Genomic DNA, 57671 nt, shown 5'->3' with positions numbered 1-57671 from the left:
AGGTGCTGGCGATATTACAGCTCCAATTGCTGAAACTCGCGCTGGTAAATTGCCACAACAAGTGATTTCTAAAACAGCGGCCCATGGTTATTCTTCATATGGAAACCAAATTGGTCTTGCAACGACCTATGTTCGTGAATACTTCCACCCTGGTTTCGTTGCGAAACGTATGGAGCTAGGTGCCGTTGTCGGTGCGGCTCCTAAGGAAAATGTTGTCCGTGAAAAACCTGAAGCAGGTGATGTGATTATCTTGCTCGGTGGTAAGACTGGACGTGATGGTGTCGGTGGTGCGACAGGTTCTTCTAAAGTTCAAACGGTTGAATCTGTTGAAACAGCTGGTGCTGAGGTTCAAAAAGGGAATGCCATCGAAGAACGTAAGATTCAACGTCTTTTCCGTAATGGGGAAGTGACACGTCTTATCAAGAAATCAAATGACTTTGGTGCTGGTGGTGTCTGTGTGGCTATCGGTGAATTGGCTGATGGTCTTGAAATTGATCTAGACAAAGTGCCATTGAAATATCAAGGGTTGAACGGTACAGAAATTGCCATTTCTGAGTCTCAAGAACGGATGGCTGTAGTGGTTCGTCCAGAAGACGTAGATGCCTTCATTGCAGCATGTAATAAAGAAAATATTGATGCGGTTGTCGTTGCGACAGTGACCGAAAAACCAAATCTTGTTATGCACTGGAATGGCGAAACCATCGTTGATTTGGAACGTCGTTTCCTTGATACAAACGGTGTACGTGTAGTTGTGGATGCTAAAGTCGTTGACAAGGATGTCAAGCTTCCAGAAGAACGTCAAACATCTGCCGAAACCCTTGAAGCTGATACTCTTGAAGTCTTGGCTGATCTTAACCATGCTAGTCAAAAAGGCTTGCAAACCATCTTTGATAGCTCAGTTGGTCGTTCAACAGTCAATCACCCACTTGGTGGTCGCTACCAAATTACACCAACGGAAGCTTCTGTACAGAAATTGCCAGTCCAACATGGTGTGACAACAACTGCTTCTGTTATGGCGCAAGGGTTCAACCCTTATGTAGCAGAATGGTCTCCATATCATGGTGCTGCTTATGCGGTCATCGAAGCAACCGCTCGTTTGGTTGCTGCTGGTGCAAACTGGTCTAAGGCTCGTTTCTCTTATCAAGAATACTTCGAGCGTATGGACAAACAAGCAGAGCGTTTTGGTCAACCAGTAGCAGCTCTTCTTGGATCCATTGAAGCTCAGATTCAACTTGGTTTGCCATCTATCGGTGGGAAAGACTCTATGTCTGGTACCTTTGAAGAATTGACAGTACCACCAACCTTGGTTGCTTTTGGTGTCACAACTGCAGATAGCCGTAAGGTCCTTTCTCCAGAATTTAAAGCTGCTGGTGAAAATATCTATTACATCCCAGGTCATGCTTTGGCACAAGAAATTGACTTTGAACTGATAAAGTCTAACTTTGCTAAGTTTGAAGCCATCCAAGCAACTCACAAAGTCACAGCAGCATCAGCTGTCAAATATGGTGGTATCCTTGAAGCCCTTGCCCTTGCAACATTTGGTAACCATATTGGTGCCACTGTAACTCTTGAAAATCTTGAGACTGCCTTGACAGCCCAATTGGGTGGATTCGTCTTCACATCTCCTGAAGAAATTGCGGGAGTTAAGAAGATTGGACAAACAGCAGCTGACTTTACACTTACTGTCAATGGTGTAACGCTTGATGGACACAAACTTGACAGTGCCTTCCAAGGTAAATTGGAAGAGGTCTACCCAACGGAATTTGCACAAGCAACTGAGTTGGAAGAAGTACCTGTGGTGGCATCAGATGCTGTGATCAAAGCTAAAGAAACAGTTGAGACACCCGTGGTTTACATCCCAGTGTTCCCAGGTACTAACTCTGAGTACGATTCAGCTAAGGCCTTTGAAAAAGAAGGTGCAAAAGTCAACTTAGTACCATTTGTCACATTGAATGAAGAGGCAATTGTCAAGTCTGTTGACACAATGGTTGACAACATCGAAAAAGCTAACATTATCTTCTTTGCAGGAGGGTTCTCAGCAGCCGATGAACCAGATGGATCAGCTAAATTTATCGTTAATATATTGCTCAATGAAAAAGTGCGTGCAGCTATCGATAGCTTCATCGAAGGTGGTGGTTTGATTATCGGTATCTGTAACGGATTCCAAGCTCTTGTCAAATCAGGTCTTCTTCCATACGGTAACTTTGAAGATGCAAGCAGTACTAGTCCAACCCTCTTCTACAATGATGCCAACCAACACGTGGCTAAGATGGTTGAAACACGGATTGCTAACACCAACTCACCATGGCTTGCTGGCGTGAAAGTTGGTGACATCCATGCCATCCCAGTATCACATGGTGAAGGTAAATTTGTCGTGACAGCTGAGGAATTTGTAGAACTTCGTGACAATGGTCAAATCTTTACCCAATATGTTGACTTCGAAGGCAAACCAAGCATGGACTCTAAGTACAATCCAAATGGTTCTGTTAATGCGATTGAAGGTATCACAAGCAAGAACGGTCAAATCATTGGGAAGATGGGACACTCAGAACGTTTCGAAGACGGTCTCTTCCAAAATATTCCAGGAAATAAAGACCAATATCTCTTTGCATCAGCGGTTAAATACTTTACTGGAAAATAGGCTTTGCAGATTTTCTAATAGATAACCATCAGTAAATGTAAAATCAATTAGATCTAACTTACGACAATTGCAAATGATTTATTGTTGCGAGTGAAACGAGCTTCTGCCGTATCATTCCGCTCTAGTATCGTTAAGGAATGATACACAAATAAAAATTAGGTATATAAAATGACATACGAAGTAAAATCTCTTAATGAAGAATGTGGTGTTTTTGGTATCTGGGGTCACCCAGACGCTGCCAAATTGACCTATTTTGGACTCCATAGTCTTCAGCACCGTGGTCAGGAGGGGGCAGGAATCCTCTCCAATGACCAAGGGAAATTGAAGCGTCATCGTGATATGGGGCTTTTATCAGAAGTCTTCAAGAATCCTGCGAATTTGGATAAATTGACAGGAACTGGAGCTATTGGACACGTGCGTTATGCGACTGCGGGAGAAGCTTCTGTAGACAATATCCAACCTTTCCTTTTCCGCTTTCACGATATGCAGTTTGGTTTGGCTCATAATGGGAATCTGACCAATGCAGAATCGCTCAAGCAAGAATTGGAACAAAGAGGAGCGATTTTCAGCTCAACCTCTGACTCTGAAATCTTGGCTCACCTTATTCGCCGTAGCCACAATCCAAACCTGATGGGTAAAATCAAGGAAGCACTCAGTCTTGTTAAAGGTGGTTTTGCTTATCTCTTGATGTTTGAAGATAAGTTAATTGCAGCGCTTGATCCAAATGGCTTCCGTCCTCTGTCAATCGGGAAAATGGCTAATGGAGCAGTAGTGGTTTCATCTGAAACCTGTGCCTTTGAAGTAATCGGTGCTGAATGGATTCGCGACGTAAAACCAGGCGAGATTGTCATTATTGATGATAGTGGTATCCAGTATGACAGCTATACAAACGATACTCAGTTGGCTATCTGTTCCATGGAGTATATCTACTTCGCACGTCCTGACTCCAATATCCACGGAGTCAATGTCCATACGGCCCGTAAGAGAATGGGAGCTCAACTGGCACGTGAGTTCAAGTATGAAGCCGATATCGTAGTCGGGGTGCCAAACTCCTCTCTTAGCGCAGCTATGGGATTTGCGGAAGAATCAGGTCTACCAAATGAAATGGGTCTGATAAAGAATCAATACACCCAACGTACCTTTATCCAACCGACTCAAGAATTGCGTGAACAAGGGGTTCGGATGAAGTTATCTGCTGTTTCTGGTGTGGTTAAAGGAAAACGCGTTGTCATGATTGATGACTCGATTGTACGAGGAACAACATCTCGTCGCATTGTCCAACTTTTGAAAGAAGCGGGGGCATCAGAAGTGCATGTCGCCATTGGTAGTCCTGCTCTTGCCTATCCATGTTTTTACGGGATTGATATCCAGACACGTCAGGAGCTGATTGCGGCCAATCATACGGTCGAAGAGACTCGCCAAATCATTGGTGCGGATAGTCTGACTTATCTTTCTATTGATGGCTTGATTGATTCTATCGGCATTGAAACAGATGCGCCAAATGGCGGTCTCTGTGTGGCTTACTTTGATGGGAAATATCCAACTCCTCTCTATGACTATGAAGAAGAATATCGTAGAAGTTTGGAAGAAAAAACGAGTTTTTACAAATAAAATTCCCCATTGAAGGAAAGGAAAAGGAATAAACAAATGACAAATAAGAATGCGTATGCTCAATCGGGAGTGGATGTTGAAGCGGGTTATGAAGTTGTTGAACGGATCAAAAAACACGTAGCACGTACAGAGCGTGCAGGTGTCATGGGAGCTCTTGGTGGATTCGGTGGCATGTTTGACCTTTCAAAAACAGGTGTCAAAGAGCCAGTTTTGATCTCAGGGACAGATGGTGTCGGTACCAAACTCATGCTGGCTATCAAGTACGACAAACACGATACTATCGGACAAGACTGTGTGGCTATGTGTGTCAACGATATCATCGCTGCAGGCGCGGAGCCCCTCTACTTCCTAGACTATGTGGCGACTGGGAAAAATGAACCAGCTAAACTAGAACAAGTGGTTGCTGGTGTGGCTGAAGGTTGTGTACAAGCAGGTGCAGCCCTCATCGGTGGTGAAACGGCTGAAATGCCTGGTATGTATGGCGAAGACGACTATGACTTGGCTGGTTTCGCAGTCGGTGTGGCTGAAAAATCTCAAATCATCGACGGTTCAAAAGTAGCAGAGGGAGACGTCCTTCTCGGACTTGCTTCAAGCGGTATCCACTCAAATGGCTACTCCCTTGTTCGTCGTGTCTTTGCGGATTATACAGGTGAAGAAGTTCTCCCAGAGTTGGAAGGTAAAAAACTCAAGGAAGTCCTTTTGGAACCAACTCGTATCTACGTCAAAGCTGTTTTGCCTCTTATCAAAGAAGAATTGGTCAATGGGATTGCCCACATCACAGGTGGTGGTTTTATCGAAAATGTACCACGTATGTTTTCAGATGACTTAGCTGCAGAAATTAAGGAAGACAAAGTGCCAGTTCTTCCAATTTTCAAAGCCCTTGAAAAATATGGCCAAATCAAACACGAAGAAATGTTTGAAATCTTCAACATGGGGATTGGTCTCATGCTTGCAGTGAAACCAGAAAATGTGGAACGTGTCAAAGAACTTCTTGACGAACCAGTCTATGAAATTGGTCGTATCGTCAAGAAAGAAAACGAAAGTGTTATCATCAAATGAAAAAAATAGCGGTTTTTGCCTCTGGTAATGGCTCAAACTTTCAGGTGATTGCGGAACAATTTCCAGTAGAATTTGTCTTTTCAGATCACCGGGATGCCTATGTACTTGAGCGTGCAGAAAAGCTAGGGGTTTTATCTTATGCCTTCGAACTCAAAGAGTTTGAGAGCAAGGTAGACTATGAAGGAGCCATCGTCGAACTCTTAGATGAGCATCAGATTGACTTGGTTTGTCTCGCAGGCTATATGAAAATCGTTGGTCCAACCTTGCTAGCGGCTTATGAAGGTCGCATCATCAATATTCACCCAGCTTTTCTCCCTGAATTTCCAGGCGCTCATGGGATTGAGGATGCTTGGAATGCAGGTGTGAACCAGTCTGGCGTGACTATTCACTGGGTGGATTCTGGTGTTGATACCGGTAAGGTCATCAAACAAGTTCGCGTGCCACGCCTTGAAGGGGATACCCTTGATACTTTCGAAACTCGCATCCACGAAACAGAGTACAAACTTTATCCAGAAGTCTTGGATAGTTTGGGAGTGGAGAGGAAGTATGAATGATAAATAAAATTAAATCGTCCCCTTTTTGGAAAACAATTGTATTTTTTTCGATGTTTTCAATTTTGTTGTTTGTTGTTGATTCTCTTGACTTGATAACAAAAATATTTGGATTACTTGGTATGAAACCGAATCATATGAATAGTTGGTTAGCATACATAGGCTCTATATCGGGATTGTTGATGACCTCTTATATTTATACCGCTTCTCTCAAGAAGGATAGCGATATTAGAGAGATAGAACAACGTTATAATAATTTACCAAAATTAATAATGGAAGTAGAATTAATAGATAATAAACTTCAGTTATCAGCAAAGAATATTGGATTAAATCATGCAATTCTACAATCTTGGAAATTGAATGAGTCTGAAAATCAGAGTGAGAATACTCAATCTTTATATAAAACAAAAGGGAAAATTGAACAATTTCCAATTGTGGAAAGAAATGATATAAAAATTATAGATATTCCTCTTGATAAAGGAATAGAAATTTCAAATATTAAAGAAATAAAAATCCTATATACTGACATTTTCGAAAAAAATTATTATTATAATAAATTTGAAAATAAAAATGGTAAATTTAATCAAGTTGGTGAATGTGCGATATTTGATCAAAATAGAACTGAAAAAAATAAAGTAAAAATAAGTAAATGAAAGGAACAAACATGACTAAACGCGCCTTAATCAGCGTCTCAGACAAAGCGGGCATTGTTGAATTTGCCCAAGAACTTAAAAAACTTGGTTGGGATATCATCTCAACAGGTGGTACCAAAGTTGCCCTTGATAATGCTGGTGTTGATACCATTGCTATCGATGATGTGACTGGTTTCCCGGAAATGATGGACGGTCGTGTCAAGACCCTCCACCCAAATATCCACGGTGGTCTCCTCGCTCGTCGTGACTTGGATAGCCACTTGGAAGCAGCCAAGGATAACAAAATAGAATTGATTGACCTTGTTGTGGTCAACCTTTACCCATTCAAGGAAACCATTCTTAAACCAGACGTGACTTATGCGGATGCCGTTGAAAACATCGATATCGGTGGTCCATCAATGCTTCGTTCAGCAGCTAAAAACCACGCTAGCGTAACCGTTGTTGTAGACCCTGCTGACTATGCTGTTGTTCTTGACGAATTGGCAGCTAATGGCGAAACAAGCTACGAAACTCGTCAACATTTGGCAGCCAAGGTTTTCCGTCACACAGCGGCTTATGATGCCTTGATTGCAGAATACTTCACAGCTCAAGTGGGTGAAAGCAAACCTGAAAAACTCACTCTGACTTATGACCTTAAACAACCAATGCGTTACGGTGAAAATCCTCAACAGGATGCAGACTTCTACCAAAAAGCTTTACCAACGGATTACTCGATTGCATCAGCGAAACAGCTTAACGGTAAGGAATTGTCCTTTAACAATATTCGCGATGCGGATGCTGCTATCCGTATCATCCGTGATTTCAAAGACCGTCCAACCGTTGTGGCGTTGAAACACATGAACCCATGTGGAATCGGTCAAGCTGATGAGATCGAGACTGCTTGGGACTACGCTTATGAATCTGATCCTGTGTCTATCTTTGGTGGTATCGTCGTTCTTAACCGTGAGGTAGATGCTGCGACAGCTGAGAAGATGCACGGCGTTTTCCTTGAAATCATCATTGCACCAAGCTATACGGATGAAGCTCTAGCCATTTTGACTAACAAAAAGAAAAACTTGCGCATTCTTGCCTTGCCATTTGACGCACAAGATGCTAGTGAAGTGGAAGCAGAATACACAGGTGTTGTCGGTGGACTCCTCGTTCAAAACCAAGACGTGATCAAAGAAAGCCCAGCTGACTGGCAAGTGGTAACCAAACGCCAACCAACTGAGACAGAAGCGACTGCCCTTGAGTTTGCTTGGAAAGCTATCAAGTATGTCAAATCAAATGGAATCATCGTGACTAATGACCACATGACACTTGGCGTTGGCCCTGGTCAAACCAACCGTGTGGCTTCAGTTCGTATTGCGATTGACCAAGCCAAAGATCGCCTTGACGGTGCTGTTCTTGCTTCAGATGCCTTCTTCCCATTTGCGGATAACGTGGAAGAAATCGCTAAAGCAGGTATCAAGGCCATCATTCAACCAGGTGGGTCAGTACGTGACCAAGAGTCTATCGAAGCTGCTGATAAATACGGCTTGACTATGGTCTTCACAGGCGTGAGACATTTTAGACATTAAGAAAATAAAAGGGAAGAAAACAGTTTCTTTCCTTTTTTTGAAATTAAGTAATAGATTAATAAAAAATTATGAGAAAGGAAACTTGTTGGTAAGTTAGAAAAACATCATAATTTTAGAATAAAGGTGATAAATAAAGTTATGATAAATCGTGTTAGAAGTAGATATTTTTGATATAATGAATGTTAGAAGGGCGAAATTAAGGAGGGGATTAATTTGGAAATTAAAAAAAATTATTTAATAAATAGATTTTTTTCCAGAAATACTATAAAAAACCTCGTACAAAATAAAAAAGATCCAATTTTTGAGTGTGTATCGCAACATCATAAATTAGGTAATAATTTGTCTATAATTCAAAATACTTATATGAAACTCTCTCAATCGTATAGAAATGAATATTTTTATAAAAATACGTTGTTAAATAAATTATTATTAGGGGTACATAGTATAAATACTACTACTGCTTTGACTGAAATACCTGTTGGAAATGCAAAACCAGATTTTATTTTAATAAATGGAAAAGCTGTGGTATATGAAATCAAAACTGAATTTGATAATTTTGACAGGTTAGAAAATCAAATCACAGAATACTATAGAGCATTTAATCATGTTGCAGTTGTTACTCATGAAAAAAATGTAAATTTAGCTTTGGAGAAGATTAAGTTGTTAAAAAAACCTGTAGGTCTTTATGTGCTCCAAAGAAACAGCAAAATTAAAACAATAATTAAACCAGAGAAGTACAATACTGATTTAGATAGGGAAATAATTTTTAAAATACTTCGTAAGGGGGAATATGAAAACATTATTGAGAAACATTTTAATTCGTTACCAGATGTGTCTCAATTTGAGTATTATGACGTTTGTAAATTATTAACCAAAAAGATTCCATTAGAACAGTTTTATTCGGATTTTCTTATGGAATTGAAGAAGAGAAATTCAATAGATAAAGATTTATTTGCAGATGTTCCTTATGAGCTTAAATTTTTGGTGTATTTCATGAATTTTAAACCTAAGGATTTTAAGGCATTAAAGCAGTTTTTAAATGAATAAAGGAGTATTTATATGTATTTTCCGTATTTGAGAGGAAGACAGTATGAGTTGATTGCTCTTAGAGAATTGTTAGAAAATAATAAATTAGGAAGCGCTGTAATTCCAATTATTGAACCGGTAAGATTATCTCCTACACTGGTAAGTACTTTGGAGGGTTTTAAAGATAAGAGGCAGAAATGTTCTATTGTAATGAATCCAGGTGTAGGCTCTTTTTTGGAGGAATATAGCGATTTTTCTAAAAGTAATCTTGCTACTCGATTGGATAGTTTGATTGATGAAAGTGAGAATTTTTATTATGTTTCGTTGATGAGTAAGGATTATAGTTTAGAAGAAAATTTTAAGTCTATTGCAGATATTGGCAAACAAATAACAGTATGTAAGAAGCCCGATGATTTACAAGGATATAATAAAAATTATAGGGAACAAGAGACGGCGTATAATTTTATTTCAGAAATAGGAAGACTAAAAAGAGAAGTTCAGGGAAATAAAGTCAAGATTAGTGACAATTTTGTTAAATTAGCAAGAAATACAGATTATTCAGACAAAGATGATGAATTCTTCTCAGATGATCATAAATATTTTATAGAAGATGAATATAAGGGATTTTCTGACTATTCCATTGTAGGAGAGGAGTATAGTGAATCAGGTTTTGCTCCTTATGCTGTTGCTATCCACATCGTTTATTTTGATTCTGAAGAAAATCTAAGAATTCACCATTTTGTATCAGAAACAAACCAAGATCCAACAAATCCAGCTGGTAAGTTTAAGGAAGCACTTGAAAAATTAATTATATTTGTCAACGAGGGCCTAGTGGAAAGGACACTGGCTATAAATGAATTTGAAAAATTGTATAAAACGGGTTCTTATCCAGGTCTTGGCACAGTAAAGAAATTGTCCATTATGCATCATATTGAATTGGTTAGTAAGTATCTTGACCGGAGCAGTGGAGACAGTGAATGAAAATTTGTAAAGATTGTTTTGCAGATGAGATTCTTAAAAACGAAGTTAATATAGCTGGAAGGCAAGCTAGCTGTGATATTTGTTCAAATAATAATGTTTGTGTTTATGATACACAGTATGATGACTATTTAATTCCATTTTTGAGCTCTCTCGTTTCCATTTTTTCTCCAGTAGATAAAATAGAAAATTTCCCAGTTGGGCAAGAAACGCTTCTAAAAACAGAAATAGCTGCAAATTGGAATATATTTACTACTAAAGAGGAGTTCAAGATTCACCAAATGCTTTCTGAGATTTGTAAAAATATATTCGAAGAAAGTCCTGAATTGTTAACACACCCTGTTGGAGTAAAGCAGATGTATGACCCAAACTATTTACAAGAACATTCATTGTTCAGTAAGAGTTGGGAACGCTTTGTTGATGATATTAAATATAACAATCGTTTTCATTCAAATCAAATTAATAAATGTATTTTAAAAAAGTATTGCGAAGCGATCCAAAAGACTTATTCAGAAGGAAAACAATTTTATAGATGTAGGATTTCAAAGGACGGGAAACAATTTGAATCAGAAGATATAGGGGCGCCGCCTAAAGGTAAATCTGCTGACGGAAGGGCTAATTCTAAAGGAGTTGCTGTGCTTTATTTAGGTGATTCAGAAACGACAACAATACATGAAACAAGAACAGGGCTATATGACCATGTATGTATTGGAACTTTTAAGTTAAATTCTTCCATAACGGTCATTGATTTTAAAAAAATAAATGAAATTAGCCCTTTTCAAGATGGAATTATTGATGATATTGCTGAATTAGCGATTAATAAAAAACATCTAGAAAAGATCGATTCTGAGATGGGGAGAGTAATGAGAAAGTCTGATGACATTCTAGATTATATACCTACTCAATACATAGCTGATTTTGTGAAATCTCTAACCAAACCAATTTCTGGAGAATTAATTTATCAAGGAATTGAATTTCGTAGCGTTATGAATCCCGAAGGATTCAATTTAGCTATATTTACGCCAGATTGTTTTGAGGTAACTGATATAAGGATGAAACGAATAAATCATATTTCTTATAGCTGGTAAGCTTAATGCCTAACGAAGCTTTTATACATGTTTTAGAGATATTCCGCACTCAATACCGCCTTGTTTTATAATGAGGCGGTATTGAGTGTTTAAAGACTAAAAATGGAATAGACTCAGTAAGTTTACTCGATCTTGTATTTTTTTCTCGCAAATAGAATTAGATTAAAACGAACGTTTATGGTATAATATTAGTAAATAATTCGCAAAAGAGGTTGAAAGATGAAGCTGTTAGTTGTCGGCTCGGGTGGTCGTGAACATGCCATTGCTAAGAAGTTGCTTGAGTCAAAAGACGTTGAAAAAGTCTTTGTAGCTCCTGGAAATGACGGGATGACTCTGGATGGTCTGGAATTGGTGGATATCTCTATTTCCGAACATTCTAAATTGATTGAGTTTGCAAAAGCCAACGATATTACTTGGTCCTTCATTGGTCCAGATGACGCCCTTGCGGCTGGGATTGTGGATGAGTTCAATGCAGCTGGTCTCAAGGCTTTTGGTCCGACCAAGGCTGCGGCTGAGCTTGAGTGGTCTAAGGATTTCGCTAAGGAAATCATGGTCAAATACGATGTTCCGACAGCAGCCTATGGGACCTTCTCAGATTTCGAGGAAGCCAAGGCCTATATAGAAGAAAAAGGCGCTCCAATCGTAGTCAAGGCAGACGGTTTGGCCCTTGGGAAAGGTGTCGTCGTTGCTGAGACAGTCGAGCAAGCAGTAGAAGCCGCTCACGAGATGCTTTTGGACAATAAATTCGGGGACTCAGGTGCGCGTGTGGTTATCGAGGAGTTTCTTGCAGGAGAGGAATTTTCTCTCTTTGCCTTTGTTAATGGGGACAAGTTCTACATCATGCCAACAGCTCAGGATCACAAACGTGCCTATGATGGGGACAAGGGGCCCAACACTGGTGGGATGGGTGCCTATGCGCCAGTTCCTCACTTGTCACAGAGCGTGGTTGACACAGCGGTTGACACCATTGTCAAGCCAGTCCTCGAAGGCATGATTAAAGAAGGTCGCCCCTATCTTGGTGTCCTTTACGCAGGGCTTATTTTAACAGCAGATGGACCCAAAGTTATCGAGTTTAACGCTCGCTTCGGAGACCCTGAAACGCAAATTATCCTGCCTCGTTTAACATCCGACTTTGCACAAAACATTACTGACATTTTGGAAGGCAAAGAGCCTAACATCACTTGGATGGACAAGGGTGTGACACTGGGTGTGGTTGTAGCTTCAAATGGCTACCCACTCGCTTATGAGAAAGGTGTCAAGCTTCCTACCAAGACAGAAGGCGACATCATCACTTACTATGCCGGAGCTAAATTTGCTGAAAATGGGGAAGACCTCCTCTCAAACGGTGGACGTGTCTACATGCTCGTCACAACAGCAGACACCGTCAAAGACGGCCAAAACATTATCTACAACCAACTCAACAAACAAAACACAGAAGGCCTTTTCTATCGTACGGATATCGGAAGCAAGGCAATTCGATAAAGATATAAGAAAAGGCGACGCAGTCGCCAAACCCGATAATGGTCGCGTAACTTGCGAGCGTTAGCGAGCTGATATAGAGCAATCACCGCCGTTGTGAAAGAACGATTGGATGATAAGCCAATAGTTCAGGGAAATCGGAAGACCTTGGGCTTCCGATTTAGGCATGAGACACCTTTGGTGGCTGCTGCCGTCCCTCACAACCTAAGGTGATTGTCAAAAAAAGGAAGAAAAAGGATTAAAAATGAAACCAATTATTTCCATCATCATGGGCTCCAAATCTGACTGGGCAACCATGCAAAAAACAGCAGAAGTCCTAGACCGCTTCGGTGTAGCCTACGAAAAGAAAGTTGTCTCTGCCCACCGCACACCAGACCTCATGTTCAAACATGCGGAAGAAGCACGTAGTCGTGGCATTAAAGTCATCATCGCTGGTGCGGGTGGCGCTGCTCACTTGCCAGGGATGGTTGCTGCTAAAACAACCCTTCCAGTTATCGGGGTACCCGTCAAGTCTCGTGCTCTTAGCGGTGTGGATTCGCTCTATTCGATTGTTCAGATGCCAGGTGGAGTGCCAGTCGCAACCATGGCTATCGGTGAAGCAGGTGCGACTAACGCTGCCCTCTTTGCCCTTCGTCTTCTCTCAGTAGAAGACCAGGCTATCGCGACAGCTTTGGCAGATTTCGCAGAAGAGCAAGGAAAAATTGCAGAGGAGTCGACAAATGAGCTCATCTAAAACAATCGGAATTATCGGTGGCGGTCAGCTGGGTCAGATGATGGCCATTTCTGCTATCTACATGGGGCACAAGGTTATCGCGCTGGATCCTGCGGCGGATTGCCCGGCCTCTCGCGTAGCGGAAATCATAGTGGCGCCTTATAATGATGTGGATGTCCTTCGTCAGTTGGCGGAGCGTTGCGATGTCCTCACCTATGAGTTTGAGAATGTAGATGCAGACGGTTTGGATGCGGTTGTCAAGGACGGTCAGCTCCCACAAGGAACATACCTACTTCGCATTTCCCAAAACCGGATTTTTGAGAAGGACTTTCTTTCCAACAAGGCTCAAGTCACCGTGGCACCCTACAAGGTTGTGACCTCAAGCCAAGACTTGGCAGATATCGACCTGTCGAAAAACTATGTCCTCAAGACTGCGACTGGTGGTTACGATGGCCATGGTCAAAAGGTTATTCGTTCAGCAGACGATTTGGAAGAAGCCTATGCACTAGCCGATTCAGCAGACTGTGTCCTGGAAGAATTTGTCAACTTCGACCTTGAAATTTCTGTCATCGTGTCAGGAAATGGCAAGGACGTGACGGTTTTTCCAGTTCAGGAAAATATTCATCGCAACAACATTCTTTCAAAAACCATTGTCCCTGCTCGCATTTCAGAAAGTCTAGCTGAAAAGGCCAAATCTATGGCGGTGCGAATTGCAGAACAACTTAACTTGTCTGGAACTCTTTGTGTGGAAATGTTTGCGACCGCTGATGACATCATTGTCAATGAAATTGCTCCGCGCCCACATAACTCAGGGCACTATTCAATTGAAGCTTGTGGCTTCTCTCAGTTTGACACCCATATCTTGGGTGTTCTCGGAGCACCATTACCTACTATCAAACTACATGCGCCAGCCGTCATGCTCAATGTCCTTGGCCAGCACGTCGAGGCCGCTGAAAAATATGTCACAGAAAATCCAAGCGCCCACCTCCATATGTATGGTAAAATAGAAGCGAAGCACAACCGCAAGATGGGACATGTCACTTTGTTTAGTGATGTACCGGATAGCGTGGTTGAGTTTTAAATATAGACAATATGAGTAAGTTATATTATCTATCTAAATCCAATTTCTTAATCAATTTTCTGATACATGATTTAACGAGTTATTAAGATTGATATAAAAATGGACTATTTAATAATTGACCTGACTATGTAAAAAAATTACGAAGAGCTTCATCTAGGCTCAATTTCTAATGTATATAGATAATCTGATTTTAAAGATAGAGTTATCTGATTTTACTGTTCTACTTTTCCAGAATAAAAGATAAATATAAATTATATAAACAAATATAATTTATGAATTATTAATATGTGGGATTTAGAAAGGATATTTAATGCAGTATGGTTATAATCAAAGATTCAAAATTTAAAAAAGTAGACTTAGATATAGATTTTACTGATGTTGATTTTAGAACAATTGATCCAAAATGTATGTCAGGTTACCAATTGGAAGTCGTTGAAGAAGAGATTATAAAAAAGTTTAAATTGTTTATTAGTAATGTTAATTCTAGCGATTCATTTTTTACCTATTATAGAGGTACTCGATTAAAGCATATATATCCAGATGTAAGCTATATTTTAAAAAACGGATTAAATAAACTCTTTATTGTTGGGGACAAAGGAGTTGATTTTATTAAAAATCAACTTGGGAATAGTCAAAATCAAATACTCTCAGAACAATTTAATAATGAGGAGTACTTATTGAATGAGATTAAAACAAAAATAAATATTGATGAATTCTTTTTACCCTCAGATAAAAAGATGAGGTTGAGGTTATTGCAAGCAATTGTTCATAATTGTGGGAAAGAAACTTTCTCTGATTTTAAATCTTATGTTTCCCATTATGTTTCAACTACAGTTGGAACTGGGAATTATAATATTGCAAAAAGTTTTATTGATAACGAAGGTTTTATTATTTTTGGATTTGAAAAAATCGGTAAATATTTTGTTAATTCGAAGGAATTGCAACTACTACTGAATAAGTCAGAAGAACATCAATATATCATTGATGTTGAGCAAGAAATTATGATTGAGAATGTTTTGTGGCCTTCAAATATTTTTGGATTATTTTATATACATAATGATAAAAGGATGTTTATCATTAATCCTTGGTTGGTCGTGAAATTGCAACAAAGTGAAACTATGGAAATTGTTGCTAAAGATTCTTTTGATCCTTTAATTTATGTAGACCAAAGCAATTTTGATAATATTTATAAGGAGTTGGGATACGGAGAATATCTATGTAGACCATATTAAGCAATAGATATTTAACCGATGTTAATTTTTCGTTTGAAAAAGAAAGGGAAAAGAGGCCGGTATTCGCTTAGCTAGATACAAGTTAGAGTAATATTTATGATTCAAATTATTGTCAATGCTTTGGTTGAAAAAGATAAGACTGGAGCAGTCGTCGAAATCTTGTATGCTAGTGGTGATCACGAAAAAGTGAAAGTCAAATATAAAGAGCTAGTTGCTCAATACCCCGAAAACTATTTGGCAATTTATAATGTCCCTCTGGATACGGATTTGAATACACTAGATCATTACCCGTCTGTATGGATTGGGAAAGAGGGATTTGAGTTGTAAGTGAGGATTTTAATTATAAAATTTGCTATCTTTCCCCTGTAAGGAAGGCTAGTAGTGCTGAGAGGGTAATTATCGCTAAATGTAGAGAATATTCATATTTTTAATTATTTCAAATGAAAGTAAATGAATAGGAGATATACATTCTTATATAAAATAAAATTAGAGAGGTGGTTTATGGAGAATAACAATCTGCAGCTTACTCCGAAACAATGGATAAGTATTGGTTCATTTTCTTTAATAATGGTACTGAATTATTATTTTAAAAATCCAGAATTATTATTTATTTTATTCAGCGGATATTATTTCTTTATGTTAGTACTTTGGTGGAGAAAAATTATAAAAGAGTGGACAAATACAATAAAACTTAGAAAAAGGATTCGGAAGCGTTTCTATTTTTACGTAACAGAATTAGGATATAAAACTGATATTATCAAGAGACGAAAAATTGGCAAAGTCATTGTGATAACTGCATACGGAATATTTTTTGCATTGGGAATATCATTCTATTTATTTAACAGAATTGGATTAAATTTACATAAAATAAAAATTTTAGGAGTTGGTATAGATGTTGTAAGTCTGATAGTTATGTTATTGGTACTGATTGCTGTTCTATTAAATATGAGATACTATTGGACGAGTTTATATTATTATGTAATTCCCATAGTTTCTCTGGGGCTGTCATCAGTTAAAATTGATGATATTGGATCTACAGAATCAATTATTAGATATTTTTTCTTTTTAATAATAATGTATTTGGTTTTTACTTTGTTGTTACCGATTCCTTATCTTAGAAAAGTGACTAGTTCAACACTAATTTTTGGAGCATTATTATCAATTATAATTCCAACCTTAATGGAGCATATACTATCTAATTATATTATAGGTCAGTTTAATCAATCAACCATGATAATGCATAAATTTTCAAATGTTTTACCTAATGAATTTAATGATATGTTGCACAAAAGTGGATATATTGATGAGATTAATGAAATTATTGAGTTAATATTTTTAGTAATTTTAAAAAGCAAACTAAAAATATTTTCAACTATTAATTTTTTATGGTTATCTGGATATGTACTTGGTAGTTTTATTATTAATATTAAATTGAAATTAGGTGAAATAAGGGCCTCTAGTATATATGATAAAATAATATATGGCAAAAAAGTTACATATAATACTTTAAGAGACGTAGTGTATTTTGGAGGAGACTCCTATAAAAATCGTATTATTGATAATGTTGTCTTTAGGACGATTATATATAACAAGGAATCAAAAAAAGAATTCTTGGAAGTAGAGCATCATTGGATTATAAAATTATTATTAGATTTTTGGAGATGGTGTTTAAAAAATTTACAGCAGTGCATTCAATAAGATATGGAATAATCTTGCGGCATCATACTTAATAGAATATGTTTTGTTTCCAATGTTTATAACAGAAAATAGATAATTAATTTTAAAGTAAGGAAGGGAATCAAATTCCATTAATTTGATCTTGGGCGTCTAATCTTTGATAGATCAAAAAATAAAGTAACAAGAGTGTTGTATTCAATAAAACTGAATGCGAGCCACGAACTTAATCGATTGTTATGATTCAACCCATAGTCAATGCATTTATAATAAAAAGAGAAGACTGAGGCAGTTGTCGAAGTCTTGTATCTAGCAGCAATTACGAGAAGGCAAAAGCTAGATTTGGTGAGCTAACTACTCAATATCTTGAAAACTCTTTAGCAGTTTATGATTTACCGCTGAATACAGATTTGAATACATTAGTTCACTATCGATCTGTGTGGATTGGGAAAGAGGAGTTTGAGTGAATGATAAAACTAAAAAAATAGAATCAGCCTTTCGAAGCCTTGGCTATGATGTTAAAAAAAGATTTAAAGAAGGTGGCGAAGGCATTATATATCAGGCGGAAAAAGAACAAAATCTTTATGCTATCAAAGTTATTAAAGATTTAAGAACGGAAAAGGTTAAAAGATATAAACAGGAAATTGAAAGTGTTCAAGAATTAGATCATCCCAATGTCATGAAACCTAATTATGGAGAGTTATTGATTGATGGTGAAAAAGTTCAGTACAGTATCATGCCATTCTATGAAAATGATTTAAAAAAGATTATTCCCCAATTATTAGATTATGAGCAGATTTTTAACATTATTATTAAACTTGGAGAAGCTTTAAAGTACATTCATAGCAAAGGTATTATACACAGGGATTTAAAGCCAGAAAATGTATTGATTGCGGACGACGGACATCTAGTTTTAACGGATTTTGGTATTGCACATTTCAAAGATTCTAATCTAACTAAGAAAAATGATTTGTTAAATAACAGAGTATATCTGGCTCCTGAACAATATATTAAAGGTAATGCCCAAAATGTGACTCAAGCAGCAGACATTTATTCATTTGGATTAATTATTAATGAGTGCTTTACTAAGAGAGTCGCGCACGGTGACAATCCCTGGTTAATAAGTGATGAGTATCCATTTTTATTTGAATTTGATAATATAGTCAAAAAGATGTTAAGGCAAGATGCTGACAAAAGAATAAGTATCAATTGTGCTTTAAGTTTATTGAAAGAAGCTAGAGAAACTCTATCTGAAGGCTTAGATTTCCTTAGTTGTGATTTGATGGATGGATCTCCAGAAGATTTATCTCCAGAGGAACTAGGAAGTGTTTTAAGTCAAGCTAGCAAAGATGTTTATTTTGCGACTAAATTTAAGCTAGATGATATCGCTAAACAATATGAGTTGAATTACCATAAAAATATTGGATTTAGTGTCTCGCCTTACTTAAAAAAATTAGCTGCAGGTTATAAAATTTTAGATATTTGTCGTGAAAAATTTATCTATGAAGCTAAATATGAAAGTGGTCCATCTCTTTCATTTCTTGACGAAAGAGAGCATCAAGGTCTTTATGATAGACTAGAAAGGGTTCTTGATACATATATGGTTTCAGGAAATAAGCTCTATGGACAAATAAAAAAATATTTTTCAGCATGTTTATACTATCATGCTGAAGAGATTCTAAAACAAATTGAAGATGAACAATGGATGTATGAAAAACTGTTTTATCACATAGAGGATGCACCTATACTTTGGTTAAGGACGTTTTTATTAGAACTGGGTATTGAACAGAGTGAATTAGAAGATAATATTGTGATAAATTGGGATAGAACATTGACATATTCAGACAATGAGACAGAGTTGTCTTTATTTAAAAAAGATACTGAATTTGAAAGAATTCAATATGATAAGATTGAATCAATTTGTCAAGAGGTTATAAACCAATGGGCTGTGTCATATGATTATCTTGATGATAAGACTATTAGATTTATATTTGCAGATGAACATCAATTTGAAAGATTTAAAGATTTTGCAATAAACAAAATAGAATCAAATCGTAATTTATTGTTATATTTCAATGATGATATTATTCGAAAATCTAAAGCCATTGATGATGAAATAATTGTGGATTTAAAAATTTCTTGGGATATTGATTCAATTTTGGCAAAGGTACTTGGTTTTAAGGAAATATATTAAAATTGTCAGCAATTGTTTAAAAACTCAAAATAAACTAAAAATATAGAAAGGAACAAGGGTTCACGTATTCACCAAAACTGAATATGGGCTACGGATTTTATCAATTATATGATACAACTCATTGTTAACGCATTTGTCGAAAAAGAGAAAACTGGAGCAGTCGTCGAAGTTTTGTATGCTAGTAGCGATCACGAAAAAGTGAAAGTGAAGTATGAAGAGCTAGTTGCACAATATCCTGATAACTATTTAGCTATCTATGATGTTCCACTGGATAAGGATTTGAATACACTAGATCATTATCCATCTGTGTGGATTGGGAAAGAAGAATTTGAGTAAAGTGACTGTTGCTTGCTAACTGATGTGAAACATCAAAAGAAAGGAAAATTAAACATGATTGATAGATATAGCCGCCCAGAGATGGCGAACATTTGGAGTGAAGAAAATAAATACCGTGCTTGGCTTGAGGTGGAAATCTTGGCTGACGAGGCATGGGCTGAGTTGGGAGAAATCCCTAAGGAAGATGTGGCTTTGATTCGTGAAAAAGCGGACTTTGACATCGACCGTATTTTGGAGATTGAGCAAGAGACTCGCCACGATGTGGTTGCCTTCACACGTGCGGTTTCTGAGACTCTTGGTGAAGAGCGCAAGTGGGTCCACTATGGCTTGACTTCTACTGACGTGGTGGATACTGCCTACGGTTACCTTTACAAGCAGGCCAACGACATCATTCGTCGTGACCTTGAAAACTTCACCAACATCATCGCTGACAAGGCTAAGGAGCATAAGTTCACCATCATGATGGGTCGTACCCACGGTGTGCACGCTGAGCCGACAACTTTTGGTCTTAAATTGGCAACTTGGTATAGCGAAATGAAACGCAACATCGAGCGTTTCGAGCATGCGGCTGCAGGTGTGGAAGCTGGTAAGATTTCTGGTGCGGTTGGGAACTTTGCCAATATCCCACCATTCGTTGAAAAATACGTCTGCGACAAATTAGGTATCCGTGCTCAAGAAATCTCTACACAGGTACTTCCTCGTGACCTTCACGCTGAGTACTTTGCAGCTCTTGCTAGCATCGCAACTTCTATCGAGCGTATGGCAACGGAAATCCGTGGTCTTCAAAAATCTGAGCAACGCGAAGTGGAAGAATTCTTTGCCAAGGGGCAAAAAGGGTCTTCAGCAATGCCTCACAAACGTAACCCTATCGGTTCTGAAAATATGACAGGTCTTGCGCGTGTTATCCGTGGTCACATGGTAACAGCTTATGAAAACGTAGCCCTCTGGCACGAACGTGATATCTCTCACTCGTCAGCTGAGCGTATCATCACACCAGATACAACTATTTTGATTGACTACATGCTCAACCGTTTTGGCAACATCGTTAAGAACTTGACAGTCTTCCCTGAAAACATGATCCGCAACATGAACTCGACTTTTGGTCTTATCTTTAGCCAACGTGCTATGTTGACCTTGATTGAGAAAGGGATGACCCGTGAGCAAGCCTATGACTTGGTGCAACCGAAAACAGCCTACTCTTGGGACAACCAAGTAGACTTCAAACCACTTCTCGAAGCAGATCCAGAAGTAACATCACGTCTGACTCAAGAAGAAATCGATGAAATCTTCAACCCAACATACTACACCAAACGAGTGGATGAAATCTTCGAACGCATCGGTTTGGGAGACTAATCATAAAATAAAAAAGCGAGATTCAATCTCGCTTTTTATTTGTGCTTATACTCAATGAAAATCAAAGAGCAAACTAGGAAGCTAGCCGCAGGCTGTACTTGAGTACGGCAAGGTGAAGCTGACGTGGTTTGAATTCGATTTTCGAAGAGTATTAATCTTTTTTCTTGCTAAGTCCATATGCTGTGAGTGCAGCCATCAAACCTGTAGCAATCAACCATTCTGAACCTTGGCTTCCTGTCTCAGGAAGTTTATTTTCTTTTGCCACAGGAGCTGGGGCTTGAGGAAGAGCTTTGTTTTCCTCGGCAGGAACAGTTGCTGGAGCTGGTTTACTTGGAATTTCTAATTTTGGTTTTTCTTCTGCAACAGGAGCTGGCGCATTTGGAATTTCTAATGCTGGTTTTTCTTCTGCAATAGGAGCCGGTATATTTGGAATCTCTAGTGTTGGTTTTTCTTCCGCAACAGGAGCTAGTCCTTTTTCGTCTCCCACATGCGTTACAGGAGTTCCGATTTCGATGATTTGAGTAACTGGTTCTTGAGCAACGACACTAGTAACCAATGTTTTCACTTCGCTTCCGTCAGCAGCAGTAGACACAGAGTAGAAATGACTACGACGTCCCTTAACGCCTTCAGTTACGACACGAGTTTCTCCCTTAGGCAATGCATCAGTTTCACGAGTGATAGTTGTAAACGGAATTTCTTCGTCCTCGATCACAACACGTGGTTTGGCATCCGCAACAGGAGCAACTCCTTCTTCGTCGCCGACATGAGTGACAGGAGCTCCAACTTCAACCACTTGATTGACAGCTTCTTTTGTGACTTTTTCTTCAAGAACGGTTTCAGTTTCCTTACCATTTTCAGTAGTAACTGAGATATAGATTGTACGTTCACCTTTTGCACCTTCAGTGACAACTTTTTCTTGTCGTGCTGGAAGGTTAGGGTTTTCCTTCTTGACAGTTTCAAATGGAATTTCTTCCGTTCTTGTGATAAGCTCTGGTCGGTTTTCAACGTTGGCAGCAACTTCATTTTCATCAAGGCTTCCTGAGTGAGTTGCAGCTGGTTTGAGACCAAGTCTTGCTGCTTTAAGGTTAGCTACAAGTGTATCCAACTCAGCTTGTTTATTACGGTTGAGATTGTAGTTCAGTGCTTCTTTAGCAGCCTTGAGAGCATCGAGACTTTCTGTGCTATATCCTTCTAAGTTTTCAGGGATTTGAGCAAGTTCCTCGCGTAGAGCCTTATAATCGGCACGGAAGTAGTCTTTGTTGTGATCTGCAAATGCAGTCATGAGCTCAAAGATTTCTTCTTCTTTGTACTCAGCGCTTGGTCTATCTGCCCAGATAGCTACCATACTACCAACAGTAGGTAGATCAACCTCAGGATATTTAGTTGAAGCTAGCTGGTTGAATGGAGTTTTTTCAGTGTTTTCGATAGCTTTCTTGAGGAAGCCTCCACCATCTTCAGGTTTTTGACCGAGGATATAGTACCAATCTCCGTTAGTGTTAAGGAACTTATACCCCTTGCTTGCTAGATATTGAGGAGATGCAAGGTTATAACCCCACCAACCTTTAGACCAGTAAGAGATGATAACATCTTTATCAAACTCAACATCGTCCTTATCTTCATAGTAGAAACCATCGTTAAAGGCCATTGGTTGAAGACCTTTTTCTTTAGCCATGGCAGCTAGACTATTAGCATAATCTGCAAACTTACCATAGAGTCCATACCACTTGAGGTAGTACCAACCTTGAGCGTTGGTAGCATCATTGGCATACTCATCTGTACCATAGTTAAAGATCTTAGTCTTGCCTGCAAAGAAGTCCATGTATTTGCCGATAAGGGCTTTTGTAAAGTTCATTGCTTCTTCGTTTTCAAGGTCCATTGTTGTTTTTGAAACCTTGTCAAAGTTAGCTTGAGGGTTTGCAATGCCCAATTTTTCCATAGCGACAAGCATAGCATCCATGTGGCCAGGACTGTTGATAGCAGGGATAATTCCAATGCCTCTATCCTTAGCATATTGGATAAGCTCAGTGATTTCAGCCTGGTTCAAAGTTGTTCCGTTTGGATCGTCGTAGTAAGACTTTGTTCCTTCAATGATGGCGTTTTTCACATCGTCACTTGCATAGGTCTTGCCGTTTGCAGTGATTGTCATGTCATCCAAGAGGAAGCGAAGTCCGTCATTTCCAAGGAGGAGATGAAGGTCAGAGTAACCAAGTTCGCTGGCTTTATCTACGATACGTTTGAGTTGGTCTAGAGTGAAGTATTTACGTCCAGCATCGATTGAGATAACCTTGTTTTTGGCAAGTTTTTCAACTTCACGTTTGGCATCTTCTTCTTTTTGAGCTTCTGGTGTGAAGGCTAAGTTGCTAACGGCTTCTTGGAGTTTTGCAATTGCTTGGTCAATGCTATCTTGTTCAGCACGGCTAAGGTTGCTATCAAGAGAACGAATGGCTTTTTCAGCTTCTTTAACGGCAGCAATACTTTCTGCAGTATAGCGACTAAGGTCAGTTGGCACTTCTTTAAGAGCTTGTTCAGCAGACTCGTAGTCAGCGGCGAAATATTCAGCATTTGAGTTCGCGAATTGACGCATGAGTTTGAAAAGGCGAGATGGAGAGTAGCGGGCAGATGGAGTATCGGCCCAAGCAGCTACCATACCACCGATGATAGGGATATCGGCACCTTCAGTTTTTGGAACAGAAGTAATCGGTGTGCTCTTAATACCATTCAAACCTTGATCAAGGTTGTACCAACCCTGTCCATCAGCATTACGGCCGAGAACGTAGTACCAAGCATCATTAGTGTTGAGGATTTCGTGCCCTTTTTCAACTAGTAGTTTAGAAGAAGCGACATCGTAACCGCCCCAGCCACCAGTCCACATAGACACGATGATGTCTTTGTCAAAGGTACCAAAAGTAGTATCGCTATTATAGTAGATACCATCATTGAAAGCCATTGGTTTCAGACCGTGAGATTTGACGATACGAGCTAGGTCATTAGCATAGGCGATGAATTTATCATAACCCTTGTCTGGGAAACCATCTTCTGGATACCATTTATAGGCTTGAAGTACACTCCATCCCTTGGCATTAGTAGCATCATTAGCATACTCATCCAAACCGATGTTAAAGATTTCAGACTTGCCAGCAAAGTAAGCAGCATATTTATCAATCAAAGCTTTTGTGAAGGCAACAGCCTTTTCGTTGTCAAGGTCTACTGTACGTTCTGATTCTTTACCAAAGTAGTTGAAGTTAGGCTTTTCAATACCAAGTTCTTTCATGGCATTGAGGATAGCATCCATATGACCTGGGCTATTGACTGTTGGGATAAGTCCAATACCTTTATTCTTAGCATAACCAATCAAGTCAGTCATTTCACTCTCAGTTAGATGATTACCGTTTGGATCATTGTAGTAGGCATTGGTTCCATTTTCAACAGCACGTTTGACATCATCGCTTGCGTAAGTTTTGTCACCTACAGTTAGAGACATATCATCAAGCATGAAGCGCAAGCCATCATTTCCGACTAAAAGGTGAAGATCAGTATAACCATAGTGTTTGGCTTTGTCGATGATTTCTTTCAGTTGGTCTGGAGAGAAGTATTTACGTCCAGCATCGATAGAAACAATTTTCTTTTTAGCCAGTTTTTCATTCACTTGAGCTGCTCGTTCTGTAGCGACTGCGGGTGCTTCGACCTTAGCAACTTCTTTGTTTTCTTCTTTTTCAGATTCTGTCTTCTTAGCTTCTTCAGTTACTTCTGATTTAGCTGGAGTTTCTTCTGCTCTGACAGGCTCTGCTACGGCAGGTGCAGGAGCAACTTCAACTTTTGGAGCTTCAGTAGTTGCTACTGGAGTAGCTGGAGTAGCATTTTCTGTTGTTGGAGCAGTCTCGAGTTTTTCTTCACTAGTTGGTGGAGTGACTTCTCCAGTAGTTTGGACAGCAGGCTGATTTTCTGTTGGAGCAGGTACGACTCCGTCAGCAGCAACGGCTTGAGCATGAAAGGCAAAGCCGATCAATACAGAAGCTGCTCCGATTGCATATTTACGAATAGAGAAGCGCTGTTTATTTTCTGGTTTCATTAAAAAACCTCCCCTTTTATATTTTTGATAGCGTTTTCACATACTAACTCTATTGTATGTTCTAACTAAAATAAAGTCAAGTTTTTGAGGAAATTACTATAAAAAATAGAATAATTTATAAATTAAGATATATTTTTCTAATTTTGACTATTTTTTAGTAAAAAGGTTACTAATTATAGAATTGCTTGAAATGCTATTTTCAGGGAAGGGAGCTGATGCTATAATGGGTATATAAAAACCCTGAGACAGTTGCCTCAGGATTTTTAAAATTAGTGATCACGGTCACAAGAGATGAATTTAATTTTGTAGAAATCAGAACGTTTATAAGTTTCGATGTATTCCAAAACTTGACCAGTTGCTTCAAGCTGAGTTGTCTTAGTTTGGAAAACAGTTGGGAATTTAGTGTCGATTCCTAAAATAGAAGCGGCATGTTTTGGAGTCGGAAATACAATTTCGTTAATTTCTTCAAAATGCTCGTCATTCATGTGAATGTGGTAGTCCAATTTGAAACGAGTATAGATAGAACTATAGTATTCAAGATTTGGATAGTTGGCATTGATGTATTGTTCAGGAATATATGAACTGTGATAGATATAGGTAACACCATTTGTTTCACGAACACGCTCAATCTTATAATAGAATTGATCGCCGCGTAGGCCAAGTTTTTCTAAATATTTAAGATCGTTACCACGTTCGATAGAAAGAACAGTTACTTTATCATCTTTGGTTTCGAAGATTTCTACATCAGAAAATTCAACGAGTTTATGTTTACGTGCACGAGCCACGAAAGTTCCCTTCCCTTGTTGGCGGACAATATATCCGTCTTTGGCAAGGTCGTTCAAGGCGCGAACTACTGTGATTGAACTAACATCATACATGGAAATCAATTCTGCTTCAGTGTAGAACTTATCTCCACTAGCAAATTGACCAGAAATGATCTTATTTTTCAATTCGTCTTTAATGTATTGATACTTTGGAATTGCCATATTTTCACCTCATTTTTTTCCTTCTCCACTTATCATTTTAACATAAATTCTTAAAAATAGCTGAAAAGCACTTAAAAAAATTAAAATATCGAATAAGAATTTAGGATAGATATAAATAATTTGTGTTTTGTCCTGTATTTTTGCTCTTCAATCAGAATGTTGATTTTATGGGATTTGAGAAGAGTTTTAGAAAAGATTCAGTAAAAAAATAGAAAAATTTTAAAGAAAATTTCAAAAAGTATTGACATTAATCCCCGATTAGTTTATAGTTGATATAACAATACATGAAAGCGCAAACTTTTCGCTTTTAGGGGAGGAAGAATGGCAAGATTTGAAATTAAAGATGATTTCTATCTGGATGGGAAACCATTCAAGATTTTGTCTGGCGCCATTCACTATTTTAGAGTTCCTGCGGAAGATTGGCATCATTCATTGTATAACCTCAAGGCACTAGGTTTCAATACGGTTGAGACTTATGTTGCTTGGAACATGCATGAACCTGCTGAAGGTAACTTTAACTTTGAAGGAAATCTTGATTTAGAGAGATTTCTTCAAACTGCACAAGATTTGGGCTTATATGCAATTGTACGTCCTTCTCCATTTATCTGTGCAGAATGGGAATTCGGTGGTTTACCAGCATGGCTCTTGACCAAGGATATGAGAATTCGGTCATCTGACCCAGCTTTCATTGACACGGTTGGTCGCTACTATGATCAGTTACTTCCACGTCTAGTTCCGAGATTATTGGAAAACGGTGGAAACATTCTCATGATGCAAGTCGAAAATGAGTACGGATCCTATGGCGAGGACAAGACCTACTTGAGGGGAATTCGACGTTTGATGGAAGAACGAGCAGTTACTTGTCCGCTTTTCACATCAGATGGACCATGGAGAGCAACTCTTAAGGCTGGAACCTTAATTGAGGATGATCTCTTTGTGACAGGGAACTTTGGTTCCAAGGCTGCTTATAATTTCTCACAGATGCAAGAATTCTTTGATGAGTACGGCAAGAAATGGCCACTCATGTGTATGGAATTCTGGGATGGCTGGTTCAATCGATGGAAAGAACCAATCATCAAGCGTGAACCTGAGGAATTAGCAGAAGCTGTCCACGAGGTTTTAGAGCAAGGCTCTATTAACCTTTACATGTTCCACGGCGGAACCAACTTTGGTTTTATGAATGGTTGTTCAGCTCGAGGAACCATTGATTTACCACAAGTAACATCTTATGATTACGACGCTCTTCTTGATGAAGCTGGAAACCCAACTGCTAAATATTTCGCAGTGAAAGAAATGATGGCGACTTACTATCCTGAGTATCCGCAATCTGAACCGCTTTACAAAGAGAGTATGGAAGTAGAAAACATTCCACTGGTCGAGAAAGTTTCCTTGTTTGAAACCTTGGATAGCCTATCCAGTCCGATTGAAAGTCTCTACCCTAAGAAAATGGAAGAGCTAGGACAAGGTTACGGCTACCTACTCTATCGTACGGAAGCAAGTTGGGATGCGGATGAAGAACGCATTCGAATCATTGACGGACGTGATAGAGCTCAACTCTTTATCGATGGTAAACGAGTGGCAACACAGTACCAAACAGAAATCGGTGAAGATATTTTTTATCAAGGTAAAAAGAAAGCGCTCTCTAGATTTGACATCCTCATTGAAAATATGGGGCGTGTCAACTATGGACACAAATTCTTAGCAGATACACAGCGAAAAGGAATTCGCACAGGTGTTTGTAAAGATTTGCATTTCTTGCTCAACTGGAAGCAATATCCACTTCCTCTTGATAACCCAGAGAATATTGATTTCTCTAAGGGATGGACAGAAGGGCAACCTGCCTTTTACGCTTATGACTTTAAAGTTGAGGCGCCAAAGGATACCTACTTAGACTTATCTGAGTTTGGTAAAGGGATTGCTTATATCAACGGACATCATCTAGGTCGTTTCTGGAATGTCGGTCCAACCTTATCTCTTTATATTCCACATAGCTATCTCAAAGAAGGTGCCAACCGCATCATTATCTTTGAAACAGAAGGGGAGTATAAGGAACACATACATTTAACTTGTAAACCTACACTAAAACTTATAAAGGGGGAAAACTTATGACAATTGTAGGATGCCGTATCGATGGGCGCTTAATTCACGGACAAGTAGCAAACCTTTGGTCTGCTAAACTTAATGTTTCACGTATCATGGTCGTTGACAATGATGTTGTGAACAACGACGTTGAAAAAAGCGGCTTGAAACTTGCGACACCACCAGGTGTAAAACTTAGTATTTTGCCAGTTGATAAAGCAGCAGCGAATATCCTTGCTGGTAAATACGATAGCCAACGTCTTTTGATTGTAGCACGCAAACCTGACCGTTTCCTCGGTTTGGTAGAAGCAGGTGTGCCACTTGAAACTGTCAATGTCGGCAACATGTCTCAAACACCAGAAACACGTGCGATCACACGTTCTATTAACGTTGTTGATAAAGACGTAGAAGATTTCCGTAAATTAGCGGAAAAAGGTGTAAAACTTACTGCTCAAATGGTTCCAAATGATCCAGTTTCAGACTTTTTGAGCTTATTAAAATAGGAAAAAATTTTTAGGAGGTCATTGTTATGATACAATGGTGGCAAATTTTACTTCTCACTTTGTACTCAGCTTATCAAATCTGTGATGAGTTGACGATCGTTTCTTCTGCAGGTTCTCCTGTGTTCGCTGGTTTCATTACTGGTTTAGTCATGGGAGATTTGACAACTGGTTTGTTTATCGGTGGTAGCTTGCAGTTATTCGTACTTGGGGTAGGTACCTTCGGTGGTGCTTCTCGTATCGACGCAACTTCTGGTGCGGTTCTTGCGACAGCTTTCTCAGTTTCACAAGGTATCGAAACAGATCTTGCGATCACTACAATCGCTGTACCAGTAGCGGCACTTTTGACTTACTTCGACGTACTTGGTCGTATGACTACTACATTCTTCGCACACCGTATTGATGCTGCGATCGAACGCTTTGACTATAAAGCAATCGAACGTAACTACCTTCTTGGTGCGCTTCCATGGGCTGCTTCTCGTGCCCTTCCAGTATTCTTCGCCCTAGCTTTCGGTGGAGAATTCGTACAAGGTGTTGTAAACCTTGTTAAAGAATACCAATGGGTTGCAGACGGTTTGACTCTTGCAGGTCGTATGCTTCCAGGTCTTGGATTCGCTATCTTGCTTCGTTACCTTCCAGTTAAACGTAACCTTCACTACCTTGCTATGGGATTCGGTTTGACAGCTATGTTGACTGTACTTTACTCATACGTAACAGGTCTTGGTGGAGCAGTTGCTGGTATCATTGGCACTCTTCCTGCTGACGTTGCTGAAAAAATTGGCTTTGCTAACAACTTCAAAGGATTGTCTATGATCGGTATCTCTATCGTGGGTATCTTCCTTGCAGTTGTTCACTTCAAGAACAGCCAAAAAGTTGCTGTAGCAGCACCTTCTACACCATCAGAAAGTGGGGAAATTGAAGATGACGAATTCTAATTACAAATTAACAAAAGAAGATTTTAATCAAATTAACAAACGTAGCTTGTTCACTTTCCAATTGGGATGGAACTACGAACGTATGCAAGCATCAGGTTACCTTTACATGATCTTGCCACAATTGCGTAAAATGTATGGAGATGGAACTCCTGAGTTGAAAGAAATGATGAAAGTTCATACTCAATTCTTCAACACTTCACCATTCTTCCACACAATCATCGCTGGTTTTGACCTTGCCATGGAAGAAAAAGATGGTGTAGGTTCAAAAGATGCGGTTAACGGTATCAAGACAGGTTTGATGGGACCATTCGCTCCTCTTGGAGATACAATTTTTGGTTCACTTGTACCTGCTATCATGGGATCTATCGCTGCAACAATGGCTATCGCTGGTCAACCTTGGGGTATCTTCCTTTGGATCGCAGTTGCAGTAGCGTATGACATCTTCCGTTGGAAACAGTTGGAATTTGCATACAAAGAAGGGGTTAACCTTATCAACAACATGCAAAGTACTTTAACAGCTTTGATTGAAGCAGCATCTGTACTTGGTGTGTTCATGATGGGTGCTCTTGTAGCAACAATGATCAACTTTGAAATTTCTTACAAATTGCCAATCGGTGAAAAGATGATTGACTTCCAAGATATCTTGAACTCAATCTTCCCACGTTTGCTTCCAGCAATCTTCACTGCCTTTATCTTCTGGTTGCTTGGTAAGAAGGGTATGAACTCTACTAAAGCAATCGGTATCATTATCGTTCTTGCAGTAGGTCTTTCATTCATCGGTAAATTCTTGCTTGGAATGGGCGCATAATTTATGACTAAATCATTAATTTTAGTGAGCCACGGTCGCTTCTGTGAAGAACTTAAAGGTAGCACAGAGATGATTATGGGACCACAAGACAACATTCATGCGGTTGCTCTTCTTCCAGAAGATGGACCAGAAGAATTTACTGCAAAATTTGAAGCTGCTGTTGAAGGATTGGATGATTTCCTAGTCTTTGCGGATCTTCTTGGCGGAACTCCATGTAACGTGGTGAGTCGTTTGATTATGGAAGGTCGCGACATTGAACTTTATGCAGGAATGAACCTTCCGATGGTCATTGAATTTATCAATGCAAGTCTAACTGGAATGGATGCGGACTATAAGAGTCGTGCTTCAGAAAGCATTGTGAAAGTTAATGATTTATTGGCAAGCTTCGACGACGATGAAGATGAATAATACTCTTCAAAAATCAAATTCAAACCACGTCAGCTTCGCCTTGCCGTACTTGAGTACAGCCTTCGGCTAGCTTCCTAGTTTGCTCTTTGATTTTCATTGAGTATAAGATGTGATTGCGTTAAAACGTTAAATCATCTTATAGAAAATATACATGGGAATGGGAGCGACTCCCATTCCCATGTTTTCAATCATGAAACAATATTAGATTAGAGGTTTTCAATGCTAGATTATACAAAAGAAGATTTGCTTGAGTTGGGAGCAGAGATCACCACACGCGAAATTTACCAACAACCAGATGTTTGGAAGGAAGCTTTTGAATCTTACCAAGCCCGCCGTGATGAAATTGCAGCCTTCTTGCAAGGCATTGCAGATAAACATGACTACATCAAGGTTATCTTGACTGGTGCTGGGACTTCTGCTTATGTAGGTGATACCTTGGTTCCTTACTTCAAGGAAGTCTATGACGAACGTAAATGGAATTTTAATGCTATTGCGACAACAGATATCGTTGCAACCCCACAAGCTTATTTGAAAAAAGATGTGGCAACTGTTTTGGTATCATTCGCACGTAGTGGAAACTCGCCTGAGAGTGTAGCAACAGTTGACCTGGCTAAGACTTTGGTAGATGAACTTTATCAAGTGACCATCACATGTGCAGCTGAAGGGAAATTAGCTCTTCAAGCCCATGGGGATGACCGCAACCTGTTGCTCTTGCAACCAGCAGCTTCTAACGATGCTGGCTTTGCTATGACATCAAGCTTTACATCGATGATGTTAACAGCTCTCTTGGTCTTTGATCCAACCGAATTTGCTGTTAAAGCTGAACGATTTGAAGTGCTTTCTAGTCTTGCTCGCAAAGTCCTTGACAATGTAGCAGATGTCAAAGAGTTGGTTGACCTAGAATTTAACCGTGTCATCTACTTGGGTGCAGGTCCATTCTTCGGACTCGCTCATGAAGCCCAGCTCAAAATTTTGGAATTGACAGCTGGTCAGGTTGCGACTATGTATGAAAGTCCAGTTGGCTTCCGTCACGGTCCAAAATCTCTCATCAACGAAGATACAGTTGTCTTAGTTTTTGGCACTACAACAGACTATACTCGTAAGTATGACTTAGACTTGGTTCGTGAGGTTGCAGGGGATCAAATTGCTCGTCGCGTTGTGCTTTTAAGCGATAAAGCCTTTGGTCTTGAGAATGTGAAGGAAGTAGTGCTTGGCTGCGGTGGCGTTTTAAATGATGTTTATCGCGTATTCCCTTATATTGTTTACGGTCAATTATTTGCTCTCTTGACTTCGCTTAAGGTTGGAAATAGACCTGATACACCATCACCTACAGGTACAGTAAACCGCGTCGTTCAAGGTGTTATTATTCACGAATTCAAATAATAAGGAGAAAAGGATGAAAACATACACAGAACGTGTATTTGGGAAAGTTGATGGCAAGGATGTTGTCGCTTATCGCTTTGAAACGGAAGCAGGCTACCAACTAGAAATCATGACCTATGGTGCAACGATTCTACGCTATGTAACTCCTGATAAGGCTGGTAATTTTGCCAATGTTATCCTAGGCTTTGATGATTTTGACAGCTATGTAGGTAACAGTCCTAAACATGGAGCGAGTGTAGGTCCAGTTGCAGGTCGTATCGCAGGTGCGACATTCGAATTGAATGGGGAAACCTATGAACTCGAAGTCAATAACGCAAGCAACTGTAATCACAGCGGCTCAACAGGTTGGGATTCTAGTCTGTTTGAACTAGTTGAGGTGAGCGACCATGGTTTGACTCTTTACACAGAAAGAACAGACGGTACAGGAGGTTTCCCTGGGAATCTTAAAATCTGGATTAGCTACCACTTGGAAGAAACTGGTGCCTACGAAGTTAGCTACAAGGTAACGACAGACAAAGATACTTTGGTCAATCCGACCAACCATAGCTACTTTAACTTGTCAGGCGATTTCACTCAGACGGTTGACCGCCATGTTTTCCAACTGAATACAGAAGGTATTTATCCAATCGCTCCTGACGGTGTCCCAGCTAAAGCTCCAGATGCTAATCGTGATGTGGTCAAACATATCTACAATGGTGCCTTGTTGAAGGATATCTTTGCAGAAGAGGATGAGCAAATCCAACTCGTATCTGGTTTGGACCACCCATTTGCTCTGCCTGCAGGACATGACAATGCTGGTTTCCTCTATGACCAGGGTTCAGGTCGCTTCCTTCTCTTCAAGACAGAAGCACCTTGCTTTGTAGTTTATACAGCAAATTTTGTGGATGAGAGTGTCATCATCGCTGGTCAACCGATGATTCAGCACAATGGGATTGCTCTTGAAGCACAGGCTTTACCAGATGCTATTCACAGTGACCTGAAAGATCAAGTCATTCTAAAAGCAGGTGAGACTTTCACTAGCAAAACTCGTTACGAAATTGTCGTTAAATAATAAAAATTCTCTGAAGTCATAGGATTTCAGAGAATTTTTTATTATTCTTCATCTGGTGTGAGAATCATCGGAATGATGATTGGTTCACGTTCAGTGTTTTCGTAAAGGAATGGTCGAATGGCGTTTACGATAGCACCATTGACAGATTGAACGCTAGCATCCTTGTTTTTCAAAGCGATACGAATAGCATTGAAAAGGATGCGCTGACTTTGACGGATCAAGTCGCCAGATTCGCGCATGTAGACGAAACCACGACTAAGGATATCTGGTCCAGAAATAATCATCTGAGACTCAAAGTCTACCGTTGCGACGGCAAGTACGACACCATCTTCGGATAGGTCTCGGCGGTCTTTAAGCACAGCTGCACCGATTTCACCGATACGATTTCCATCGACGTAGATATCCTGAGCATTGAAGTGACCTGCGATACGAGCAGAGTTTGCAGTAAGGGCAAGGACATCACCATTGCTCATGATAAAGATATTGTCTTTTTCAACTCCAGTATCTACAGCAAGTCCAGCGTGGACTTTTTGCATGCGATATTCACCGTGAACAGGCATGAAGTATTTTGGCTTAATCAAGCGGAGCATAAGTTTTTGCTCTTGCTGACCACCGTGTCCAGATGTATGGATGTTGTTAATCTTACCATGGATGACTTCAACACCAGCTTCAGAAATGATGTTAATCAGCTTGTTAACGCTAGTGGTGTTTCCAGGGATTGGACTAGATGAGAAGATAACTGTATCGCCAGGTTGGAGTTGTACTTGACGGTGGGTTCCGTTAGCGATTCGAGAGAGAGCTGCCATAGGTTCGCCCTGGCTACCTGTACAAAGGATAAGAATCTCACCCGCAGGGTAGTCTTTGATTTCATTTGGTTCGATGAAGGTTCCCTTTGGCGCCTTGATGTAGCCAAGTTCGATTCCGTTAACAATAGCCTTTTCCATAGAGCGTCCAAAGACAGCAATCTTACGCCCTGTTTTAACAGCGGCATCGGTCGCTTGTTGGAGACGGAAGATATTTGAGGCAAAGGATGCAAAGATGATACGTCCCTCGATACCTTGGATAATCTTCATAATAGACTGACCAACGACCTTTTCAGAGTTTGTAAAGGTTGGCACTTCAGCATTTGTTGAGTCAGAGAGTAAGCAAAGCACTCCGTCTTCACCTAGGGCTGCCATACGGTGCAAGTCTGCAGGTTCACCAACTGGTGTAAAGTCAAACTTGAAGTCACCGGTACAGACGATTTTTCCTTGAGGTGTGTGGATAACAATTCCCAAAGGTTCTGGGATCGAGTGAGTTGTTCTAAAGAAAGTTGCTTTAAGATTTTTAAAGGTCAACTCAGTGTTGTGGTTGATTTCGTGAAGTGTAGCATTGCGCAAAAGGCCATGCTCTTCGAGTTTTCCACGGATCAAAGCGAGGGCCAGTGGACCTGCATAGATAGGGATATTTGCTTGCTTGAGCAAGAAAGGAATCCCACCAATATGGTCCTCGTGTCCGTGTGTAATCAAGAGAGCCTTGACGCGGTCGATATTTTCGACAATATAAGAGTAATCAGGGATAACGTAGTCGATACCAAGCAAGTCATCCTCGGGGAATTTAATCCCTGCATCAACGATGATGATTTCGTCTTGGTATTCGATTCCGTATGTGTTTTTACCGATTTCTCCTAGACCACCAATGGCAAAAACTCCCACTTCTTCTGGTTTAAGAGTATAGGCCATATTAGAACTCCGTAATTTCGAATGCGCCAGTTTCTTTTTCGTAGTCTAGCAATTTGTCTGACAAGAGCTCGATATATTCAACGTTGAATTCTGGACGGTTTTTTTCAACAAGTTCACGGGCAATGATACGTCCCTCAAGTTCTGAGCTGGCATCAATGTCTAAGTAAAGTGAGCGTGTTGTTTCACGACGTGGGCTACGGTCTTTTGTTTCTTGATAAAAAACTTTGTAAATCATGTGTTTCCTTTCTGTTTTCAGGTCAGCTGTATTCAAAAAATTACCAGCTTGCAGCTGTTTGTTTCTATTTCATTTTCTGCCTGTATTGACCTTGATTCGTTACAATTATCTCAATTATAACATAAAAAGGGGAATTAGTAAAAGCAGGAAACATGAAAGTAAGGAGCTTGAAATGTGTTTCATTTTGCCCGATACAAGTATTTGAAGACTTTAGAATCAAGTGCTATAATAAAGTTAGAAAAGAGGTTTTTCCTTATGAAGGAGGGCAGGATATGTTTCAACTAGCTATTATCATTCGTCTTCTGGCCTTTGCGGGATTTGTTGCCTGTGTTTACGGAGGAAATGTTTTGTATACTCGGCTGGAGTATCGGAAAGCCAAGCTCATTTGGAAGATTGGCTTCGTGACTCTGTATTCGTTTTTCCTTCTCCTAGTGACCTATGTGGTCTGGTTCGTATTTTACTTTGGTTTGAATTCTTGAGTGCTTGTCCTGTCTATTTGGCAGGACATTCTTGTTTCAAAACAAAGAAAATTCCCATGTGTCAGCTTTTGTAGTATAATAGTAAACAGACAAAAAGATAGGAATGTGTTATGAAAGTATTAGCTTTTGATACGTCCAGCAAGGCTCTTTCTCTAGCTATTTTAGAGGACAAGCAGCTTCTTGCTGAGACCACGATTAATATCAAGAAAAATCACAGTATTAGCCTCATGCCTGCTATTGATTTCTTAATGGATAGTCTAGATTTGACACCCAAGGATTTGGATCGAATCATCGTGGCTGAAGGGCCTGGTAGCTATACAGGTTTGCGAATCGCAGTAGCAACTGCCAAGACCTTGGCTCATACCTTAAACATTGAGTTAGTAGGGATGTCTAGCCTTTTAGCTCTGCTACCGAATCAACAGGAAGGTCTGGTTGTTCCTTTGATGGATGCACGTCGTAACAATGTATACGCAGGATTTTATGAACATGCCCAACCTGTCTTTCCCGAAGCTCACCTGTCTTTTGCGGAAGTCCTTGAGCAAGTCAAGGATGCCGACCAGGTGACCTTTGTTGGTGAAGTGGGTGCCTTTGTCGAGCAGATTCAAGAGCAAATACCACGGGCTAACTATCAAGAAACCTTACCAAACGCAGCGAATCTTGCTCTTTGGGCCTGGGACAAGGAAGCAGACTCCCTGCACGATTTTGTGCCGAATTACCTCAAACGTGTCGAAGCTGAGGAAAATTGGCTCAAGAACCACGCCGAGTCTGGCGAGTCTTACATTAAACGCCTATGATTGAAATCAAACGAATCCAACAGCAGCCTGATGTGGCACAAGCTATCTACGAAGTGATGACGGACGTTTATCCCGTCAGTCCTTGGACGTTGGAACAAGTTCAAGCAGACCTGTCTCAAGACCAGACTTGGTATGCTCTAGCTTATGATGGGGCAGAAGTGATAGGTTTTCTAGCAATTCAGGAGAATCTTTTTGAAGCAGAAGTCCTGCAAATTGCTGTCAAAAAAGCCTATCAAGGTCAGGGGATAGCCTCAGCCTTGTTTGCGACATTGCCGACAGACAAGGAAATTTTCCTCGAAGTTAGAAAGTCCAACCACCGAGCGCAAGCATTTTACAAGAAAGAAAAAATGGCGGTCATCGCTGAGAGAACGGTCTACTACCATAATCCAGTTGAGGATGCCATTATCATGAAGAGAGAAATAGATGAAGGATAGATATATTTTAGCATTTGAGACATCCTGTGATGAGACCAGTGTCGCCGTCCTGAAAAACGACGACCAGCTCTTGTCCAATGTCATTGCTAGCCAAATTGAGAGTCATAAACGTTTTGGGGGCGTAGTGCCAGAAGTGGCTAGCCGCCACCATGTCGAGGTCATTACAGCCTGTATCGAGGAGGCGTTAGCAGAAGCAGGAATTACTGAAAACGATGTGACAGCTGTGGCGGTTACCTACGGACCAGGCTTGGTCGGAGCCTTGCTAGTTGGTTTGTCAGCAGCCAAGGCTTTTGCCTGGGCACATGGACTTCCTCTGATTCCTGTGAATCACATGGCTGGTCATCTCATGGCGGCTCAAAGTGTGGAGCCTTTGGAATTCCCCTTGTTAGCTCTTTTAGTCAGTGGTGGACACACAGAGTTGGTCTATGTGTCTGAGGCTGGTGATTATAAGATCGTTGGCGAAACCCGAGATGATGCAGTTGGTGAGGCCTATGATAAGGTCGGTCGTGTCATGGGCTTGACCTATCCAGCAGGTCGTGAGATTGACGAGTTGGCCCATAAAGGTCAGGATGTGTATGATTTCCCTCGTGCTATGATTAAAGAAGATAATCTGGAGTTTTCATTCTCAGGTTTAAAGTCTGCCTTTATCAATCTTCATCACAATGCCGAGCAAAAGGGAGAAAGCTTGTCTATAGAGGACTTGTGTGCATCCTTCCAAGCAGCAGTCCTAGATATTCTCATGGCAAAAACCAAGAAGGCCTTGGAGAAATACCCTGTTAAAACCCTAGTCGTGGCTGGTGGTGTGGCAGCCAATAAAGGTCTTAGAGAACGTTTGGCGGCTGAAATCACCGATGTCAAGGTTATCATTCCACCTCTACGTCTTTGCGGAGACAATGCAGGAATGATTGCCTATGCTAGCGTCAGCGAGTGGAACAAAGAGAACTTTGCAGGCTTGGAGCTAAATGCCAAACCCAGCCTCGCTTTTGATACTATGGAATAAAGAGTTAGCTCAGCGTTAACTCTTTTATCTTGGACAAATGCGCGAGTTTTTTAGTATAGTAGAAATATGAGATTTAAAAAAACAATCAGTATGGTGCTAGCCCTAGTGGTATTATTGCTGTCTCTAATGGTTTTTCAGATGTTTCAAAAGATGCAATTGATCATGTTTGACTCTATTTCACTTAACATGCCTGTCGAATCTGTTGAAAAAGTGTTTGGAAAACCTAATGAAATAGTAGAAGAGACAGAAACAGGCTATCACAATCCTTGGCGTGCAAAAGATCCCTATCTCTATAAAACAGGGCGCCTTTTCTACCACTACGAAAACTTTAAATGGAAAAGTTACAGCGGTCGTGTGACCTTTACTTTTTCAGAATCACATCGTTTACAAGGGGCGTCGGTTTATTTCCCTGTGGCTTCCAAGGCTCAACAGAAGGAAGTGTTTTATAAGATAACCCAAGATATGAAAGCAGAAATTGAAGCTCTTCCAGATTACCAGTCCATGACCACTGATACGGTAGGGCTCTATGATGACGGTTATCGCTACAAGGTTAAACTGAAAGGGCAAAAGAGAGAGCTCTGGATTGATGTCTATCCTACAGAATATGAGGATGATGACAATCCTGAGAATAATCAATATAATATTCGTATTGATCAATCTCGATGGTAGTCGCCCTAGGGTTCTTGTTTTGAACGTTTTTGACAATAGAATGCTGTATTTGTAAGAATGAGGAGGTTTATGAAAGAAAAAGGATTTTGGGAGGGAGTACAGGCTGCGGTGCCAACGGCTTTAGGCTATGTCAGTATCGGCCTTGCTTGTGGCATTATCGGTTCCCCTTATGTAACCCCTGTAGAGATGGGCTTGATGAGCCTTTTTGTCTATGCTGGGAGTGCCCAGTTTGCCATGATAGCCTTGATAGCAGTTCAAGCGCCTGTGGTAGCCATTGTCATGACGGTTTTTTTGATCAATCTGCGTCTCTTCTTGCTGAGTTTACATGCGTCGACCTATTTCCGTCATACTAGTCTCTGGCATAATATCGGAATGTCTAGTATCTTGACCGATGAGACCTATGGTGTTTTGATGGGCGATCTAGTCCATACGGACAAGGTTAATCCTATGTGGATGCATGGTAACAATCTAAATAGCTATGTGGCTTGGTTTGTGGGGACGGTTTTCGGGACTGCCTTAGGTGGGCTTTTGCCAAATCCGGAGATTTTCGGTCTTGACTTTGCCTTGGTCGGAATGTTTATTGGAATTTTTGCATCTCAGTTTCAGATTATGCAAAGAAGAATTCCCTTGCGCAACCTCTTTATCATTTTAGGAGTTGTTGCTCTTTCCTTTCTTATACTGTTGACAGTGGTATCTCAATCGCTAGCTGTACTGTTTGCGACCTTGCTAGGTTGTACTATGGGGGTGATTTTGGATGATCAGTAAGTATATTTTAATGGCAATTATCTTCTCTGGCTTGGTGACTTGGGTTCCAAGAACGATTCCTTTCATCCTAGCCAAGTATAAGGGTCTGCCAGCAATCGTAGAGCGTTTTTTGAAATTTTTACCTGTATCTATTATCTTCGCCTTGATTCTTTCAAGTGTAGTGACAGGAAAAGTTGGAAGTTTCCCACAGATAAAGTGGTTAGACTTTCTAGCAGTCTTTCCGACAGCCTTTGTCGCCTTTCGTTACCGCAATCTGGTGGGGACGGTTATCTTTGGAGTGGTCTTGATAGCAGTCCTACGATTGGTTTTTTAATCAGCCATAAAGAAAACCTATGGCAAATATAGAAATCATATAATGGCGCAATTACTTTTTTTCTGTTAAGATAAGACTGTATCTTATTTTGGAGGAAATATCATGAAAAAAATCGTTAAATATTCATCACTTGCTGCCCTAGGGCTTGTTGCCGCAGGTGTATTAGCAGCTTGCTCAGGTGGTGAGAAGAAAGAGGCTGCATCTGGTGAAGCAACATCTGGTAAGAAAGAAATCGTTGTAGCAACTAATGGATCACCAAAACCATTTATCTATGAAGAAAATGGTGAATTGACAGGTTACGAGATTGAACTTGTTCGTGCTATCTTTAAAGACTCAGACAAGTATACTGTCAAGTTTGAAAAGACAGAGTGGTCAGGGATTTTCCCAGGACTTGATAGCGATCGTTACCAAATGGCCGTTAATAACCTTAGTTATACCAAAGAACGTGCAGAGAAATACCTCTACGCAGCGCCAACTGCTAAAAACCCTAACGTTCTTGTTGTGAAGAAGGACGACACTAGCATCAAGTCTCTTGATGATATCGGTGGAAAATCCACTGAAGTCGTTCAAGGAACAACCTCAGCTAAACAATTGGAAGCATACAACACAGAACATGCGGACAATCCAACTATCCTTAATTATACTAAGGCAGATTTCCAACAAATCATGTCTCGTTTGAGCGATGGACAATTTGACTATAAGATTTTTGACAAGATCGGTGTAGAGACAGTTATCAAAAACCAAGGTTTGGATAATTTGAAAGTCATCGAACTCCCAAGTGACCAACAACCTTATGTTTACCCACTTCTTGCCAAAGGTCAAGATGAGTTGAAGGCTTTTGTGGACAAACGCATCCAAGAACTCTATAAAGATGGAACGCTTGAAAAACTATCTCAACAGTTCTTTGGTGGCTCTTACCTCCCAGCAGAAGCTGATATTAAATAGTTAAAAATTACCTCTGTTAGTGACAGGGGTATTTTTATGTAAGCACATTCAAAAAAACGACCTCTTTACCTCATATTCTTTGACAGAAGGCGCTTACATAGATTATAATAGTATATAATACCTTTAAAGGAGATTGTCATGAAATACAAAAAGTTTCTATCCTCATTTACATTAGCGACTGCTTTGTTAGCAGCAAGTGCGATAAATCAGGAAGTTCAAGCTAATGAAAAGCCTGTAGATGCTAAGGAAAAAGCTGTTGCACCATCATCATCTGAAAAACAGATTACAGATGCGCAAAAGGAAGTTAAGAAAGCTCAAGCCTCTGTAGATGAAAAAGCTTCAAAAGAAGCGGAGGCTAAAAAGGACTTAGCCAAGGCTGATAAAAAGGTTGCTGAGACAAAAGAAGCTATCAATATCGCTAAAAATGCTGATGCTATCATCGAAGAAGAATCAAAAGTAGCATCTGAGAAGAGCGCTGAAAAAACAGAAGCTGACAAAGCTTTGGCAAATGCAGAATCTACAGCAACAGCAACTAAATCTGCAGAAACTGTAGCTAAAGAAGCTAGCCAATCTGCCAATGAAAAGCGTGATGCTAAAGCGGCAGAGGTAAAAGCTAAACAAGCTGAACTAGATGGTATGACTGATGAAAGTCTTAAAAATCAAATCTCTAATACAGAAAAAGAGGTTAAAAAGGCAGAGCAGTCTCTTCAAGAGCAGACTAAAGCAGCAAGTGAAGTAGCGAATAAGATAGCAGATAAACAAAAGGAACTTGACAATTACAAACCAACAGTTTTGAAAAAAGTCTTGAATCCAGAAGAACAAGGTCGTAAAGCTCCAGCATCTGAGGATGGTTATGACTATAACAAGCAATATCGTCCTAAAGACGCCTCAGGTAATCCTTTGATGGAGAATGTTGCCTTCCAAGGTGTTCGTGAAGTTGAAGTAGAAGCAACTGAAGAAATGAAACGCTTCACTAAGGCTTTAGCTGATTATAATGCAAACCCATATGATGCAGTTAATCACAAATATAAAACAAGACCAGTCTTTAAGTTTGTTGTGGATAATCGCAAATTGACAGAAGCTTTCATTGAGGTAGCAAATGAACTCCGTCGCGCTAATGGTGTTACACAAGACTTAGCTCTAGACGAAGCCTACATTAAACATGCAGAAGAACGTTCAAATGAAATGGCTACCACTGGAGTTTTAAGCCATGATACCAAGTTCACACACCCAGATGGAGAAGATGTTCGTGTAGAAAATATTGGAATGAAAGATCTAATTCCTGGATCCGATGGTGGACCAAACTTTGTGGAAGTTAAAAATGGTCAAACGATTTATAATTACGATAAGATTATGAGTTATAAACAGTTTGCTTATGAATCCCTTTTAGCTTGGTATGCAGACTTTAATAATATAAAAGGAATCGACTACGGACACCGCAGAGCCCTTCTTACACCGGTTGGAGGGAAAGTAGGAGTTGCCCAAGGAACGATTGAAGGAAAAAATCCTAATAACATTTATTATACATATACAAGTAATGCCTATTCACCTGAAACAGTGAAGGAATACACATCTAATTTCTATGCCTTTAAGGAAGATGATAAATTGCATCCGACTTTCTATGGTAAACGCATGAAGTTCTTGCCTGAGCATCACTTTGTATACGTTGAAAAAACAGTTATTGACAAATCTGCTGACATTAAGGCTGAACTTGAATCATTGAAAGCAGAAAAAGCTGATAAAGATGCTAAAAAAGCAGCTGCTGAAAATAAAAAAGCAGACTTGTTAGCAAACTTGGATAAATTAAATAAACAAGCCAATAATTTAGTAAGTTCTCGTGAACAAGTTAAAAAGGACTTGGAACAAGCGAAATCTGATTTGGCAACCTTGACTGCAGATGCGAAAGCAAAAGCTGACTTAGTTGCTACAAAATCACAAGAAGCAACTAAAGCAAGTCAAAATCTAAAAGCCTTGCAAGCCAAGGTAGCAGAATTGGCTACAGCTATTAAAAATGCAGAAGAAAAACGCGATAAAGCAAAAGCCTTGAAAGGTCAAGCATCAGCTTTGGAAACAACCTTGAAGCAAGCAGAAACTGATAAAGCAAATGCACAGAAAGTTAGTGATCAAGCAGAAGCTGAGTTGAAATTGGCTCAAACAGCTCTAGCAGAAGCAAAAGCGAAGCTACAAGCTTTATTAGATGTACTTGAAGCAGAAAATATGCTGAAAGTGGCAGAAAAAGACGGAATGATTATTGGGCTACCAAAAAATGCACCAATTCAAGACCCACTTCCAGAATTTGATCTTCGTAAACTTGCTGATAAACCTCAAGGTGCAGAAGCTAATAAACCTGGAGAAAAAGCTTCTACTAAAGCATTGCCAAATACAGGAACAAACTCAGGTGTAGATGAACAAACGACTCTGTTTGGAGTTTACGGTTTACTTGCGAGTCTCGGCTTAGCAGGCATCGTAACACGACGCAGAAGACAAGGTGAATAAATCTTAAAAGCTATCTAGCAATCAGCTAGATGGCTTTTTTGTAGAATGATAGATCCGGGGATAGGTCTAATATCAGCTTAATATGTATAGTTTCAAACTATATGCCTTCCTATCTATTAACAATTTGCGAAATCAAATAAAGTATGAGATACTATTACGGTATTATTTTTAAAGGAGAATGAATCATGAAAATCAAAAAATGGTTAGGCGTAGCAGCGATTGCTACAGTAGCAGGCCTTACACTTGCAGCTTGCGGAAATTCAAACAAGAAAGCGGACAATACAACTACAGTTAAAATCGCAACTGTAAACCGTAGCGGTTCAGAAGAAGCACGTTGGGACAAAGTTCAAGAATTAGTTGAAAAAGACGGAATTAAATTGGAATTCACAGAGTTTACAGACTACTCACAACCAAATAAAGCAACTGCTGATGGTGAAGTAGACTTGAACGCTTTCCAACACTACAACTTCTTGAACAACTGGAACAAAGAAAACGGTAAAGATCTTGTAGCGATTGCAGATACTTACATCTCACCAATCCGTCTTTACTCAGGTTTAAACGGAAGTGAAAACAAGTACACTAAAGTGGAAGAAATCCCAGATAACGGTGAAATCGCAGTACCTAACGATGCTACAAACGAAAGCCGTGCTCTTTACTTGCTTCAATCAGCTGGTTTGATCAAGTTGGATGTTTCAGGAACTGCACTTGCGACAATCGCAAACATCACAGAAAATCCAAAGAACTTGAAAATCACTGAATTGGACGCTAGCCAAACAGCTCGTTCATTGTCATCAGTTGATGCAGCTGTTGTAAACAACACTTTTGTTACAGAAGCAAAATTGGACTACAAGAAAGCACTCTTTAAAGAGCAAGCTGACGAAAACTCAAAACAATGGTATAACATCATCGTTGCGAAAAAAGATTGGGAATCATCACCTAAAGCTGATGCAATCAAGAAAATTATCGCAGCTTATCACACTGACGAAGTGAAAAAAGTCATCGAAGAAACTTCAGACGGCTTGGATCAACCAGTTTGGTAATAAACACAGGGAGGTGGGAGAGATTTTTCCACCTCTTGCTTTTATATAGAGCCTAAAACAAATGAAATCCACTTGTATTGATTCTAAAGGTACAAGTCCTAGTAGAAAGGTAGAGAGAAAATGGTTTTCCCTAGCCAAGAAGAACAAATTGAAAAGTTTGAAAAGGATCATGTAGCACAACATTATTTTGAAGTTTTGCGTACCTTGATTTCTAAAAAATCAGTCTTTGCCCAACAAGTCGGCCTGAAAGAGGTGGCTCGTTATCTAGGTGAGATTTTTAAACGTGTTGGTGCAGAAGTTGAGGTTGACGAGAGCTATACAGCGCCTTTTGTCATGGCACATTTCAAAAGTTCACGACCAAATGCCAAGACTATCATTTTTTACAACCACTATGACACAGTACCAGCAGATGGTGATCAAGTTTGGACCGAGGATCCTTTTACACTCTCTGTGCGTGATGGCATTATGTATGGACGCGGGGTTGATGATGACAAGGGACATATCACAGCTAGACTGAGTGCACTGAGAAAGTATATGCAGCACCATGATGATCTTCCTGTCAATATTAGCTTCATCATGGAAGGGGCTGAGGAATCGGCCTCTATGGATTTGGATAAATATCTAGAAAAGCATGCTGATAAACTTCGTGGTGCTGATTTATTAGTCTGGGAACAAGGGACAAAAAATGCCTTAGAGCAGCTAGAAATCTCAGGCGGAAATAAGGGGATTGTGACCTTTGATGCCAAGGTCAAGAGTGCAGATGTCGATATCCATTCTAGCTATGGTGGAGTCATCGAATCAGCTCCATGGTATCTTATTCAAGCTTTGACTAGCCTTCGCGCTGCCGATGGCCGTATCTTGGTAGAAGGCTTGTACGATGAGGTCCAAGAGCCTAACGAACGTGAGTTAGCCTTGGTTGAAACCTATGCCCAACGCAATCCAGAGGAAATCAGTCAGATTTATGGCTTGGAATTGCCACTTTTACAAGAGGAACGTACAGCCTTTCTAAAACGTTTCTTTTTTGAGCCAGCGCTCAATATCGAAGGAATTCAGTCTGGTTATCAAGGTCAAGGAGTTAAAACGATTTTGCCAGCAGAGGCTAGTGCCAAGCTAGAAGTCCGTTTGGTTCCGGGGCTTGAACCCCATGATGTTTTGGAGAAAATCCGAAAACAACTAGACAAAAATGGCTTTGATAAGGTAGAATTGTACTATACTTTGGGTGAGATGAGCTATCGAAGTGACATGAGTGCACCGGCCATTATCAATGTGATTGAGCTGGCTAAGAAATTCTATCCACAGGGCGTGTCTGTCTTGCCAACAACGGCTGGTACAGGTCCTATGCATACGGTATTTGATGCCTTAGAAGTACCTATGGTTGCCTTTGGTCTAGGAAATGCCAATAGCCGAGACCATGGTGGAGATGAAAATGTGCGAATCGCCGATTATTACACCCATATTGAATTAGTAGAGGAGCTGATTAGAAGTTATGAGTAGAGACATTATCAAATTAGACCAGATCGATGTGACTTTCCACCAAAAGAAGAGAACTATCACAGCGGTCAAGGATGTGACCATTCACATCCAAGAAGGGGATATCTACGGGATTGTTGGATATTCTGGAGCAGGGAAATCAACCTTGGTTCGTGTTATTAACCTTTTACAAAAACCATCTGCAGGTAGAATTACCGTTGATGATGATGTGATTTTCGATGGTAAAGAAACCTTAACTGCCGGACAATTACGTCGCAAACGTCAGGATATTGGGATGATTTTCCAACACTTTAACCTTATGAGTCAGAAGACAGCAGAGGAAAACGTAGCTTTTGCCCTCAAACACTCTGGACTTAGTGAGAAAGATAAGAAGGCTAAAGTGGCTGAATTATTAGACTTGGTCGGGTTGGCTGACCGTGCTGAAAACTATCCTTCACAACTTTCTGGTGGACAAAAACAGCGTGTAGCTATTGCGCGTGCCTTGGCCAATGATCCAAAAATCTTGATTTCTGACGAGTCAACTTCTGCCCTAGACCCTAAGACGACTAAACAAATCTTGTCTCTTTTACAAGATTTGAACCGTAAACTAGGTTTGACCATTGTCTTAATTACACATGAGATGCAGATTGTCAAAGACATTGCTAATCGTGTGGCAGTCATGCAGGATGGCCGCTTGATTGAAGAAGGTAGCGTTCTTGAAATCTTCTCAGATCCTAAGCAACCATTGACCCAGGACTTTATCTCAACGGCTACTGGTATCGATGAAGCTATGGTCAAGATTGAAAAGCAAGAAATCGTGGAGCACTTATCTGAAAATAGCATTTTGGTACAACTCAAGTATGCAGGCGCTTCTACAGATGAGCCACTTTTGAATGAATTGTACAAACACTACCAAGTAACAGCCAATATTCTCTATGGGAACATTGAAATTTTGGATGGTACTCCTGTGGGTGAGCTTGTGGTTGTTTTGTCTGGAGAAAAAGAAGCGCTGGCAAAAGCTCAAGAGGCTATCCATCAGGCTGGTGTACAACTAAAAGTATTGAAGGGAGGACAGTAAGATGGCAGACTTGATCCAAACATATTTACCAAACGTCTACAAGATGGGTTGGTTAGGCCAAGCGGGCTGGGGGACAGCTATTTACTTAACGCTTTATATGACAGTTCTTTCCTTTGTTATTGGAGGATTCCTAGGACTAGTTGCAGGACTTTTCCTCGTCTTAACTGGACCGGGTGGCGTCTTAGAAGATAAAGTTGTTTTTTGGGTTTTGGATAAGATTACCTCAATCTTCCGTGCAGTTCCTTTTATCATTCTCTTGGCTGTCTTGTCACCCTTCTCTCATTTGATCGTAGGGACAAGTATCGGGCCAAATGCGGCTATCGTACCACTTTCTTTTGCAGTTTTTGCCTTCTTTGCTCGTCAGGTTCAAGTAGTTTTATCAGAGCTTGATGGTGGTGTCATTGAAGCGGCTCAAGCTAGCGGAGCAACATTCTGGGACATTGTGGGTGTTTACCTATCAGAAGGACTTCCAGATTTGATCCGCGTGACGACTGTAACCTTGATTTCACTAGTCGGTGAGACAGCTATGGCGGGAGCAGTTGGGGCTGGAGGTATCGGTAACGTAGCTATAGCTTATGGTTTTAACCGTTACAATCACGATGTGACTATTCTTGCGACCCTCATCATTATCTTGATTATCTTTTCTATCCAATTTTTGGGAGATTTCTTGACCAAGAAATTAAGTCATAAATAAAAAAGAGCCATCTGGCTCTTTTTTATGATGTTTTATGTGCTAATTTCTTACTAAGTGCTTGTCCAATCAGGGCACCAAGTAAAGCGCCGATGAGAACACTTGTGATGAAGAGGAGGATGTTGGCAGGATTCGGTGCAACCATAATGCGATCGATATAGTCCTGAGATTTTCCACGAGCGACTAGAGTTGCGATATAGGCTTGAGGGGTCAACCACATGAGTAGGATGGGACCAGTAGTACCAAAGGCAAAAACTAGAAAGGAAAGAAGGTTTTTAACCTTATCCTTGTAATGTCCTAGGTGAGCAATGCCATCTGCTACAAGACCGCAGATAATTCCTGGCAGAAAGGCTCCAGCACCATGCTTGCTCCCGAGGAAAAAGAGAGCAATCACAAGTCCTATCGAAGTAATAGCTCCAAAACGAGGCACTTTGGCTAAAAGGATCATATAGACGCTACCACCCACAAGAGCAGAAAAGGCAGGGGCGTAAAACATATTTCCAGTGTGGTCGACAAGGTTCCCTAGTAGAACCCCCACTCCGATACAGAGAAAGTAGACAAGGGCAGCAACAAGGGTTGTCAAGATATTCTTTTTCATAAGTTCTCCTTGGTATATCTGATGGTTTTCATTGTATCATGCCTGGCTTAGATTGTAAATACTGGCTGACATTTGCTATTTGTCCAGAGACTAGATGAAAGAGGAATAGACTAAAGCTATTTCTTTACTCCTCTGACTGTCCCAATCCCTTTATTTATGGTAAAATAGGACTATTAAGTTAGAAAGAGGATTTTCTATGAAATTACAAAAACCAAAAGGAACGCAGGATATTTTACCTGCTGAGTCTGCCAAGTGGCAGTACGTTGAAGGCTTTGCGCGTGAAATCTTCAAACACTACAACTACGCAGAAGTGCGTACCCCTATTTTCGAGCATTATGAAGTCATCAGTCGTTCTGTTGGAGACACAACCGATATCGTAACTAAGGAAATGTATGATTTTTACGACAAGGGTGATCGTCATATTACCCTCCGCCCAGAAGGAACGGCTCCAGTCGTTCGTTCTTATGTGGAAAACAAACTCTTCGCACCAGAAGTTCAAAAACCAAGCAAGTTTTACTACATGGGTCCAATGTTCCGCTATGAGCGCCCACAAGCAGGTCGTTTACGCCAATTCCACCAGATTGGTGTGGAGTGCTTTGGCTCTAGCAATCCAGCTACCGATGTAGAAACGATCGCTATGGCAGCCCACTTCTTGAAAGCAATCGGTGTTCAAGGCGTCAAACTACACCTCAACACTCTTGGAAATCCTGAAAGTCGTGCAGCCTACCGTCAAGCCTTGATTGACTACTTAACACCGCTCAAGGAGACATTATCTAAGGATAGCCAACGTCGTTTGGAGGAAAACCCTCTCCGTGTCTTGGATTCGAAGGAAAAAGAAGACAAGGTGGCAGTGGAGAATGCACCATCTATCTTGGATTACCTGGATGAAGAAAGCCAAGCCCACTTTGATGCTGTTCGTCAGATGTTGGGGAATCTAGGAGTAGACTATATCATTGATATCAATATGGTGCGTGGTCTGGATTACTACAACCACACCATTTTCGAGTTCATCACAGAGATTGAGGGCAATGCTCTAACAGTCTGTGCAGGTGGTCGCTACGATGGCTTGGTTGCCTACTTTGGCGGTCCTGAAACTGCTGGATTTGGTTTTGGACTTGGTGTAGAGCGTCTTCTTTTAGTCCTTGAAAAGCAAGGTGTGGCCCTACCTATCGAAAACGCCCTAGATGTCTATATCGCTGTCCTTGGTGAAGAGGCTAATCTGAAAGCCTTGGAGTTGGTACAAGCATTGCGCCAACAAGGCTTCAAAGCAGAGCGTGATTATCTCAACCGTAAACTCAAAGCGCAGTTCAAGTCAGCTGACGTCTTTGAGGCTAAGACCCTAATCACCCTAGGAGAGAGTGAAATTGAAAGTGGACAAGTTAAGGTTAAGAACAACCAAACTCGAGAAGAAGTAGAAGTTTCGCTTGAAACTATTAGCAAAAATTTCTCAGAAGTCTTTGAAAAATTGGTATAAAAGAACCCAAAAAAGCTAGGAAAAATTCCTAGCTTTTTTGAATAAAAAGTACCAAAAAGACACAAATTTTAGAAAAAATAGTAAATGAAAAGTTTTAGTTGGATAAATAAAAATTTTGGTTAAAATTTATTGACTTTCGCCCTCTATCACTGTATTATTGAATAGTATAGAATAAATATTTTGCGCCCTAAAACAGGGAGTCTAAGGATATTTATGCATAATTCAAATCTTATAAAGAGATGATGGCTAGATGAGAGTTTGGAGAAAAAGAAAATGAATATTAGGAAATCAACAAAATATTCACTATTGACAATTGGGATTTTAACCACTTTCCAATTAGGTCAAATGCATGTTAAAGCTGATACAACTGATTTCTCAAATAACACAGTTGTGCAAAACCAGGATGAAAAAGCAACTTCATTAAATAAGAACACCAATCAAAAGAGTGAAGCCACTGCTAATGATAAGAAAGAGCCGGTTGCTAATAAGGGAAAGCCTGCAGCTTTAACGCCGGAAAACACTACTTCTACAACGGAAGTGGCAGAAAAGGAAGCAGACAAGTCTCCTGCTGAGAGGGAAGTTGCTGAAGAAAAAACAGTAGCAGAACAACCAAAAGCGGAACAATCTGTCCAAGAGCAACCAACAAGTGAGCAGCCAAAAGCAGAACAGCCTAAGGTAGAAAAACCAGCAGCAGAAACAACACCTGAAGAAGAACTGAAAAAGTTGTCAGAGACACCTCAAGAGGGGGTAACGACTCCTAAAGAGGAACCGAAAGCTCCTAAAGATGAATCAGCAGCTCCTAGAGCTCGTCGTAGAAGAGCAGCTAGCAATACAAACGTATATGAAGATGCAACATACGGTAAGTATGTAAAAGCTACAGATTTCGGATTAGATACAACTGGTAAGGTTGAAGCAAGTGATGCTCTTCAAAAAGCTCTGAAAGCAGCCAATGAGGTTGAGGGTGGAGCTGCCGTAATGGTTTCAGGGAATGTCCTCTTGAAGAAAACCTTGGTTATCGATGAGAACTATGCCAATGTAAAAGGTTTGATTGGTAGTGGTCCAAGTCGTAACAATACAAAAATCGTGTTTAACAAAAAGCAAGATGGAGAGCACGATCCTGAAACAAACTTGACGGATAACCGTTACGAGTCTGCGGTCCTCATTCAAAATCAGAATAACTTTACTGTAGGCCGCTTAACTGTTGAGCATGCCTATGATTCATCAGACTACACTAAGGATAATGAGTTTTACCGTAAAGGAAAATCTTACTTTGGACGTTCAAACGGTATCTACGTAAACGATTCTTCAAATGTTACGATCAATGATGTTCGTGCTATGAAATTTAACAGAGCCGGTGTCTTCTTTAGTTCAAGCAAGGCGACAGCTCAAGAGTATGATGCTAGCGGTAGACCAATCCGTTACAGCAGTATCTCTGAGAAGGTTTCAAATGAAGTCAAGTCTATCGGAGATCCAGATGTTCCTATCATGGACGGTAACAAGGTAACCAACTCTTTCCTTCATAACAACCGTGTTGCTGGTGTTATGTTCGGTTACCAACGTAATTTTGTGGTAGACAATAATATCTTGTCATACAACGGTCATGTGTTGGACGGTGGTACTGGATATGGTGCAGCCTCAATGGCTGGTTCTTACAATGATGGTATTACCTATACTGGAAACTATACAAACTACAACTACCGTAAAGGCTTGGATATTCACGACGGGAATAAGATTCTCATCGAAAATAACGTTTCACTCGGAGACCGTTTGAATGGTATCGAGGTTTATAACCGTGCCAATCCGATGACAGATGTCATTATTCGTAACAACAAGGTAACTCAAGATCCAAACTCTAAGTTGGAAAATGATGATGATGATCCAGCGCGTTACCGTGGTTACACAGCCATCTCTATCCTGACAAATGAGAAAAACCATAAATGGACCAAACCTCTTGATAAAGGTCGTTACGTTATTTCAAATAACACCATTGAAGGTTTGACAAAACCATTTGAAGATGGACAACTAGGAACATTTGGTATTCTCTTTAGAAACAACGAAAGTTCAAATGATTATAGTCTAAACATTGAAGGAAACACCATCACTGGTGATTCGACAGACTATATCATCTCTGTCAACAACAATACTGCTCAAGCATCTAGAGGTGTTGAAGGTGGTGGTTCAGGTGATATCACTATTTCAAGAAATAAGATTGAAGTAGATGACATCAAGCAGTTACCGATTTACATTAATGATGATACAACTTATGTAGCAAGTGTTATTGACCGTACTACTGGAAAACGTGTCAACAAGGTTACAAAAGTACCATTTACTAAGACTAGAGGAAGTATCAATATTGACAACAATGAGTTGACCGTTTCTAAGATTAAGTCTAGATGGAAAAATGCGGTTGCGATTGAAAGTACAAACGCAGCTTCTATTGATGTCAATAGCAATACCTTTAAGTATAAAGACAATGAGCCGTGGCAACGTTATGATGTTACCCGTAAAACGGACGGTAGAGTTATCAAAGACATAATGCAAGCTTTCTTTGGTATCAACCGTCTAAACGACACTGTTAAAGTAACAGCTACAGACAATAAATTCATCGCCGACACACCAAACAAGAATGGTTTCTTTAGACTATACAATGGTGATTGGGTGAACTTAAATGCTAAGAGTAATAATGTCTTCCTTGGACGTAATACTCTAGATGGGAAGCCACTAGCTCCAGTAGATATCGTTGGTGATAAAACGGTTGAAACACTTCGTACAACAACAACGACAGAGTACATCATCGAAACTCGTGAGACAGATGAACTTCCTATCGGATTTAAAGAAACTGTACAAAAAGGTGTACCTGGTAAGAAAGTTAATGTTTATAAGATTACCAAAGTTGGTGATACAATTGTAGGTCGTCAGATTGAATCTGAGGAAGTAATTCAAGAGCCTACGAGAGAAATCGTCTTGATTGGTACAGCGACAGAAACATTTGAGACTGTTACTGAGAAAGAAACTGTTGCATACGAAACAGAAATCAGAACTGACCCAACAAAACCAAAAACTTATCAATTTGAAAATCAAGCTGGTAAGAATGGTTCTGTTGAAAAGACTTACCAAATCAGAAAACTGAATGGTAAGGAAGCCGGTAAGACTTTGACGTCTGAAACAGTGATTGACCAACCAGTCAAACGCATTATCACAGTTGGTAGTGCAGTAGAAAAAGTAGAATACACTACTGAAATCAAAGATGTAGACTTTGAAACTGTGGTTGAATATGATTATACGAAACCAAAAGGCTACGAAGAAGTCCGTCAAGAAGGTGAGAAAGGTCGTATTGAAAGTCAATATAAACTTACCTACCTCAATGATGAACTCGTTGACCGTACCTTGGTCAATGAAAATGTCCTTAAAGAGAAGAAGAACAAGATTGTTGTTAAAGGTCTAGGTGTGGTTGTATCAATCAGATCCGTAGTTGTTGTCGAAGAAAAAGACTTCAACAAGGTTATCGAAAAAGATGAAACCCAACCAGAAGGCTACAGCAAGATTACTCAAGTCGGATCTCCTGGTACCATCACAACAACTTATGAAGTGACCTATGAGGACGATGTAGAAGTTGCTCGTAAAGAAATCTCAAAAGTTGAGGATCCAAAAGCTGTAGACGAAATCACAGTAATCGGTACTTCTAAGATGACAGAACGTACATTGGATGAACAGGTTGACGTTCCATTCAAGACGATTTATGTCTCAGACAATACACTTCCAGCAGGAGAAAGTGTTGTCGATGAAGAAGGAACTCCAGGACAAATTATCCGTACTTTCTTGGTAAGCTATCGAAATGGTAAAGAAATCGGTCGTACCATCGTTTCTGAACATAAGATTACAGATGCAGTCAACCGTGTCGTTCGTGTCGGAAATGCGACACCTATTGTTGAAACCACTGAACTTGTAGATGAGACAGAATCAATCGATTACAATACTCTCAAAGAATTTTCAGATCAGCTTCCTGCAGGGACAACTAAGGTTATCCAGGCAGGTAAGAAAGGCCAGAAAACAAATCGTTACTCTGTAACGAAAGTGAATGGAGAAGAGACATCTCGTACATTTGTAGAATCTAACATTACTACAGATCCAGTAGATGAGATCATCCAAGTTGGAACTCGTATCAAAGAAATTAGAGAAGCAACCGAGACAAGTCCAATTCCATTTACTATTAAGGTTCGTAAAGACACCACGAAGCCAATCGGCTACCGAGTGACTGAGGTAGAAGGTCAAGACGGTGAGAAGTCAGACCTCTATAAAGTAACTTACATCAGTGGTACCGAAACCAAACGGGAACATTTGAAGACAACAGTCGTTAGAGAAGCTATTAACAAGGTGATTGTCGAAGGTGCTGGAGTAGAACGTGCTCTCTTTGAAATTCAAGAAGATAAGATTACAAGCTCAACTGAGTATCGAAATGATGACACTATTCCAGAAGGTGAAACTAAGATTTCTCAAGTTGGAGAAGAAGGCCTCCTTCGTAAGACGATCGAAAAACGATACTTCAATGACGAATTGCGTTCTACGAAATTAATAGACAGCAAACTAATCAAAGAAGCAACTCCAACGATCATCTTGGTAGGTACAAAACATGTACCAACCATCAAGGTAGAACAGGATACTCAAACTGAGAAGATTGCCTACAAGACTCAAAAAATCGAAGATCCAAACCTACCAAAAGGTGAAACTAAGGTAGTTCAAGTAGGACGAAATGGTCTCATTGAGAAAGTTTACCAACTAACCTACAAAGACGGAGTCTTGATTAAGACAGACTTGATTAGTAGCAAGGAAGTTCAAAAAGTTCAAGATGAGATTATCCATATCGGTACGCAAGTTACTGAGACCAAGGAAATCAACACAACAAGTCCAATTCCGTACAATGTTATTATTCGTAAGGATAAGACCAAGCCAGTTGGTTACAGCCTTGTTGAAGTAGAGGGCCAAGAGGGAACTCAAACAGACTACTATCAAGTAACTTATGTCAATGGTAAGGAAACCAAGCGTGAGCACCTCAGAACAGTCATTACAACTCAACCTGTCAATAAAGTCCTAGTTGAAGGTTCTGGAATTGAGCGTACAATCTTCGAAATCCAAGAAGAAAGAATCACAAGTTCAACTGAATATCGTAACGACGATACTTTGCCAGAAGGTGAAACAAAGGTTCTTCAAGAAGGTCAAGATGGACTCATCCATAAGACAATTGAGAAACAGTACTTCAATGATGAAGAACGTTCTTCAAAACTAATCGAAAGTAAAGTTGTCAGAGAAGCAATTCCGACCATCATTTTAGTTGGGACAAAACATGTTCCAAATGTTAAAGTGAAGCAGGAAACGCGAACTGAAGAGACTAACTTTAGAACAGTTACCGTTATTGATGAAAATATTCCAAAGGGTGAACGTAAGCTTGTTCAAGAAGGTCGTGCTGGTTTAGTAGAAAAAATTTATCAGCTTACTTATAAAGATGGCATCTTAGTCAAGACGGACTTGATTAGCGTCAAAGAGTTGCGTCCAGCCCTTGAGCAGATTATCCATATCGGTTCTCAAGTTACTGAAACCAAAGAGATCAGCTTAACCAGTGCGATTCCTTACAACACCATCGTTCGTGAGGACAAGACTAAGCCTGTTAGCTATCGTCTGGTCGAAGTAGAAGGCCAAGAAGGAACTCAAACAGACTACTATAAAGTAACCTATGTCAATGGTAAAGAAACTCAACGTGAGTATCTAAGAACTGTTATCACGACTCAACCTATCAACCAAGTTCTTGTAGTGGGTGCTGGAGTTGAGCGTACTGTCTTGGTGACTGAGGATGAAGTCATTAGTCATCAAACAGAATATCGCAATGATGATAGCTTACCAGAAGGTGAAACTAGAGTCTTCCAAGAAGGTCAAGATGGACTAATTCACAGAACGTTTGAGAAATACTACTTCAATGACGAAGAGCTTTCTTCTACATTGGTAGATACCACGGTAATCAGAAAAGCAGTGGCTCGTGTAATCTTAGTTGGAACAAAACGAATTCCTACTATTACAACAGAGGAACTCATCCAAGCAGAAGAAGTAGCCTTTGAGAAACAAACAGTTGAAAATGCAGAGCTAGCAAAAGGAACTGTGAATGTTTTACAAGAAGGCAAGGCAGGTAGACGACAAGATGTGTATCGCTTGACTCTTGAGGACGGAGTTGTGATCAAGAAAGAATTGATTCGCTCAGAAATCCTAGAAGAACCACAAGCAGAGATCACTGAGATCGGAACCAAGCAAGTTTCTTCTATAATTATAGAAGAAAACATCCAAGTAGAAGAGATTGACTTTGAAAAACAAATAGTTGAAAATCCTAAGTTTGCTAAAGGTACACAAATTCTTCTACAAAAAGGAAAACCAGGAAAACGTCAATATATGTATCGTTTGACTTTGCAGAATGGAGTTGTGATTAAGAAAGAATTGATTCGCTCAGAAATCCTAGAAGAACCACAAGCAGAGATTATTGAAATAGGGACCCTGGTTGAACAATCAAAACAAGAACCATCAGCACCAGTTCCATCTCCTAAACTGGAGGAGATGAAGCCATTGGCAGTTTCAGCTCAAAAACCTCAAACAGTTGAAGCACCAGTTGTCCAAGACCAGCTCTTACCAGAGACTGGAGAGCAGTCAAACTGGTGGATCAGCCTACTTGGAATCTTGATGATGTTCTTAACTTTGGTCGGTATTCGCGAGAAAAAAGATGACCATAGAAGATGAAATTTGTCGAAAAGAGACAATATAAAACAAAAATAATAATATTTCTAGCAGAAAAATAAAAATCTTTTAAAAAACCCTTTAAAAGACTTGTAAAAGAAACTAAAAAATGCTATGATATATCAGATTAAATTAAAGGAGTTTATTGTGATGAAGAATTCACAGCTTAGCGCTACGCGCATTTTAGCGATGTTAAGTATCTTGGTTCTTTCATTGGCAACACTGACGACAGTTTTCGCTACTGAAGTAACTCAATATACTATGAACACAGAAGTTAAGGTTGATGGTCAACCTATAACTGCGGACAAAAAGATTACGACTGGTCGTGTCTTGGAGGCAACAAATAGCCTTACTTTCCCAGACTCACAACAGATCAATGCTGGGGATACTTTGACTTTGGACCTTCCAAAAGAATTGGAACTTGTTACTAAACTTGAGTTCCCAATCCTTCACGCCGACGGTCAAAAGGTTGGTGATGCAGTAACTGATCCAAGTACAGGTAAAGTAACCATTACTTTCACGGACTACTTCTCTAAAAACTACAAAGACAAAGTCATGTCTTTGAAATACTCAGTTCGTCCGAATGCAAAAACTTGGACTGATTCTGGTAAGTACACATTTAAGTTTGGTGAAGAAACTTACAATGTAACCTATGAGAAATATGTAGGTGTTCCAGATGACTACGAATACAAATATGGTTACCAAGACCAACAAAACCCTAAACGTATCAAATGGCGTATCCTTTTGAACGCTGTTCAAGATAAATTGAATAACTTGGTTATTACTGATGACTTCAGCGATAACGGTCAAGTTCTTGTAGAGGGTTCATTGCGTGCTGTTCGTTACGCAACTCAACCAAACAAAATCCAAAGTGAAAACGAATTGTTCAAGTTGAACCCAACTGACAACTTCACTAAGACAGCTGTATTCACAAGAAATGAAGCAGGTCAAATCACAGGATTCACATTTAACTTTGGTGATAACTGGAACTGGCCAATGTGGATTGAGTACACAACTGAACTTACTAACGACCTTCCAAAAGGTACTAAAGTAGCTAACACATTGAAGTGGAAAGCAACTAACTTCCCTGAAGAACGTTCAATCACTAAACTTACTCGTTTAGAGACTGGTTCAGGTGAAGGTAGCGGTGATAAGACAACAACGACAACCACTACAACAACGACAACCACTACAACAACTGAAGCTCCAACAACAACTGAAGCTCCAACAACGACTGAAGCTCCAACAACAA

At 39.9% G+C, this 57671-nt stretch carries 47 protein-coding genes and 1 pseudogene (1 of these 48 running past the window's edge); 43 read left to right on the top strand and 5 right to left on the bottom strand.

All coding sequences use genetic code 11. The features are described from left to right. The 20 genes and pseudogenes from M1F91_RS08150 to purB all read left to right on the top strand — a co-directional run. Positions 1-2641: the 3' portion of a phosphoribosylformylglycinamidine synthase gene (locus tag M1F91_RS08150; protein WP_247913297.1), read on the top strand. 1085 nt of this gene lie to the left of the window's left edge; 2641 of the gene's 3726 nt are visible here — the last part of the coding sequence; its start codon lies off the left edge, out of view; it ends in the stop codon at positions 2639-2641. A gap of 168 nt (positions 2642-2809) precedes the next feature. Next, entirely contained in the window at positions 2810-4252 is a 1443-nt protein-coding gene (gene purF / locus M1F91_RS08145; protein ID WP_247913295.1) for an amidophosphoribosyltransferase, read from the top strand. 36 nt (positions 4253-4288) lie between these two features. Beyond that, positions 4289-5311 carry a phosphoribosylformylglycinamidine cyclo-ligase gene (gene purM / locus M1F91_RS08140; RefSeq protein WP_247913294.1) on the top strand — a complete coding sequence of 341 codons (1023 nt, stop codon included), beginning with the start codon at positions 4289-4291 and terminating at the stop codon, positions 5309-5311. Next, positions 5308-5865, top strand: coding sequence for a phosphoribosylglycinamide formyltransferase (gene purN, locus M1F91_RS08135; protein WP_247913293.1), 558 nt, complete (start codon positions 5308-5310; stop codon positions 5863-5865). Before purM ends, purN begins: the two co-directional genes overlap by 4 nt. Further along, a complete protein-coding gene (locus M1F91_RS08130; protein WP_247913292.1) occupies positions 5862-6515 on the top strand; it encodes a hypothetical protein in 654 nt (217 codons plus the stop codon). The genes purN and M1F91_RS08130 overlap by 4 nt, the downstream gene beginning before the upstream one ends. An 11-nt stretch (positions 6516-6526) precedes the next feature. Continuing rightward, entirely contained in the window at positions 6527-8074 is a 1548-nt protein-coding gene (purH, locus tag M1F91_RS08125; RefSeq protein WP_247913291.1) for a bifunctional phosphoribosylaminoimidazolecarboxamide formyltransferase/IMP cyclohydrolase, read from the top strand. A 213-nt stretch (positions 8075-8287) separates the two neighbouring features. Further along, positions 8288-9121 (top strand): sce7726 family protein, encoded by an 834-nt coding sequence (locus M1F91_RS08120; RefSeq protein WP_247913290.1) that lies wholly within the window; start codon positions 8288-8290, stop codon positions 9119-9121. A gap of 12 nt (positions 9122-9133) precedes the next feature. Next, positions 9134-10081 (top strand): sce7725 family protein, encoded by a 948-nt coding sequence (locus M1F91_RS08115; protein WP_247913288.1) that lies wholly within the window; start codon positions 9134-9136, stop codon positions 10079-10081. Further along, positions 10078-11166 (top strand): RES domain-containing protein, encoded by a 1089-nt coding sequence (locus M1F91_RS08110; RefSeq protein ID WP_247913287.1) that lies wholly within the window; start codon positions 10078-10080, stop codon positions 11164-11166. Before M1F91_RS08115 ends, M1F91_RS08110 begins: the two co-directional genes overlap by 4 nt. Positions 11167-11385: 219 nt before the next feature. Continuing rightward, a complete protein-coding gene (gene purD / locus M1F91_RS08105) occupies positions 11386-12648 on the top strand; it encodes a phosphoribosylamine--glycine ligase (protein ID WP_247913286.1) in 1263 nt (420 codons plus the stop codon). A 93-nt stretch (positions 12649-12741) separates the two neighbouring features. Continuing rightward, complete coding sequence (locus M1F91_RS08100; protein WP_080976520.1) at positions 12742-12858, top strand: phosphoribosylaminoimidazole carboxylase; 117 nt, start codon at positions 12742-12744, stop codon at positions 12856-12858. Positions 12859-12889: 31 nt separating this feature from the next. Beyond that, the gene (gene purE, locus M1F91_RS08095; RefSeq protein WP_000802563.1) at positions 12890-13378 is read left to right on the top strand and encodes a 5-(carboxyamino)imidazole ribonucleotide mutase; all 489 of its coding nucleotides are present in this window, start codon (positions 12890-12892) and stop codon (positions 13376-13378) included. Beyond that, on the top strand, positions 13365-14438 hold the full coding sequence (gene purK, locus M1F91_RS08090; RefSeq protein WP_247913284.1) for a 5-(carboxyamino)imidazole ribonucleotide synthase: 1074 nt from the start codon (positions 13365-13367) through the stop codon (positions 14436-14438). Before purE ends, purK begins: the two co-directional genes overlap by 14 nt. A gap of 317 nt (positions 14439-14755) precedes the next feature. Continuing rightward, the gene (locus M1F91_RS08085; RefSeq protein WP_247913283.1) at positions 14756-15670 is read left to right on the top strand and encodes a hypothetical protein; all 915 of its coding nucleotides are present in this window, start codon (positions 14756-14758) and stop codon (positions 15668-15670) included. A gap of 96 nt (positions 15671-15766) precedes the next feature. After that, complete coding sequence (locus M1F91_RS08080) at positions 15767-15997, top strand: phosphoribosylaminoimidazole carboxylase (protein ID WP_247913282.1); 231 nt, start codon at positions 15767-15769, stop codon at positions 15995-15997. 174 nt (positions 15998-16171) lie between these two features. Further along, positions 16172-17368 carry a hypothetical protein gene (locus M1F91_RS08075; RefSeq protein ID WP_247913281.1) on the top strand — a complete coding sequence of 399 codons (1197 nt, stop codon included), beginning with the start codon at positions 16172-16174 and terminating at the stop codon, positions 17366-17368. A gap of 215 nt (positions 17369-17583) precedes the next feature. Then, a pseudogene (locus M1F91_RS09150) lies at positions 17584-17811 on the top strand (phosphoribosylaminoimidazole carboxylase). Next, entirely contained in the window at positions 17808-19538 is a 1731-nt protein-coding gene (locus tag M1F91_RS08070; protein ID WP_247913280.1) for a serine/threonine-protein kinase, read from the top strand. The pseudogene M1F91_RS09150 and the gene M1F91_RS08070 overlap by 4 nt, the downstream one beginning before the upstream one ends. A 108-nt stretch (positions 19539-19646) precedes the next feature. Beyond that, the gene (locus M1F91_RS08065; protein ID WP_247913278.1) at positions 19647-19874 is read left to right on the top strand and encodes a phosphoribosylaminoimidazole carboxylase; all 228 of its coding nucleotides are present in this window, start codon (positions 19647-19649) and stop codon (positions 19872-19874) included. 54 nt (positions 19875-19928) lie between these two features. Next, positions 19929-21227 (top strand): adenylosuccinate lyase, encoded by a 1299-nt coding sequence (gene purB / locus M1F91_RS08060; protein ID WP_247913277.1) that lies wholly within the window; start codon positions 19929-19931, stop codon positions 21225-21227. 151 nt (positions 21228-21378) lie between these two features. Here the strand turns inward: purB and strH are convergent, their stop codons facing one another. Beyond that, positions 21379-25296, bottom strand: a complete 3918-nt coding sequence (strH, locus tag M1F91_RS08055; protein ID WP_247913276.1) for a family 20 glycosylhydrolase — start codon at positions 25294-25296, stop codon at positions 21379-21381. A 269-nt stretch (positions 25297-25565) separates the two neighbouring features. Further along, a complete protein-coding gene (locus M1F91_RS08050; protein ID WP_247913275.1) occupies positions 25566-26282 on the bottom strand; it encodes a GntR family transcriptional regulator in 717 nt (238 codons plus the stop codon). Between the two features lie 321 nt (positions 26283-26603). Here M1F91_RS08050 and M1F91_RS08045 point away from each other — a divergent pair, with 321 nt between their 5' ends. From M1F91_RS08045 to M1F91_RS08015, 7 genes are all read left to right on the top strand, one after another. Further along, complete coding sequence (locus tag M1F91_RS08045) at positions 26604-28391, top strand: beta-galactosidase family protein (protein WP_247913274.1); 1788 nt, start codon at positions 26604-26606, stop codon at positions 28389-28391. Next, positions 28388-28864 (top strand): PTS system mannose/fructose/N-acetylgalactosamine-transporter subunit IIB, encoded by a 477-nt coding sequence (locus tag M1F91_RS08040; RefSeq protein ID WP_006152970.1) that lies wholly within the window; start codon positions 28388-28390, stop codon positions 28862-28864. Before M1F91_RS08045 ends, M1F91_RS08040 begins: the two co-directional genes overlap by 4 nt. Positions 28865-28890: 26 nt before the next feature. Beyond that, positions 28891-29796, top strand: coding sequence for a PTS mannose/fructose/sorbose/N-acetylgalactosamine transporter subunit IIC (locus M1F91_RS08035; protein ID WP_247913273.1), 906 nt, complete (start codon positions 28891-28893; stop codon positions 29794-29796). Next, on the top strand, positions 29783-30604 hold the full coding sequence (locus tag M1F91_RS08030; protein WP_247913272.1) for a PTS system mannose/fructose/sorbose family transporter subunit IID: 822 nt from the start codon (positions 29783-29785) through the stop codon (positions 30602-30604). Before M1F91_RS08035 ends, M1F91_RS08030 begins: the two co-directional genes overlap by 14 nt. Positions 30605-30607: 3 nt before the next feature. Further along, positions 30608-31012, top strand: a complete 405-nt coding sequence (locus tag M1F91_RS08025) for a PTS sugar transporter subunit IIA (RefSeq protein WP_000167445.1) — start codon at positions 30608-30610, stop codon at positions 31010-31012. A gap of 219 nt (positions 31013-31231) precedes the next feature. Next, complete coding sequence (locus M1F91_RS08020; protein WP_247913271.1) at positions 31232-32395, top strand: SIS domain-containing protein; 1164 nt, start codon at positions 31232-31234, stop codon at positions 32393-32395. A gap of 13 nt (positions 32396-32408) precedes the next feature. Next, a complete protein-coding gene (locus M1F91_RS08015) occupies positions 32409-33446 on the top strand; it encodes an aldose epimerase family protein (RefSeq protein ID WP_247913270.1) in 1038 nt (345 codons plus the stop codon). Between the two features lie 41 nt (positions 33447-33487). On the opposite strand, the gene M1F91_RS08010 is transcribed toward M1F91_RS08015, so the two are convergent. Next, complete coding sequence (locus M1F91_RS08010) at positions 33488-35167, bottom strand: ribonuclease J (protein WP_004250408.1); 1680 nt, start codon at positions 35165-35167, stop codon at positions 33488-33490. A gap of 1 nt (position 35168) precedes the next feature. Continuing rightward, positions 35169-35402: a DNA-dependent RNA polymerase subunit epsilon gene (locus M1F91_RS08005; protein WP_006149161.1), complete on the bottom strand. Its 234-nt coding sequence runs from the start codon at positions 35400-35402 to the stop codon at positions 35169-35171. 272 nt (positions 35403-35674) lie between these two features. Between M1F91_RS08005 and M1F91_RS08000 the strand changes: the two genes are divergently transcribed. From M1F91_RS08000 to M1F91_RS07940, 13 genes are all read left to right on the top strand, one after another. Next, positions 35675-35881, top strand: a complete 207-nt coding sequence (locus M1F91_RS08000) for a hypothetical protein (protein ID WP_247913269.1) — start codon at positions 35675-35677, stop codon at positions 35879-35881. 110 nt (positions 35882-35991) lie between these two features. Continuing rightward, a complete protein-coding gene (gene tsaB / locus M1F91_RS07995; RefSeq protein WP_247913267.1) occupies positions 35992-36675 on the top strand; it encodes a tRNA (adenosine(37)-N6)-threonylcarbamoyltransferase complex dimerization subunit type 1 TsaB in 684 nt (227 codons plus the stop codon). Then, positions 36672-37109, top strand: a complete 438-nt coding sequence (gene rimI, locus M1F91_RS07990; protein ID WP_247913266.1) for a ribosomal protein S18-alanine N-acetyltransferase — start codon at positions 36672-36674, stop codon at positions 37107-37109. Before tsaB ends, rimI begins: the two co-directional genes overlap by 4 nt. Beyond that, positions 37099-38109 (top strand): tRNA (adenosine(37)-N6)-threonylcarbamoyltransferase complex transferase subunit TsaD, encoded by a 1011-nt coding sequence (gene tsaD / locus M1F91_RS07985; protein ID WP_247913265.1) that lies wholly within the window; start codon positions 37099-37101, stop codon positions 38107-38109. Before rimI ends, tsaD begins: the two co-directional genes overlap by 11 nt. Positions 38110-38175: 66 nt before the next feature. Continuing rightward, on the top strand, positions 38176-38778 hold the full coding sequence (locus tag M1F91_RS07980) for a hypothetical protein (protein WP_247913264.1): 603 nt from the start codon (positions 38176-38178) through the stop codon (positions 38776-38778). Between the two features lie 69 nt (positions 38779-38847). Then, positions 38848-39543: an AzlC family ABC transporter permease gene (locus M1F91_RS07975; RefSeq protein ID WP_247913262.1), complete on the top strand. Its 696-nt coding sequence runs from the start codon at positions 38848-38850 to the stop codon at positions 39541-39543. Continuing rightward, a complete protein-coding gene (locus M1F91_RS07970; RefSeq protein WP_247913260.1) occupies positions 39533-39856 on the top strand; it encodes an AzlD domain-containing protein in 324 nt (107 codons plus the stop codon). Before M1F91_RS07975 ends, M1F91_RS07970 begins: the two co-directional genes overlap by 11 nt. 102 nt (positions 39857-39958) lie before the next feature. Next, entirely contained in the window at positions 39959-40801 is an 843-nt protein-coding gene (locus tag M1F91_RS07965; protein ID WP_247913259.1) for an amino acid ABC transporter substrate-binding protein, read from the top strand. Positions 40802-40939: 138 nt separating this feature from the next. Further along, positions 40940-43297, top strand: coding sequence for a hypothetical protein (locus M1F91_RS07960; protein WP_247913258.1), 2358 nt, complete (start codon positions 40940-40942; stop codon positions 43295-43297). Between the two features lie 185 nt (positions 43298-43482). Continuing rightward, a complete protein-coding gene (locus M1F91_RS07955; RefSeq protein ID WP_247913257.1) occupies positions 43483-44337 on the top strand; it encodes a MetQ/NlpA family ABC transporter substrate-binding protein in 855 nt (284 codons plus the stop codon). Positions 44338-44457: 120 nt separating this feature from the next. Further along, positions 44458-45831, top strand: a complete 1374-nt coding sequence (locus M1F91_RS07950) for a M20/M25/M40 family metallo-hydrolase (RefSeq protein WP_247913256.1) — start codon at positions 44458-44460, stop codon at positions 45829-45831. Then, complete coding sequence (locus tag M1F91_RS07945) at positions 45824-46885, top strand: methionine ABC transporter ATP-binding protein (protein ID WP_070676986.1); 1062 nt, start codon at positions 45824-45826, stop codon at positions 46883-46885. The genes M1F91_RS07950 and M1F91_RS07945 overlap by 8 nt, the downstream gene beginning before the upstream one ends. Before the next feature lies 1 nt (position 46886). Next, entirely contained in the window at positions 46887-47579 is a 693-nt protein-coding gene (locus M1F91_RS07940; protein WP_247913254.1) for a methionine ABC transporter permease, read from the top strand. A gap of 22 nt (positions 47580-47601) precedes the next feature. Here M1F91_RS07940 and M1F91_RS07935 read toward each other — a convergent pair whose 3' ends face one another. Further along, a complete protein-coding gene (locus M1F91_RS07935) occupies positions 47602-48174 on the bottom strand; it encodes an MptD family putative ECF transporter S component (protein ID WP_247913252.1) in 573 nt (190 codons plus the stop codon). Between the two features lie 196 nt (positions 48175-48370). Between M1F91_RS07935 and hisS the strand changes: the two genes are divergently transcribed. The 3 genes from hisS to M1F91_RS07920 all read left to right on the top strand — a co-directional run. Beyond that, entirely contained in the window at positions 48371-49648 is a 1278-nt protein-coding gene (gene hisS, locus M1F91_RS07930; protein ID WP_247913251.1) for a histidine--tRNA ligase, read from the top strand. Between the two features lie 273 nt (positions 49649-49921). Continuing rightward, complete coding sequence (locus M1F91_RS07925) at positions 49922-56422, top strand: G5 domain-containing protein (protein WP_247913249.1); 6501 nt, start codon at positions 49922-49924, stop codon at positions 56420-56422. Positions 56423-56569: 147 nt separating this feature from the next. Next, the coding region (locus M1F91_RS07920; RefSeq protein WP_247913248.1) for a collagen binding domain-containing protein at positions 56570-57671 on the top strand (1102 nt) is incomplete at its 3' end.

It is taken from the genome of Streptococcus sp. oral taxon 431 (assembly GCF_023110115.1).
GTDB lineage: Bacteria > Bacillota > Bacilli > Lactobacillales > Streptococcaceae > Streptococcus.
The sequence above is the reverse complement of the archived record's forward strand: the minus strand, read 5'-3'. Positions and strand labels throughout refer to the sequence as shown.

Bases quoted from the DNA above. Each gene is read 5' to 3' on its own strand.
- purF (WP_247913295.1), top strand. From the start codon at position 2,810: ATGACATACGAAGTAAAATCTCTTAATGAAGAATGTGGTGTTTTTGGT.
- purM (WP_247913294.1), top strand. From the start codon at position 4,289: ATGACAAATAAGAATGCGTATGCTCAATCGGGAGTGGATGTTGAAGCG.
- purN (WP_247913293.1), top strand. From the start codon at position 5,308: ATGAAAAAAATAGCGGTTTTTGCCTCTGGTAATGGCTCAAACTTTCAG.
- M1F91_RS08130 (WP_247913292.1), top strand. From the start codon at position 5,862: ATGATAAATAAAATTAAATCGTCCCCTTTTTGGAAAACAATTGTATTT.
- purH (WP_247913291.1), top strand. From the start codon at position 6,527: ATGACTAAACGCGCCTTAATCAGCGTCTCAGACAAAGCGGGCATTGTT.
- M1F91_RS08115 (WP_247913288.1), top strand. From the start codon at position 9,134: ATGTATTTTCCGTATTTGAGAGGAAGACAGTATGAGTTGATTGCTCTT.
- M1F91_RS08110 (WP_247913287.1), top strand. From the start codon at position 10,078: ATGAAAATTTGTAAAGATTGTTTTGCAGATGAGATTCTTAAAAACGAA.
- purD (WP_247913286.1), top strand. From the start codon at position 11,386: ATGAAGCTGTTAGTTGTCGGCTCGGGTGGTCGTGAACATGCCATTGCT.
- purE (WP_000802563.1), top strand. From the start codon at position 12,890: ATGAAACCAATTATTTCCATCATCATGGGCTCCAAATCTGACTGGGCA.
- purK (WP_247913284.1), top strand. From the start codon at position 13,365: ATGAGCTCATCTAAAACAATCGGAATTATCGGTGGCGGTCAGCTGGGT.
- M1F91_RS08085 (WP_247913283.1), top strand. From the start codon at position 14,756: ATGGTTATAATCAAAGATTCAAAATTTAAAAAAGTAGACTTAGATATA.
- M1F91_RS08080 (WP_247913282.1), top strand. From the start codon at position 15,767: ATGATTCAAATTATTGTCAATGCTTTGGTTGAAAAAGATAAGACTGGA.
- M1F91_RS08075 (WP_247913281.1), top strand. From the start codon at position 16,172: ATGGAGAATAACAATCTGCAGCTTACTCCGAAACAATGGATAAGTATT.
- M1F91_RS08065 (WP_247913278.1), top strand. From the start codon at position 19,647: ATGATACAACTCATTGTTAACGCATTTGTCGAAAAAGAGAAAACTGGA.
- purB (WP_247913277.1), top strand. From the start codon at position 19,929: ATGATTGATAGATATAGCCGCCCAGAGATGGCGAACATTTGGAGTGAA.
- strH (WP_247913276.1), bottom strand. From the start codon at position 25,296: ATGAAACCAGAAAATAAACAGCGCTTCTCTATTCGTAAATATGCAATC.
- M1F91_RS08050 (WP_247913275.1), bottom strand. From the start codon at position 26,282: ATGGCAATTCCAAAGTATCAATACATTAAAGACGAATTGAAAAATAAG.
- M1F91_RS08045 (WP_247913274.1), top strand. From the start codon at position 26,604: ATGGCAAGATTTGAAATTAAAGATGATTTCTATCTGGATGGGAAACCA.
- M1F91_RS08040 (WP_006152970.1), top strand. From the start codon at position 28,388: ATGACAATTGTAGGATGCCGTATCGATGGGCGCTTAATTCACGGACAA.
- M1F91_RS08035 (WP_247913273.1), top strand. From the start codon at position 28,891: ATGATACAATGGTGGCAAATTTTACTTCTCACTTTGTACTCAGCTTAT.
- M1F91_RS08030 (WP_247913272.1), top strand. From the start codon at position 29,783: ATGACGAATTCTAATTACAAATTAACAAAAGAAGATTTTAATCAAATT.
- M1F91_RS08025 (WP_000167445.1), top strand. From the start codon at position 30,608: ATGACTAAATCATTAATTTTAGTGAGCCACGGTCGCTTCTGTGAAGAA.
- M1F91_RS08020 (WP_247913271.1), top strand. From the start codon at position 31,232: ATGCTAGATTATACAAAAGAAGATTTGCTTGAGTTGGGAGCAGAGATC.
- M1F91_RS08015 (WP_247913270.1), top strand. From the start codon at position 32,409: ATGAAAACATACACAGAACGTGTATTTGGGAAAGTTGATGGCAAGGAT.
- M1F91_RS08010 (WP_004250408.1), bottom strand. From the start codon at position 35,167: ATGGCCTATACTCTTAAACCAGAAGAAGTGGGAGTTTTTGCCATTGGT.
- M1F91_RS08005 (WP_006149161.1), bottom strand. From the start codon at position 35,402: ATGATTTACAAAGTTTTTTATCAAGAAACAAAAGACCGTAGCCCACGT.
- M1F91_RS08000 (WP_247913269.1), top strand. From the start codon at position 35,675: ATGTTTCAACTAGCTATTATCATTCGTCTTCTGGCCTTTGCGGGATTT.
- tsaB (WP_247913267.1), top strand. From the start codon at position 35,992: ATGAAAGTATTAGCTTTTGATACGTCCAGCAAGGCTCTTTCTCTAGCT.
- rimI (WP_247913266.1), top strand. From the start codon at position 36,672: ATGATTGAAATCAAACGAATCCAACAGCAGCCTGATGTGGCACAAGCT.
- tsaD (WP_247913265.1), top strand. From the start codon at position 37,099: ATGAAGGATAGATATATTTTAGCATTTGAGACATCCTGTGATGAGACC.
- M1F91_RS07980 (WP_247913264.1), top strand. From the start codon at position 38,176: ATGAGATTTAAAAAAACAATCAGTATGGTGCTAGCCCTAGTGGTATTA.
- M1F91_RS07975 (WP_247913262.1), top strand. From the start codon at position 38,848: ATGAAAGAAAAAGGATTTTGGGAGGGAGTACAGGCTGCGGTGCCAACG.
- M1F91_RS07970 (WP_247913260.1), top strand. From the start codon at position 39,533: ATGATCAGTAAGTATATTTTAATGGCAATTATCTTCTCTGGCTTGGTG.
- M1F91_RS07965 (WP_247913259.1), top strand. From the start codon at position 39,959: ATGAAAAAAATCGTTAAATATTCATCACTTGCTGCCCTAGGGCTTGTT.
- M1F91_RS07960 (WP_247913258.1), top strand. From the start codon at position 40,940: ATGAAATACAAAAAGTTTCTATCCTCATTTACATTAGCGACTGCTTTG.
- M1F91_RS07955 (WP_247913257.1), top strand. From the start codon at position 43,483: ATGAAAATCAAAAAATGGTTAGGCGTAGCAGCGATTGCTACAGTAGCA.
- M1F91_RS07950 (WP_247913256.1), top strand. From the start codon at position 44,458: ATGGTTTTCCCTAGCCAAGAAGAACAAATTGAAAAGTTTGAAAAGGAT.
- M1F91_RS07945 (WP_070676986.1), top strand. From the start codon at position 45,824: ATGAGTAGAGACATTATCAAATTAGACCAGATCGATGTGACTTTCCAC.
- M1F91_RS07940 (WP_247913254.1), top strand. From the start codon at position 46,887: ATGGCAGACTTGATCCAAACATATTTACCAAACGTCTACAAGATGGGT.
- M1F91_RS07935 (WP_247913252.1), bottom strand. From the start codon at position 48,174: ATGAAAAAGAATATCTTGACAACCCTTGTTGCTGCCCTTGTCTACTTT.
- hisS (WP_247913251.1), top strand. From the start codon at position 48,371: ATGAAATTACAAAAACCAAAAGGAACGCAGGATATTTTACCTGCTGAG.
- M1F91_RS07925 (WP_247913249.1), top strand. From the start codon at position 49,922: ATGAATATTAGGAAATCAACAAAATATTCACTATTGACAATTGGGATT.